This is a genomic window from Acinetobacter sp. Li1LvA2, assembly GCF_056156705.1.
Map to the genome: position 1 here is coordinate 1 of NZ_JBSICF010000010.1, position 57671 is coordinate 57671.

The 57671-nt window shown below is 39.4% G+C and carries 50 protein-coding genes and 1 pseudogene (1 of these 51 running past the window's edge); 24 read left to right on the top strand and 27 right to left on the bottom strand.

Going from position 1 to position 57671, the window contains the following annotated elements; all coding sequences use genetic code 11:
* Positions 1-358 precede the first annotated feature (358 nt).
* The gene (locus tag ACS604_RS16600) at positions 359-985 is read left to right on the top strand and encodes a glutathione S-transferase family protein (protein WP_474772292.1); all 627 of its coding nucleotides are present in this window, start codon (positions 359-361) and stop codon (positions 983-985) included.
* A 14-nt stretch (positions 986-999) separates the two neighbouring features.
* Here the strand turns inward: ACS604_RS16600 and ACS604_RS16605 are convergent, their stop codons facing one another.
* The 5 genes from ACS604_RS16605 to ACS604_RS16625 all read right to left on the bottom strand — a co-directional run bounded on the left by ACS604_RS16605 (position 1000) and on the right by ACS604_RS16625 (position 6239).
* Positions 1000-1779 (bottom strand): Rossmann-like and DUF2520 domain-containing protein, encoded by a 780-nt coding sequence (locus tag ACS604_RS16605; RefSeq protein WP_474772293.1) that lies wholly within the window; start codon positions 1777-1779, stop codon positions 1000-1002.
* A 93-nt stretch (positions 1780-1872) separates the two neighbouring features.
* Positions 1873-3294: an OmpA family protein gene (locus tag ACS604_RS16610; protein WP_474772294.1), complete on the bottom strand. Its 1422-nt coding sequence runs from the start codon at positions 3292-3294 to the stop codon at positions 1873-1875.
* Positions 3295-3507: 213 nt separating this feature from the next.
* Entirely contained in the window at positions 3508-4743 is a 1236-nt protein-coding gene (locus ACS604_RS16615) for a dihydroorotase (RefSeq protein ID WP_474772295.1), read from the bottom strand.
* A 12-nt stretch (positions 4744-4755) separates the two neighbouring features.
* Positions 4756-5772 carry an aspartate carbamoyltransferase catalytic subunit gene (locus tag ACS604_RS16620; protein ID WP_003652674.1) on the bottom strand — a complete coding sequence of 339 codons (1017 nt, stop codon included), beginning with the start codon at positions 5770-5772 and terminating at the stop codon, positions 4756-4758.
* Positions 5773-5894: 122 nt separating this feature from the next.
* Positions 5895-6239, bottom strand: a complete 345-nt coding sequence (locus tag ACS604_RS16625; protein WP_474772296.1) for a hypothetical protein — start codon at positions 6237-6239, stop codon at positions 5895-5897.
* Positions 6240-6478: 239 nt separating this feature from the next.
* On the opposite strand from ACS604_RS16625, the gene rlmKL reads away from it, so the two are divergent.
* The gene (gene rlmKL, locus ACS604_RS16630; RefSeq protein WP_474772298.1) at positions 6479-8689 is read left to right on the top strand and encodes a bifunctional 23S rRNA (guanine(2069)-N(7))-methyltransferase RlmK/23S rRNA (guanine(2445)-N(2))-methyltransferase RlmL; all 2211 of its coding nucleotides are present in this window, start codon (positions 6479-6481) and stop codon (positions 8687-8689) included.
* Between the two features lie 18 nt (positions 8690-8707).
* Here the strand turns inward: rlmKL and ACS604_RS16635 are convergent, their stop codons facing one another.
* Positions 8708-9124, bottom strand: a complete 417-nt coding sequence (locus ACS604_RS16635; protein WP_174742089.1) for a hypothetical protein — start codon at positions 9122-9124, stop codon at positions 8708-8710.
* Between the two features lie 269 nt (positions 9125-9393).
* Between ACS604_RS16635 and ACS604_RS16640 the strand changes: the two genes are divergently transcribed.
* Entirely contained in the window at positions 9394-9888 is a 495-nt protein-coding gene (locus ACS604_RS16640) for a CinA family protein (RefSeq protein WP_174760018.1), read from the top strand.
* Positions 9889-9938: 50 nt separating this feature from the next.
* On the opposite strand, the gene clpB is transcribed toward ACS604_RS16640, so the two are convergent.
* The gene (clpB, locus tag ACS604_RS16645) at positions 9939-12518 is read right to left on the bottom strand and encodes an ATP-dependent chaperone ClpB (protein ID WP_151963557.1); all 2580 of its coding nucleotides are present in this window, start codon (positions 12516-12518) and stop codon (positions 9939-9941) included.
* Between the two features lie 300 nt (positions 12519-12818).
* Between clpB and ACS604_RS16650 the strand changes: the two genes are divergently transcribed.
* Positions 12819-13628: a M23 family metallopeptidase gene (locus ACS604_RS16650; protein ID WP_151963556.1), complete on the top strand. Its 810-nt coding sequence runs from the start codon at positions 12819-12821 to the stop codon at positions 13626-13628.
* Here ACS604_RS16650 and ACS604_RS16655 read toward each other — a convergent pair.
* From ACS604_RS16655 to ACS604_RS16665, 3 genes and pseudogenes are all read right to left on the bottom strand, one after another.
* Positions 13625-14050, bottom strand: coding sequence for a GNAT family N-acetyltransferase (locus ACS604_RS16655; RefSeq protein ID WP_174742058.1), 426 nt, complete (start codon positions 14048-14050; stop codon positions 13625-13627). The genes ACS604_RS16650 and ACS604_RS16655 overlap by 4 nt on opposite strands.
* A 94-nt stretch (positions 14051-14144) precedes the next feature.
* Positions 14145-14567 (bottom strand): OsmC family protein, encoded by a 423-nt coding sequence (locus ACS604_RS16660; RefSeq protein WP_004793672.1) that lies wholly within the window; start codon positions 14565-14567, stop codon positions 14145-14147.
* Between the two features lie 135 nt (positions 14568-14702).
* A pseudogene (locus tag ACS604_RS16665) lies at positions 14703-14765 on the bottom strand (hypothetical protein); the annotation flags it as partial.
* 241 nt (positions 14766-15006) lie between these two features.
* Between ACS604_RS16665 and crp the strand changes: the two are divergent.
* Positions 15007-15714 carry a cAMP-activated global transcriptional regulator CRP gene (gene crp / locus ACS604_RS16670; protein ID WP_004793675.1) on the top strand — a complete coding sequence of 236 codons (708 nt, stop codon included), beginning with the start codon at positions 15007-15009 and terminating at the stop codon, positions 15712-15714.
* Between the two features lie 159 nt (positions 15715-15873).
* On the top strand, positions 15874-16923 hold the full coding sequence (locus ACS604_RS16675; protein ID WP_474772299.1) for an NADP(H)-dependent aldo-keto reductase: 1050 nt from the start codon (positions 15874-15876) through the stop codon (positions 16921-16923).
* A 55-nt stretch (positions 16924-16978) separates the two neighbouring features.
* Here ACS604_RS16675 and ACS604_RS16680 read toward each other — a convergent pair whose 3' ends face one another.
* The 5 genes from ACS604_RS16680 to ACS604_RS16700 form a co-directional block, all read right to left on the bottom strand.
* Positions 16979-17761, bottom strand: coding sequence for a M48 family metallopeptidase (locus ACS604_RS16680; RefSeq protein ID WP_174759382.1), 783 nt, complete (start codon positions 17759-17761; stop codon positions 16979-16981).
* 117 nt (positions 17762-17878) lie between these two features.
* Entirely contained in the window at positions 17879-18196 is a 318-nt protein-coding gene (locus tag ACS604_RS16685) for a hypothetical protein (RefSeq protein WP_004793680.1), read from the bottom strand.
* 123 nt (positions 18197-18319) lie between these two features.
* On the bottom strand, positions 18320-19639 hold the full coding sequence (locus ACS604_RS16690; protein ID WP_004793683.1) for an adenylosuccinate synthase: 1320 nt from the start codon (positions 19637-19639) through the stop codon (positions 18320-18322).
* A gap of 63 nt (positions 19640-19702) precedes the next feature.
* Positions 19703-20869, bottom strand: coding sequence for an ATP phosphoribosyltransferase regulatory subunit (locus tag ACS604_RS16695; protein WP_474772301.1), 1167 nt, complete (start codon positions 20867-20869; stop codon positions 19703-19705).
* A 311-nt stretch (positions 20870-21180) separates the two neighbouring features.
* A complete protein-coding gene (locus ACS604_RS16700) occupies positions 21181-22200 on the bottom strand; it encodes a type I glyceraldehyde-3-phosphate dehydrogenase (protein WP_474772302.1) in 1020 nt (339 codons plus the stop codon).
* Between the two features lie 270 nt (positions 22201-22470).
* Between ACS604_RS16700 and alaS the strand changes: the two genes are divergently transcribed.
* The 3 genes from alaS to csrA all read left to right on the top strand — a co-directional run bounded on the left by alaS (position 22471) and on the right by csrA (position 26953).
* Positions 22471-25107, top strand: a complete 2637-nt coding sequence (gene alaS / locus ACS604_RS16705; RefSeq protein ID WP_111854716.1) for an alanine--tRNA ligase — start codon at positions 22471-22473, stop codon at positions 25105-25107.
* A gap of 65 nt (positions 25108-25172) precedes the next feature.
* Positions 25173-26453, top strand: coding sequence for an aspartate kinase (locus tag ACS604_RS16710; RefSeq protein ID WP_004793772.1), 1281 nt, complete (start codon positions 25173-25175; stop codon positions 26451-26453).
* Positions 26454-26698: 245 nt separating this feature from the next.
* On the top strand, positions 26699-26953 hold the full coding sequence (gene csrA, locus ACS604_RS16715; RefSeq protein WP_004793773.1) for a carbon storage regulator CsrA: 255 nt from the start codon (positions 26699-26701) through the stop codon (positions 26951-26953).
* A gap of 67 nt (positions 26954-27020) precedes the next feature.
* Here csrA and rnhB read toward each other — a convergent pair whose 3' ends face one another.
* Together rnhB and ACS604_RS16725 are read right to left on the bottom strand one after the other, a co-directional pair.
* Positions 27021-27587, bottom strand: coding sequence for a ribonuclease HII (rnhB, locus tag ACS604_RS16720; RefSeq protein ID WP_474772303.1), 567 nt, complete (start codon positions 27585-27587; stop codon positions 27021-27023).
* 70 nt (positions 27588-27657) lie between these two features.
* On the bottom strand, positions 27658-28047 hold the full coding sequence (locus ACS604_RS16725) for a hypothetical protein (RefSeq protein ID WP_004793775.1): 390 nt from the start codon (positions 28045-28047) through the stop codon (positions 27658-27660).
* A gap of 237 nt (positions 28048-28284) precedes the next feature.
* Between ACS604_RS16725 and ACS604_RS16730 the strand changes: the two genes are divergently transcribed.
* Complete coding sequence (locus ACS604_RS16730) at positions 28285-28842, top strand: cytochrome b (protein ID WP_474772304.1); 558 nt, start codon at positions 28285-28287, stop codon at positions 28840-28842.
* A gap of 41 nt (positions 28843-28883) precedes the next feature.
* Here the strand turns inward: ACS604_RS16730 and ACS604_RS16735 are convergent, their stop codons facing one another.
* The 3 genes from ACS604_RS16735 to ACS604_RS16745 form a co-directional block, all read right to left on the bottom strand.
* Complete coding sequence (locus tag ACS604_RS16735; protein WP_130118656.1) at positions 28884-29882, bottom strand: adenosine deaminase; 999 nt, start codon at positions 29880-29882, stop codon at positions 28884-28886.
* 116 nt (positions 29883-29998) lie between these two features.
* Positions 29999-31318 (bottom strand): NCS2 family permease, encoded by a 1320-nt coding sequence (locus ACS604_RS16740; RefSeq protein ID WP_004793782.1) that lies wholly within the window; start codon positions 31316-31318, stop codon positions 29999-30001.
* Positions 31319-31623: 305 nt separating this feature from the next.
* The gene (locus ACS604_RS16745) at positions 31624-31866 is read right to left on the bottom strand and encodes a hypothetical protein (RefSeq protein ID WP_004793783.1); all 243 of its coding nucleotides are present in this window, start codon (positions 31864-31866) and stop codon (positions 31624-31626) included.
* 571 nt (positions 31867-32437) lie between these two features.
* Here ACS604_RS16745 and ACS604_RS16750 point away from each other — a divergent pair.
* Positions 32438-33160 carry a pirin family protein gene (locus ACS604_RS16750; protein WP_474772306.1) on the top strand — a complete coding sequence of 241 codons (723 nt, stop codon included), beginning with the start codon at positions 32438-32440 and terminating at the stop codon, positions 33158-33160.
* A 77-nt stretch (positions 33161-33237) separates the two neighbouring features.
* On the opposite strand, the gene ACS604_RS16755 is transcribed toward ACS604_RS16750, so the two are convergent.
* Positions 33238-33858 (bottom strand): TetR/AcrR family transcriptional regulator, encoded by a 621-nt coding sequence (locus ACS604_RS16755; RefSeq protein WP_238612476.1) that lies wholly within the window; start codon positions 33856-33858, stop codon positions 33238-33240.
* A 524-nt stretch (positions 33859-34382) separates the two neighbouring features.
* Here ACS604_RS16755 and ACS604_RS16760 point away from each other — a divergent pair.
* The 4 genes from ACS604_RS16760 to ACS604_RS16775 all read left to right on the top strand — a co-directional run bounded on the left by ACS604_RS16760 (position 34383) and on the right by ACS604_RS16775 (position 38775).
* Positions 34383-35342 (top strand): metal-dependent hydrolase, encoded by a 960-nt coding sequence (locus ACS604_RS16760; protein WP_174730392.1) that lies wholly within the window; start codon positions 34383-34385, stop codon positions 35340-35342.
* Between the two features lie 64 nt (positions 35343-35406).
* The gene (locus ACS604_RS16765; protein ID WP_474772307.1) at positions 35407-36240 is read left to right on the top strand and encodes an SDR family NAD(P)-dependent oxidoreductase; all 834 of its coding nucleotides are present in this window, start codon (positions 35407-35409) and stop codon (positions 36238-36240) included.
* Positions 36241-36262: 22 nt separating this feature from the next.
* On the top strand, positions 36263-37786 hold the full coding sequence (locus ACS604_RS16770; RefSeq protein WP_004793788.1) for a flavin-containing monooxygenase: 1524 nt from the start codon (positions 36263-36265) through the stop codon (positions 37784-37786).
* A 113-nt stretch (positions 37787-37899) separates the two neighbouring features.
* Complete coding sequence (locus ACS604_RS16775) at positions 37900-38775, top strand: class I SAM-dependent methyltransferase (protein ID WP_174739422.1); 876 nt, start codon at positions 37900-37902, stop codon at positions 38773-38775.
* Between the two features lie 10 nt (positions 38776-38785).
* Here ACS604_RS16775 and ACS604_RS16780 read toward each other — a convergent pair whose 3' ends face one another.
* On the bottom strand, positions 38786-39799 hold the full coding sequence (locus tag ACS604_RS16780; protein WP_151963548.1) for an AraC family transcriptional regulator: 1014 nt from the start codon (positions 39797-39799) through the stop codon (positions 38786-38788).
* 136 nt (positions 39800-39935) lie between these two features.
* Between ACS604_RS16780 and ACS604_RS16785 the strand changes: the two genes are divergently transcribed.
* From ACS604_RS16785 to ACS604_RS16800, 4 genes are all read left to right on the top strand, one after another.
* Entirely contained in the window at positions 39936-41423 is a 1488-nt protein-coding gene (locus tag ACS604_RS16785) for a flavin-containing monooxygenase (RefSeq protein ID WP_174739425.1), read from the top strand.
* A 44-nt stretch (positions 41424-41467) separates the two neighbouring features.
* Entirely contained in the window at positions 41468-42322 is an 855-nt protein-coding gene (locus ACS604_RS16790) for an SDR family NAD(P)-dependent oxidoreductase (protein ID WP_174739427.1), read from the top strand.
* A 70-nt stretch (positions 42323-42392) separates the two neighbouring features.
* Positions 42393-43286 carry an alpha/beta hydrolase gene (locus ACS604_RS16795; protein ID WP_174739429.1) on the top strand — a complete coding sequence of 298 codons (894 nt, stop codon included), beginning with the start codon at positions 42393-42395 and terminating at the stop codon, positions 43284-43286.
* A gap of 27 nt (positions 43287-43313) precedes the next feature.
* Entirely contained in the window at positions 43314-44984 is a 1671-nt protein-coding gene (locus tag ACS604_RS16800) for a GMC oxidoreductase (protein WP_474772309.1), read from the top strand.
* 65 nt (positions 44985-45049) lie between these two features.
* Here ACS604_RS16800 and ACS604_RS16805 read toward each other — a convergent pair whose 3' ends face one another.
* The 3 genes from ACS604_RS16805 to ACS604_RS16815 all read right to left on the bottom strand — a co-directional run bounded on the left by ACS604_RS16805 (position 45050) and on the right by ACS604_RS16815 (position 50159).
* Complete coding sequence (locus ACS604_RS16805; RefSeq protein WP_262521396.1) at positions 45050-47248, bottom strand: OsmC domain/YcaO domain-containing protein; 2199 nt, start codon at positions 47246-47248, stop codon at positions 45050-45052.
* 252 nt (positions 47249-47500) lie between these two features.
* Entirely contained in the window at positions 47501-48781 is a 1281-nt protein-coding gene (locus ACS604_RS16810; protein WP_474772311.1) for an OprD family outer membrane porin, read from the bottom strand.
* 31 nt (positions 48782-48812) lie between these two features.
* A complete protein-coding gene (locus tag ACS604_RS16815) occupies positions 48813-50159 on the bottom strand; it encodes an MFS transporter (protein WP_353157051.1) in 1347 nt (448 codons plus the stop codon).
* 371 nt (positions 50160-50530) lie between these two features.
* Between ACS604_RS16815 and ACS604_RS16820 the strand changes: the two genes are divergently transcribed.
* From ACS604_RS16820 to ACS604_RS16840, 5 genes are all read left to right on the top strand, one after another.
* On the top strand, positions 50531-52216 hold the full coding sequence (locus ACS604_RS16820; RefSeq protein WP_474772312.1) for an arylsulfatase: 1686 nt from the start codon (positions 50531-50533) through the stop codon (positions 52214-52216).
* 25 nt (positions 52217-52241) lie between these two features.
* Complete coding sequence (locus ACS604_RS16825; RefSeq protein WP_353157083.1) at positions 52242-53195, top strand: formylglycine-generating enzyme family protein; 954 nt, start codon at positions 52242-52244, stop codon at positions 53193-53195.
* A gap of 12 nt (positions 53196-53207) precedes the next feature.
* Positions 53208-54395 carry an OprD family outer membrane porin gene (locus tag ACS604_RS16830; protein WP_353157045.1) on the top strand — a complete coding sequence of 396 codons (1188 nt, stop codon included), beginning with the start codon at positions 53208-53210 and terminating at the stop codon, positions 54393-54395.
* A gap of 233 nt (positions 54396-54628) precedes the next feature.
* Complete coding sequence (locus ACS604_RS16835; RefSeq protein WP_353157042.1) at positions 54629-55705, top strand: aromatic ring-hydroxylating dioxygenase subunit alpha; 1077 nt, start codon at positions 54629-54631, stop codon at positions 55703-55705.
* Positions 55706-55717: 12 nt separating this feature from the next.
* Positions 55718-56662 (top strand): PDR/VanB family oxidoreductase, encoded by a 945-nt coding sequence (locus ACS604_RS16840; RefSeq protein ID WP_474772313.1) that lies wholly within the window; start codon positions 55718-55720, stop codon positions 56660-56662.
* Positions 56663-56705: 43 nt separating this feature from the next.
* Here ACS604_RS16840 and ACS604_RS16845 read toward each other — a convergent pair whose 3' ends face one another.
* Both ACS604_RS16845 and ACS604_RS16850 read right to left on the bottom strand, forming a co-directional pair.
* Positions 56706-57398, bottom strand: a complete 693-nt coding sequence (locus ACS604_RS16845; RefSeq protein WP_474772314.1) for a GntR family transcriptional regulator — start codon at positions 57396-57398, stop codon at positions 56706-56708.
* Positions 57399-57521: 123 nt separating this feature from the next.
* On the bottom strand, positions 57522-57671 hold the end of the coding sequence (locus ACS604_RS16850) for a MarR family winged helix-turn-helix transcriptional regulator (protein WP_325779510.1). The gene runs 306 nt beyond the window's last position; the window shows 150 of its 456 coding nt (coding positions 307-456); the start codon falls outside the window, past its right edge — the gene reads right to left on this strand; it ends in the stop codon at positions 57522-57524.

Below are 57671 nucleotides of genomic sequence, written 5' to 3' on the forward strand. Positions count from 1 at the left end.
ATACTTAATATATTTTTTTATAGTGTATTTGACAAATATTTTTTATAAAAAAGATATTAATATAGCTTCAGTTTTTTTTACTATGTATTCAATATACATAATTTATTTTTCTAAAATTCACATCCGAACTCACTCATTAAAAGAGTAAACTTCCATTTAACTTAAGACCACTGTTCTTCAATTAGTGAAAAAATATAATTTAACGTAGCAATCAAAAATAGAAGTTTTAAGATTATTTTTTTACTAATAATAAAGATAAATCGGAACACATTATCCAATTGATGATTGCCAATCGAGCCAAATCTAGCTATTTATAGAAACTGGTACTTGCCATACTAAAAATTGCTAAGGACAACACATGTTAAAAATTTTAGGGCGCGATAACTCTATTAATGTTCGCAAAGTCTTATGGTTGTGTGAAGAACTAGATCTTAAATATGAAAGAGAAGACTGGGGACGAGGCTTTCGCTCGGCACAATCACCTGAATATTTGCAATTAAACCCAAATGGACAAATTCCTGTAGTTTTAGATGGTGATTTAGTCCTTTGGCAATCCAACAGCATTATCCGTTATCTGGCCAATGCTTACGATAAAGAGCAGCAGCTTTATCCTACTCAAGCAAAAGAAAGATTCTTTGTTGACCAGTGGATTGATTGGCAAGCGATTGAGCTGAATAACAGTTGGACTTATACGATTATGTCCCTGCTTAGACATTCACCAGATCATCAAGATCCAAACTTATTAAAACAAGGTATTGATAACTGGAATCATCATATGCAGATTCTTGATCAACAACTCGCAAAAACTCAGGCCTATGTTGCAGGCTCACAATTTAGCTTAGCCGATATTCCAATTGGTCTATCTGTACAGCGCTGGAAAGCCACTCCTTTTAACCATCCAACGCTTAAGCATGTCGACCAATATTTTGAACTGTTAAATCAGTGTGCTGGCTTCTTAAAATGGGGCAATAACGGCGAACCTTAATTTTAAAATAAGCTTTAAGCTGAGTGATGGCGCTTCAAAATGCCATCACTTAAAAGTTGATACACCTGTTTTAAATCATCTCGATTTGCTTTAGCCAATAAGTCTTGATGCATTGCCAAGATATTATGATCTCCCCTTACCGCAGGCCCAGTTTGCATTTGCTTTGGATCATTCTCAGTCGCTTTTTTAGCTGTTTCCAAAATTAAAGGATAGAGCAAGCTAAAGTCCACCTGCTCTTTATCTACAACCTGTTTTGCCATATCAAAACAGTAATTACTAAAATTACAAGCGAACACAGCCGCTAAGTGTAAAGTTAAACGTTGTTTTGAAGTGTATTGATATACTCGGTTACTTAGGCTATTTGCTAAATCTGAAAGTAGCTCCTGATCGACATCTGTTATTGCTTCAACAAATAACGGCGTTGCAGACCAATCAACATCTCTTTCTAAACTAAATGTTTGTAATGGGTAAAATACCCCTGCTTTTTCATGTACATGATTGATGACTTCAATATCAGTACTACCCGAAGTGTGAACAATAAGTGTGTCAGGAAAAAATTCATGAACTTGTTTTACAAGCTCTGCAATTGCACTATCTGAAATCGCTAGAATGATAAGATCGGTTGATTGGAATTGTTGAAGAGATTGGCATGCTTTTGCTTGAATTTTCTCTGCAAATTTTTGGGTTTTATCAAAATCACGCGCATAGACTTGTACGATATTATGACCTTGGCCCCATAAAGCCTTTGCCAAATGAAAGGCAACTCGCCCACTTCCCACCAAACTGATTTTCATATCAATCCAATATTATTTGTCTCAATAAAAAAGCTTCTCAAAATGAGAAGCTTTTTTCAAATTAAAATAACTAATTTTTCATAAATCAGTCTATTATTGGGCTACTGAAAACTCAATACGACGGTTTTTAAAGCGACCTTCTTCTGTCGTGTTTTCTGCAACTGGCTGATCAGAACCATGGCCTTCTGCAACTAATTTAGAAGCATCTACACCTTTAGATTTTAAATAATCTACCACTGCTTGAGCACGGCGTTGAGACAAAGCTTTATTTGCAGCAGCGTTACCTGTTGAGTCGGTATGACCACCCACATTTAATTTGACGCTAGTCACTTTATTTAAAAGTGTTGCAGCTTGGTCAAGAATGGCTTTGTTATCTGCTGGGATGTCACTTGAACCACTCGCAAAATTGATAATTTGCAAGTTAAGTGCTTTCACCAAAGCGTTTACATCAACATTGTTCGGGTCAATTGAGCCTAGAGCAGTTTGTGAAGCAGTTAAGCTATTACTTACAGATTGCTCAGCTGTTACTGGTGCTGTACCAACAACCTCAGTATGTGGCACCAATGCTTTTACTTTTGCAGTTAAAGCTTCTAATGCTGCCGCATCACCCGCTTTCAAAGTAATTTTGTCGCCCACCCATTCTAGAGATGCATTTGGCACACCTTTTAATGCACCTAACACACCAGCAAGTGCATCTTTATCTGTGAATGAAGCTGCATGGGTCTGGCTTGTATCAACATCACAGTCTTTAGTTGCTGAAAGCACTTGTTTCACTTGAGTTTGTAAAGTAGCCAAGAAGCCTTGATCACCAATACCTGCCTGACACTGACTCACTGCACCTTTATCATCAGTGCTTAAAGTTAAACTAGCTGGTGCCGCTGCAGCTTCCACACCACTTGCAGCCGTCGGTTCTGGTGCTGGTACCGCTTCTTTATGCTGACAAGAACGCCATAACCAAGCAATGATCAGACCCAAAATAATGAGGGCAATAATCGGTAAGAACCCACGAGACTTACCTGTATTTTCAGTTGCTGCAGCTAATGGCGGGGCTGCTGAAGTTGCATGTGGAACTGAAGATAAACCTGCACCAAGTCCTAGCGGAGCTAATAAACCCACTGCCCATGCTGGTAAATATGAACGAATAGTATCTGCATGCTGGCGCAAGTAATTCACAATACTTTGCTGGTCATTTCCGGCAACATCTGAAATTGCATTAAGGCTGGGTTTAATTGCACTGTTGAGCGTGCTTTCAATTTCATTATTTGGTGCTGTGCCACTTAAATGGGTAAGTACAGTATTTTTGATTTGGTCATTATGAGAAAAAAGGTCTGATAAGGAAGGAGCCAAACTGTTTTTCAATTGTCCGATAAGATCAGGTTTAGCAGCTAATAATGAAAGTAAAATTGGATAAAACTTAGATAAAGCATTCGATTTTTCGCCTAGGTATCCATCCTGTTCATTTAATAATATTGAAGATACTTTTTCTTTAAGCAATTCTATAGGGTTTATCGACATTGGTTATTCTCCCGAATCTTATACGTCGTAACCAGCAATTTTTGATTATTCAAATACTTCTCTTTGCTGATAGTTTTTTATTCTAATCTTCCTTCAATCTTTTGTTGTTTTTTATATAATTTATATACAATTTTCCATCTAGTATTTACAAAACAGGCAGATCATATTGATCTACCTGTTTATATTTTAAATTTACTTTAACTAATCACTTTATCAGTTAGCAAAAGTTTGAAGTACTTTACCCGTCAAGGTTTGACCCAACAATGGGGTATTTTTTCCTTGCGATAAAATAGTGTCTTTGCTTACTGTCCAGCTTAATTCAGGATCTACCAACACCCATCCAGCTTCATCTTCCCAACGCGAGGTCATATTCGCAACCTGTGCTGGAACACTCGTAACTTTAGCAACCCATTCTAAAGGTTCAAATAAACCCTCATTAATGAGTTGAACGCCTAAAGAGACATAAGTATCAAAAGCGGTAATACCCGGCTGAGTTTCAGCAAATGGCGCCATTTTTGCCGAACTGCTTAAAGGTTCATGGTGCGTACAAATTGCATCAATTACGCCTTCTTTTAATCCTTGACGTAAAAGTTCTTTATCTTGCTCAGAACGTAATGGTGGGCGAACGTGTGCAAGTGAATTGAAACCGTCAATTAAGTGTTCAGTTAAATGTAACTGATGCATTGCAACGTCAGCAGTTACAGGCAAGCCTTTTGCTTTTGCTGCACGAATTAATTCAACCGATGCACCACAAGACAACAAACCAAAGTGAGCTTTTACGCCAGTTGCTTCAATCATAAGCAAATATTTTGCAATCGCTACAGTTTCAGCAAGCGCCGGAATCATCGGCAGACCTTGGCGAGAAGCAATAAAGCCTTCGTGTGTACATCCATCTTTAGCAATTTGTGGTTCTTCAGCATAGAACACAACCGTTAAGCCAAGACCCGCTGCATATTCCAAAGTACGAATAACCACATCATCATTTTCAAAAGCAGCGTTGGCATTTGAAACAGCAGTACAACCACCCTTTTTTAGGCCCGCCATATTTGCTGGTTGTTTACCATTTAGACCTTGGGTTTGAGCACCGATAATATGCATATGAATGCCGCCATCAAGCCATGCCTTTTCAATCAAGCCATGAATAAGCGCACCGTTGTCTTGTACAATCGGTTTTGAGTCTGGTGGAGTAATCACATGCAAAATACCATTAGCACGTGCGGCCTTACCTTCAGATTTAAGTGTACCGTGTTGCTGTTGACCAGGTTCACGTAAACGTGCGCACAAATCAACCATGGTTGGCATTAACCATTTACCTTGTCCATCAATGGTTTGTTCAACTTGCTCTAGTGGAGCAACCAACTTGCCATTTTGAATATATACAGTTTGTACGCTGTCTGTTTTTTGGACTGGGTCTAACACACGTACATTTTCAATTTTTACAATACTCATGTGATCCATTCCTTACAACGTAATCGCTTCAATTAAACCTTGCTCTTGGAGTTGGCCTTGCATTGATAACGCCAATACGGCCATACGAACAGCAATACCATTGGTTACTTGTTTCAAAATAACCGACTGGTCTCCATCTGCAACACTTGAGTCAATTTCTACACCACGATTCATTGGTCCCGGATGCATCACGATACAGTCCGGTTTAGCTAGACCTAGACGCTCTTTGTTTAAACCATACATTCTGTAGAATTCAGACTGCGAAGATAATGCTGGAGAGTCAATACGCTCATTTTGAATACGTAGGGCAATAATCACATCACAATCTGCGATCCCTGCATCCATATTGTTGAATAAACGAACGTGTTCACCATATTCTGAAAAGCCCACTGGCAATAATGTATTCGGTGCAATCACACGAATATCTTTACAGCCCAATGTTTGCAGAGCAGCCACATCCGAGCGTGCTACGCGAGAGTGTTTGATGTCTCCAATAATAGCAACACTCAACTCTTCAAAAGGTTTCTTTGTTTCACGGCGAATCGTAAGCATATCAAGCATCGCTTGCGTTGGATGAGCATGACGTCCATCTCCAGCATTAATAATCGCGACCTTTGGACATACATCTTTAGCAATGAAATGTGCAGCGCCCGAAGATGAATGGCGTACAACAAAAATATCGGCAGCCATTGCTTCAAGGTTCCAAAGCGTATCTCGTAGCGTTTCACCTTTTGATGTACTTGAACGTGCAATATCAATATTCAATACATTGGCAGACAAGCGTTTTGCTGCTGCTTCAAAAGTAGTACGGGTACGGGTGGAGTTTTCAAAAAAAAGATTCATCACCGTCAACCCTTCTAAGAGCGGACGATTAATTAAATTATTATTATCATCTAAAAAGCTTTGTGCGGTATCTAAAATCTTCGTGAGGTTTTCTTTTGAAAGTCCCTCAATTGTTAAAAAATGTTTTAAATTTCCGTCCTGATTGAGCTGAACCTGGCTCGGCTGATGCAACGCTGCAATATGCATAATGGATTCCTATGGGTCGAATCGCGAAAACGTGCATAGTGTAGCTGAATTCCGCTCTTTTCGCAGAAGAACTTTACAGAATAAGACCCTAAATTGACCAAAATTTAAGGTCTTATTCGAGATTACCTTAAGGCACCAATATAATGATGTGGAACTTGTGCCCGATAAATGTCTTCAGCTGTTATTTCTGGCTCTTCATCGCTCTTAACAACAGGGAGCGTTTCTTTTTGAGAAGGTTCTGGCAGTGTTTCAACTAATGATCTTAATCGCTCAACACATCGTTTTAATTCATCATCCTCTGTTTCTAACGCCACCGTAATTACATATTTTGCATAATCTTTATTTTGAATCACATACATTGCATCTATTACCCGCCCTGTTACCCGACGCATACGTACATATATTTGTGTGGCCACTGAGAAAGCATCCGCATTAGCAATAAAACCATTCCCCATCATGTCTTTCATTTATAACGTCCCCATCCATTAAAATTATAAAAATGGTTAAAAATCGACTTTGTCTCTTAAATAAATAACCATCAATTATCTTGGTCTAGCAAAATACATACCAATTACAAGGTATTACTCTTTAAAAATCAGTTTATTGGTTGCTAAATGAAAGGTTGCAATAATTTAAAAACCTTTAGACATCAAAATAAGTTAAACTTTGCATCGTTAATATTTATATGTTTTGGTCAATCGAGTTTATGAATACCTCTTTACGTTTAAACCACTATTGGATTACTTGTGCTGATGGTTTAGAACCCCTCTTACAAGAAGAAATAGAACAACTTGGCACCAAAGTGACAGAACGTAAAGCAGGACGTTTAATCATTGAAGGAACGCTTGAACAAGCTTACCGCATCTGTATGTGGTCGCGTCTCGCGTCTCGTGTTTTACTTCCTATTCATACTTATGAACTTGATTTTACGCATGATGCACGTGATGTCGCAGAAGAACTCTACGAAGGTGCAATGAGCTTTGACTGGTCACTTGTTTTTGCACCACAAAGTACCTTTGCAATTCGCTTGCATGCAGAACGTGAAATCATGGTCAATTCACAATTTGCTACACTTCGTGTAAAAGATGGTGTTGTTGATTCCTTTATGGAAGCTGTAGGTCGCCGTCCTAGCATTGACACCAAACAACCAGAAATTACGATATATGCTTTGGCAGGTAAAACTGAACATACCTACTGTCTAGATTTATCAGGTGATTCGCTCCATAAGCGTGGTTACCGCCGTTACATGACAGATGCACCAATTAAAGAAAACCTTGCTGCGGCAATTTTACAAAAAGCTCAGCTCAAACAGCGTAATCCAGAGATTGTACTTGACCCAATGTGTGGTTCAGGCACATTCATCATTGAAGCATTAATGATTTTAACTGACCGTGCACCGGGACTTGTTCGCCGTTTTGGATTTAATGGCTGGCATGGTCATGACCGCGACCTTTGGCTTTCACTTAAAGCAGAAGCAGCAGAACGTCACGAAAAGGCACTTCAATTAACTTTACCTAAATTTTATGCCTACGATGCAGATTGGGAAGCAATTAAAGCAACCCGTGAAAATATTATTGCAGCAGGCTTTGAAAATTTATTAGGACAGATTCAAATCGAAGAGCGCACTTTAGCTGACTGGCCAGATTTTGCTGCTGAAGGCAAAACTGCATTTATTGTCACTAACCCGCCTTATGGTGAACGTTTAGGTGAAAAAGCTTCAAACCGTTCTCTATACTTAGGTTTATCAGCGCTTTTACAAAAACATTTCCCAAATCAATATGCAGCAGTTATTGCAGCTCAAATTGAACAATCTGATGTTCTAGCATTTGAAGCGCCTGAAACCTTACGCTTAATGAATGGTAAGTTGCCAATTTATATTCGTTTCGGTGTAATCAAACCTGAAAAAGTAACTCAACCATTTTTAGCAACTTGGCAAGCTCAACCTATTGAAATGGAAGAAGCTCAAGACTTCGCTAACCGTTTGCAAAAAAATATGACTGCCTTGAAAAAATGGGCAACGAAAGAAAATGTTTATTGTTTACGTTTGTATGATGCAGACTTACCTGACTTTAATGTCGCTGTTGACTTATATGGTGACCGTTTACACGTTCAGGAATATGCACCACCAAAAACAATCGATCCAGAAAAAGCTAAAAAACGTTTTAATTTAGCGCTTGCTGCAATTCGTGCTGTTACTGGCTTAAACCGTGATGCCATCTTTATTAAGACACGTGCACGCCAAACGGGTACAACTCAATATACAAAGCAAAGTACAGCTTCAAAACGTTTTATCGTTCAAGAAGGTAAAGCTAAAATTTTAGTTAACCTGACTGATTATCTAGACACGGGTTTATTCCTTGACCATCGTCAAATGCGTTTACGTATTGCTCAAGAAGCACGTGGTAAACACTTCTTGAACTTATATAGCTATACGTCTACTGCAAGCTTACATGCTGCGCTTGGCGGTGCTGCTAGTACAACAAGTGTGGATTTATCTAACACTTACCTAAACTGGTCAAAAGAAAACTTTGTTTTAAATGGCTTAACTGTAGATCATGCAGATGAACAACACATGTTCTTTGCCAGCGACTGTTTTGAGTGGTTAAAAGAAGGTCATGAACAATACGATCTTATTTTTATTGACCCGCCGACATTCTCAAACTCGAAAAAATTCTATGGTACATTCGATGTACAACGTGACCACATCTCGCTTATTAAACGCGCAATGAACCGTTTACACAGTGAAGGTACGCTCTACTTCTCGAATAACTATCGCGGTTTTGAAATGGACGAAGAGATCGAAGCTATTTTTCAGGTTGAAGAAATTACTTCTGAAACCATCGGCCTTGATTTTAAACGTAATCAAAAAATCCACCGTGCATGGAAAATTCAGCACCCTGGTCTAGATCAGTATTAATGAGACTAGAGGTTATTATTACTTCACGGTAATAATAACCTCACCATGAACATTTTTTGACTCAAAATCATATTTAGTAAAACGGTCTGCTCTTTCCGGTAACGCAATCATTTCTAACTTCTTCTTTTCTTTGCTATCAACAACATGATTCTGTTTTTGTTCTTGATACGGAGAAAGTACGCTGGTTCTAAGCGCATTCCATCGAACTTGCTGTAAATAGTTATCTCCTAACGCCTGCTGTACTTGTTGTTGTTCTCTCGCAGGCTTTTTGGCATCGTCCTGAGCTTTGGCAATAATCACGGGTAAAGATGCAGTTATCGCTCCTGTTTGAGTTGCAAGCGCACTTTCCGACATTGGTTGTGCTGCCCATGTAGTTGATAATAATACAGATACACAGCTCAAAATTCCCAGCATATATCCTTGTTTATTGTTCATTTCCTTCATCCTAAAATTGTTATTGTTTGTTATATCAAACAAAATTAACAATTTTTTAAGCATGTCGCAATGTTATAAATAAACTTCCCGACCATTAACATTGATCATTTTAAAACCTGATTTTTTTCACAGGCATTTTGTGAATATTCAAGCAGTTTTATAGATTTTTATCCCAGACTTGAATGACACCCTTAAATCACTTACTGTAATTTTATAATTTATCTGTAAATTGATTTTATTTATAAATAAACACCATTCGAGGTGAAATAATGCTTCAGCACTGCTGCCAACTATTAGAAAATCGTCAACTCAAAATTGCCTTTATTGAAAGTGCCAGTTCTGGTTATTTAACCAGTCAATTTTCTATTCATAAAAATAGTGGAGCAGACATTTTACTGGGTGGTTTAGTAAGTTATGACCCCAGCATTAAAATTAGTATCTTAAAAGTTAATCCAAAGTTAATAGAGACTTACACAGCAGAGTCACCACAAGTTACAGAGGAAATGTGCAAGCGGGGACAAACATTATTTCCAAAAGCCGATATTATTGTAAGTTGTACTGGGCTATTAAAATCTGGAGGAAGTGAAACCTCAGAAAAACCCGTAGGTACCTTTTTTATCTGCATTTCTTATCAAGAATGTATTTATCATTACCATTATTTTTTATCTGGCCATCCCGAACAAAAGTTAAAGACATTAACTCAGAAAGTTTCAGACACCCTCATTGCTTTACTCACACCAAAAACCCAAATAGCTTCGCCATAAAAAAAGAGAATATGTTTCCATATTCTCTTTTCGGTTTTAGCAGAACAAGATTAGCTGAGTTTCATTTTATCGAAGACTAAATGACCATTTTCACCTTTTACTAAAATGGTATCACCTGCGACAAAATCACCCGACAAGATTTTTTGAGCCAATGTATTTTCAATCTGTTGTTGAATCGCACGTTTTAATGGACGCGCGCCATAAACAGGATCGAAACCAGCATCAATCAATAAATCAAAAGCAGTGTCATCTACAGTTAAACTCATATCACGATCAACCAGACGTGAACGTAATCGATCCAACTGAATATCGGCAATGCCTCGAATTTGTGCTTTTTTGAGTGAATGGAAAATCACCAATTCATCAATCCGGTTAATAAATTCCGGACGGAAATGCTGAGTTACCGCATTCATTACAATAGTACGCACTTCATCGTCTGTTGCACCCTCACCTAGCTCACGTACATCTTGTGAACCTAAGTTCGAAGTCATCACAATCACAGTGTTTTTAAAGTCCACTACTCGGCCTTGTGAGTCTGTTAAGCGACCGTCATCCAACACTTGTAGCAAGATATTGAATACATCTGGATGCGCTTTTTCAACCTCATCAAACAACACCACACTATATGGCTTACGGCGAACAGCTTCAGTTAAAACACCGCCTTCTTCATAACCCACATATCCTGGAGGTGCACCCACTAAACGACTAACCGAATGTTTCTCCATGAATTCACTCATGTCGATACGAATCATGGCATCATCACTGTCAAACAAGAAGTTCGCCAGAGCTTTGGTCAACTCAGTTTTACCAACACCTGTTGGACCTAAGAACAAGAATGAACCACTTGGGCGATTCGGATCAGACAAGCCTGCACGTGAACGACGAACTGCGTTAGACACAGCAACGACAGCTTCATCTTGCCCTACAACTCGGTCATGTAAAAACTCTTCCATATTAAGGAGTTTTTCACGCTCGCCTTGCATCATTTTAGCAACCGGAATTCCTGTTGCGGCACTCACAACTTCGGCAATTTCATTTTCAGTCACTTTAGTACGAATGAGTTTTGGCTCTTCGTTTTCTTCAGCAACTTCGTCTTGCTCCAGTTGTTTTTGCAACTCTGGAATTACGCCATACTGTAAACGTGCTGCTTCAGCCAAATCACCTTCACGCTGAGCTTTCTCAAAAGCAATACGCGCTTTATCAAGTTCAACCTGAGCCTGTTTAGTACCCTCGACAAGAGTCTTCTCAGATTTCCAGATTTCTTCAAGATCGTTGTATTCTTTCTCGACTTCAGCAATCTGTTTTTCAAGATGATTAACTTCAGCTTTACTGCCGACATCTTCATCTTTTTTCACAGCTTCCAATTGCATTTTCAACTGGATTAAACGGCGATCAAGTTTATCAAGTGCTTCAGGTTTAGAGTCAATTTCCATCTTAATACGAGAAGCCGCTTCATCAATCAAGTCAATTGCTTTGTCTGGTAATTGACGATCAGTAATATAGCGATGAGACATTTTTGCCGCGGCAATAATCGCTGAGTCTAAAATTTGCACACCATGGTGAGTGGCATATTTCTCTTTTAGACCACGTAAAATCGCAATGGTATCTTCAACACTTGGTTCATCAACCAACACTTTTTGGAAACGACGCTCTAATGCAGCATCTTTTTCAATATATTGGCGATATTCATCTAAAGTTGTTGCACCCACACAGCGTAATTCACCACGAGCTAATGCAGGTTTTAACATATTACCTGCATCCATAGCGCCATCACCTTTACCTGCGCCTACAAGCGTATGCAGCTCGTCAATAAACAGGATGATTTCGCCTTCGTGTTTTGCCAAATCTTTTAAAACAGCTTTTAAACGTTCTTCAAACTCACCACGATATTTAGCACCAGCAAGTAATGAACCTAAATCTAAAGATAAAACACGTTTGCTTTTTAAGCCTTCTGGCACTTCACCATTGACAATACGCTGAGCCAAACCTTCAACAATAGCTGTTTTACCTACACCCGGTTCACCAATAAGAACAGGGTTGTTTTTTGTACGACGTGATAAAACTTGAATGGTACGGCGGATTTCGTCATCACGCCCAATCACCGGATCAAGTTTTCCAGATAAAGCACGCTCAGTTAAATCAATCGTATATTTATTAAGTGAGTCACGTTGATCTTCGTGATTATTACTCATGACTTTGTCACTACCTCGAATATGTTCAATTACTTTACGTAGACTGTCGGGAGTTACACCTACGGCACTTAAAATATTTTTAGTTTCGCCTGTCTCTGCTAAGCCTAATAGCACCCAATCAGTTGACAAAAATTCATCACCCGCCTTTTGCGCATATCTATCTGCCAGATTAAGCGCCTTAACAGCTTCAGGGTTTAAATTGACATCCCCAGTCGGATTCGCAATGGTCGGAGCATCTTTTATAGCTTGCTCAAGCTTTTGTTTAAGTTCAGGTAACCGTGCACCTGCTTGTTGCAACAAACTAATATTTGATGGCTCTTCTAAGAGGGTACTCAAAATATGAATACCTGCTATCGCGGTGTGGTCTTTACCCATCGCTAAAGATTGAGCATCTGAAAGGGCTTGCTGCAAGCGGTTTGTAAATTTTTCAAAACGCATTCTTGTTATTCCTCACAACAAATTTGTACTTGTCTAATAGATGGGAACACTTTTTCGGATTTCAAATAAATTTATATATATTTTTCATAATGTTATTAAAATAACAACGAGTAAAACTCCATTATAATATGGGATTGTTTTGTATATATTTCAAGTACAGTTCAGCTACATTTTATTAAAATACTTGAATATTTAGCTTCATGCTTATTCATACTACGCTTTTCACAAACTCTTCATTGAGAATTTAATGATTAAGCTTTAGTTTATCTTGCTAGTTTACTACTCGTTTTGAAATGAAAAATGCACTTTAAACACATTCTATTAACAACAACTTGTCTTTTTACTTCGGCACTGGCAATCGCCGAGCTTCCACAAGACTCAAGAAGACCCGGTGGGATTGCAATTATTCCCCTAACTAGCGATATTACTCAGGTTACCTTTCAACAAAAGCCAGTTTTAATTAGCCAGGAAGGTCAGCAACGTTATGCTGTTGTGGGTATTCCGTTATCTACCCCACTTGGTAGTGTACAACTCGATACGAATAAAACCCCTATTCAAATAGAAATTAAGTCTTATCCTTATGCGGAGCAACGGATTAAAGTCACTAACCAAGATTATGTGAACCCGAACCAAAGCCAGTTAGACCGCTATGCTCAAGAAGCTAAAGAACAAAATGATGTTTATAGCTCATTTACAAAGAGTTCATGGCAAACCTTACCAGCATTTATACGCCCAACTTCAGGGAAGTTTTCCAATTCTTTTGGAAGAAAACGCTTTTTTAATGGTGAAGAGCGCGCTCCTCACTCAGGGTTAGATATCCCTGCACCAGTAGGACAAAAAGTTGTTGCACCAGCAGATGGTGTCGTTATCCAAACCGGATCTTATTTTTTTAATGGTCAAACTGTGTTGATTGATCATGGCCAAGGCCTAGTCAGCATGTTCTGCCATTTAAGCGCAATTAAAGTAGAAAAAGGTCAACATATTCGCCAAGGAGAAACACTAGGTTTAGTGGGCAAAACTGGACGCGTGACAGGTCCTCATCTGCATTGGGGCATGAGCCTTAATAATGCTCGGGTAGATCCGCAGCTTTTTCTAAATACAGCTCGTTAATTTAAGGCTTTACGAAAATACTTTGGTGCTTCGATATAGCCTTCTCTTAGGTAAAATTGATGTGCCAAAGGTCTTTGTACTCCAGAATGAAGTTCCATTCGATCACAACCACGGTGCTTGGCTTGTTGCTCAGCTTCTTGTATGAGTAAGTGCCCTACACCTTTACTACGTATATTCTCATCAACGCATAGATAGCATATTTTGGCAAAGTCACCCTCTAAGGCAATTTGCGGAATAAAATAAAGAGATAAAAAACCACAAATCTTGCCATTTTCTTCAGCAACCAAAATTTGTGAGTTAGAGTCGTTATTTAATATTTCAAATTTTTCTTGGATAAGCGTGAGTGGCTGTGGGTAGCCCATCTGTTTAAGTAAATCGCATATTGCTTGAGTATCGTTCCATTTAGCAGTACGAATATTCATTTCATCCCTCATCTTATTTTTTAATTATTTTTGACAATAAAAAAGCCAACTCTAATGTCAGCTTCTTTTAATTTTTAGCTATCAAAAAACTGTCTTATTCCGCTTCAATAATTTCAAAGTCATGGGTGATTTCTACACCACCATCGGAAAGCATTTTACTCGCTGAACAATATTTTTCGGCAGACAATTCAACCGCTTTTGCAACCTGTTTTTCTTTAACAGCTTTACCTGTTACCACAAAGTGTAAGTGGATTTTAGTAAAAACAGCTGGAATTGTGTCAGCGCGCTCAGCTTTTAAACTACATACAACATTCGTCACATCTTGGCGAGATTTTTTTAAAATGGTCACAATATCAAACGAAGCACACCCACCAAGTCCCATTAATAGCAATTCCATAGGACGTGGACCACGGTTTTCACCACCATACTCAGGTGAGCCATCCATAATGACACTATGCCCACTATCCGATTTCGCTTCAAAAGCAACATTCTCTAGCCAATGTACACTTGTTTGCATTGCAACTACCTAAAAAAAATTATAAATTTAAGCAGGGTCTGTTGACATTTCATCTATGGATTGCGTTAGAGCTAAAAATTAATCCAAATAAGACGCAAAACCCAGACAATGGCAATCCTTTGTCCAGTTTTGTTATATAGTTTGTGAAATTTCAGCCATAATCTGAGTTGCCATTTAAGCAGCGCAGGCACAGCGCAAGACCATGTTATTTTGTACGTTCCGTTGTTAAGATCTATTTATTTAGAATGGCTAAATTTCATAGCTCTTGCTTGGTAACGTCTAAAAGAATTGTCTTATGTCGCAACCATCTGTGAAATGTCAACAGACCCTTGTTTTGTACACTAACATAAAATGAGTTGATAAGGAATTTCATCTCTTCTGTGTAATAGCTCATCTCGGGCTTGTGTGAATTGTTTACCCTATTCGGAACATATTAAGCATGACTTCAAATTTTTCACAACTCAGCACAGATGCTTTATCTCCGGGGCAACTACCTGAATCCGTTAAAGCATTGTTAAAACGTGCTCACATCAACAGATATCCAAAACGAACCACAATTGTTGATGCAGGAACAGAGTCGAAATCTTTATATTTAATTTTAAAAGGCTCAGTTTCAATTATTTTACGTGAAGATGACGAACGTGAAATTGTTGTCGCATATTTGAATCCGGGCGACTTCTTTGGGGAAATGGGGCTTTTCGAACCGAACCCGCAACGTACAGCTGAAGTTCGTACGCGTGATGTATGTGAAATTGCAGAAATTTCTTATGACAACTTCCACGAACTTAGCAAACAATATCCGGACTTAAGTTATGCTGTTTTTGCACAACTTGTTCGCCGTCTAAAAAATACAACTCGTAAAATGACAGATCTTGCGTTTATTGATGTATCTGGGCGTATTGCACGTTGTTTAATTGACTTATCTTCACAGCCAGAAGCAATGATTTTGCCAAACGGTCGTCAAATTCGTATTACTCGTCAAGAAATTGGCCGTATTGTGGGATGTTCACGTGAGATGGTTGGCCGTGTACTCAAAACCTTAGAAGATCAAGGCATGATCCAGACAGACGGTAAAGCTATTCTTATTTTTGATGTTTCATTAGAAGAAGCACCTGTTTCTGATGAAGACTATGATGATGAAGAATAATATTTATTAAATTTTTAATAAAAAGCAAACTTCGGTTTGCTTTTTTTATATGCAACAATGAGTTAATACACAAAACTTACAAACTATTCTAATTTTATGATTTAAGTTGAATACATATTCTCCGTTAGGCTAACTCAAAATTTCCAAGGATTCCGCTGTATGCAATTTAACCCACTTAGTCGCACAGGCCTCAAGCTTCCAGAAATTTGTTTAGGCACCATGACATTTGGTGAGCAAAACTCTCAGCAAGAAGCATTTGAACAACTCAATTATGCTTTGGCACACGGTTTATATTTTTGGGATACGGCAGAGATGTATTCGGTTCCGCCAAAACCTGAAACCTATGGTGCAACTGAAACAATTATTGGCAATTGGTTTGCCCAAAATGGTCAACGTGACAAAGTCTTTCTTGCTTCTAAAATTGCAGGACCTGGCTTTGGAGGAACACACATCAGAGAAGGCCATACGCGCTTCAACAGCGATCATATTGCTAAAGCCCTAGATGGCTCCCTGAAACGTCTCCAAACCGACTATATCGACCTTTATCAACTGCACTGGCCTGAACGTCACACCAACTTTTTCGGTACGCTAGCCTATGGCAACCAACAAGCACAAAATGATTACGACACCACCCCTCTAGAAGAAACATTACTTGCTCTACAAGAAGAGATTAACCGAGGGCGCATTCGCTATATTGGTTTATCGAATGAAACGCCGTGGGGCACGATGAAATTTTTACATTTGGCTGAAAAGTTAGGTGTCAGTAAGTTTGTAAGTGTTCAAAATCCATATAGTCTACTCAACCGCACCTATGAAATAGGTATGTCTGAAATTGCGAAATATGAAGATGTTGGCTTACTTGCCTACTCTCCTCTTGCTTTTGGCTATCTCTCTGGCAAGTTTAGAAATGGTGCTCGTCCTGCTAATGCTCGTGTCACATTATTTCCTCGTTTTAGCCGCTATAGTAACCCTCAAAGCGAATGGGCAACTGAGCAATATGCACAGCTAGCAGAGAAACATGGACTAAGCTTAACTCAAATGGCATTAGCATTTATTAAACAACAATTCTTTGTGACCAGTACCATTATTGGAGCAACCAACCTAGATCAACTTAAAGAAAATATTCAGGCATTTGAAATTGAATTATCTAGTGAAGTTTTAGAAGGTATTAAAGCTATTCACACCCAACAACCCAACCCTGCCCCATAAACAAAAAACGGATGCTGAAGCATCCGTTTTCTTAATCTATAAAGAGTTTTATAACTTATCTACGGCTATTATAAACTGCCATTGCTGCAGGTAAGTTTTTACGCATATCCCCAATACGCTGAGAGTTAGATGGGTGAGTAGACAAGAATGATGAACCACCGCCACCTTCAAGTTTATTCATTTTTTCCCAAAGTGTAATCGCTGCATTTGGATTATAACCTGCACGTGCCATTAGCATTAAGCCGCCTTGGTCAGCACGACTTTCCAAGCTACGAGAATATGGCAAGCCTACACCCACTTGTGAACCTAACTGAGCCGCAGCCGACCCTAGTTGCCCCACATTACCACCATTAATCTGACTTAAGCCAATATTTAATGCTAAATCAGTTAAAGCTTGAGCACCAATTTTACTTTTCGCATGCTCTTCTAAGGCGTGAGTCATTTCATGCCCCATAACAGCTGCAATTTCAGCATCTGTCAGGTTCAATTTATTCACAATACCTGTATAGAACACCACTTTACCACCAGGTGCAACATAAGCATTAATGGTATCTGATTTCAACACCGCTAACTGCCAGCTAAATGGCTGACCAGTCTGATTCATCTGGTTCGCATATGGTTTTAAACGGTTAAATACAGCATTAATACGGTTATATGTACTAGAACTTGTATCGAGAGCACCCTTACCACGTGCTTCCTGCACCATCTTATTAAAACCTTGAGCAGATTGAGCATTTAAGGTTGCTGTATCTGCACCTGCCATGTCCGCTACTGTTGCACAGCCAGAAATGGTCATCACACTTGCTGCACACAAGCTTAAAAAGAGTTTTTTATTCATCAACATGGATCACCTAATTCGTTAAAAAAGCTGTTTATTCTTTTGCACTTATTATAAGAAATCCCGCTTATGCTTTGAATGTCTCATTCCTTCATGATCATAGTATTTATGTAACGATCAAGTCGATAAAGTCATCAAATAAATCCAAAAAATCAAACATATTACATTTAAGCCAAGATAAACATGACTTAAGGTTTTAACTTTCTCTTCAAGATTAGGACTTTCCCTTTTCCAGAGTAAATAGCTATTTTGTATGAGTACAACAGGAATTAACACACATGCGAACAAAACTGACAAGCTCATAAAAGCAGTCATAAAGAAATCTTCATGATATGTTTGTCCATAAATGACCAGCATAGCCAGCGTTGGAGATCCACCAATAGCAAATAAAAACGAATAGAAAATTGTTTTTGAAATAGTCGGTTGCAGCTTCATCCTGAGCCCCTCATCCCTCATCTATGTATATAAGGTTTTAATCTGAATTAAGCAAAACGAAAACTGCACTTTAGTCGGGTATAAAAAAGCCCCCTTTTAGGAGGCCTTTTTAATCTTTGCTAATTAAGCAGAGAATGGATGACGTAAAACAATTGTTTCTGCACGGTCTGGACCAGTTGAAACGATATCAATCGGACATTCGATTAATTGTTCAATACGCTTCACATAAGCTAAAGCATTTGCTGGTAATTGATCAATACTGGTTAAACCAACAGTCGACTCGCTCCAACCTGGCATAGTTTCATAAATTGGTTTCAAGCATTCAAAAGAAACCGCATCAGAAGAACCTACACAGCCTGAATCTGTATTTTCATAGCCCACACAGATTTTTACTTCTTCTAAACCATCTAGAACGTCTAGTTTAGTTAAGCAAATACCAGAAAGTGAGTTTACATCTACAGAACGGCGAAGAATTTCAGCATCAAACCAACCACAGCGACGTTGACGACCAGTAGAAGCACCAAATTCATGACCAACTGTACCAAGGTGTTTACCCACTGGGTCACCAGCATCAGCTGCTGCATCGTAAACCAATTCAGTTGGGAATGGGCCAGCACCTACACGTGTTGTATAAGCTTTAGTAATACCTAATACATAATCAAGATGTAAAGGTCCCATACCTGAACCAGAGCTTACGCCACCAGCAGTTGTATTTGAACTTGTAACGTATGGATAAGTACCATGGTCAATATCTAGAAGTGAGCCTTGAGCTCCTTCAAACATTACAGCCTTACCTTCTTTGCGATAGTCATGCAACACTTTAGTAACATCAACTACTAATGGAGCAAGAACTTCACGCCATTGGTTGCAAAGAGCCAATACATCTTCAAATTTAACAGCTTCTACACCGTAGAACTGAGTTAATTGGAAGTTATGTAACTCAAGCATTTCTTGGAGTTTTTCTTCTAATGCCGCGCCACCACGAACAAGGTCAGCAACTCGCACTGCACGGCGAGCTACTTTATCTTCGTAAGCAGGACCAATACCACGACCTGTAGTACCGATTTTAGCATTACCACGTTTCTTTTCACGTGCCTGATCAAGTGCAATGTGGTTAGGCAAAATAAGTGGACAGTTTGGAGAAATACGTAGGCGTTCTTTAACAGGAACACCTTCAGCTTCCAAAATTCCCATTTCTTCAATTAATGCTGCTGGTGAAAGCACCACGCCATTACCAATTAAGCACAATACGTTTTCACGTAAAATACCTGATGGAATGAGGTGCAATACAGTCTTTTTACCACCTACGACAAGAGTATGACCTGCGTTATGTCCGCCTTGATAACGTACTACCGCAGCCGCCTGATCTGTGAGCAGGTCGACGATTTTACCTTTACCTTCGTCGCCCCATTGGGTACCAAGTACCACAACATTCTTGCCCATAATAGCCTCATTACATCATGCTGTTAAAATTGGAAACCATCAGTAAAAATTTACCGTTGGCGTTTAAATCTTTTCAATATTCCATTGACCATTTTGCGACACCAGTTGATGTGTTGCATAAGGAATAGAAGTTAAATCATCATTACCTAACAATTGAACGACACGTAAACCTTGAGCACGTGCAATCGAAATTGCTGAGAGTAAATCTTGTTCTGAGCCTTTTGGAGCAACAACAGTTTCTATTTCGGCGAACTGATTTGCACCTAAAGCATATAAATCGCAACTGAAGCCAGTAGCAGGACGTGCACGACCAAAGTGCTCACCTATACCATCGTAACGGCCACCCTGCGCTAACGGCGCAGCACGGTTCGGCGCATATACTGCATACATTAAGCCAGTGTGATAGTGATAACTACGTAGCTCTACAACATCAATACCGATATTGAGATTTGGCCAACGCCCTTTAATTTGCTCAAGCGTCGTCTTCAGAGCATCTAATGCTGACTTAAATTCAGCATCTTGCAAAATATTGGCACTTAAATTCGTCTGTAATGCTTCTAGATCACTAGAATAACGACCAAGCGCATAGAAATCAGAACCCATGTTAAGGCTTTGAGTAAACTCTGCTAACTCTGGCAATGCTTTTCTTTGATAAAGATCAGACAGTTCATGTTCTTCATTTTTTGACAGGCCAGCATACTTCACTAGACTGCGGAACAAACCTACATGGCCCAAATCTAAATGCGCGCCTTGTAAAGTATAGATGTTCTCAATCAATCCCAGCATAACATCGACCATTTCGACATCAGCTTCGATACTATCGTGGCCATATAACTCTGCACCTAATTGCAAAGGTGCACGTGTGGCATTGAAGTTTTGTGGTTTAGTATGTAATACAGTCCCTGAATAACAGTAACGAGCAACACCTTCAACTGGTCTTACATGTGCATCAATACGTGCAACTTGTGGCGTCATATCAGCACGAACACCGAGTAAACGGCCTGAGAGCTGATCAATAACCTTAAAAGTTACTAAATCTAAGTCTTGATTTGATTCTGATAATGAAGACAACGATTCGATGTATTCGATAAATGGTGTATATACCAATTGATAACCTCGCACCGCGAGGAAATCTAAAGCTTCACGGCGAAGTTTTTCAATGACTTGTGCCTGTTCCGGCAATACATCTGCTACCCCGTCAGGCAGCAACCATGTCTCTGAAATGGTCATATTTCAAGCCTAAAATCTGATCAACGTGGAACGACCCCACATAAAAAAATCGGGAACACACCCGATTTCTCTTAGTGTAGCATGATACTTTCTGCCATGCACCTGACAATTTGCATAAATCTTTCTTAATAAACTCTAAAGTCAAAAAGAAGATTTAAACAATTAATAATAATATTCAATACCTTACTCTGCTTTTCTTATATCATAGTCAAAAGTTCTTCGACCAAAGAATGGGCCAATATCTGAACTATCACCTGGTTGCCAGTTAACTAAATTTAATCTTTGAATAGCTTTCTTAAGTTATTTTAAATTCAGAAAGAATCACACAAATCCAATAATCGATTTGCATAGCCCCATTCATTATCGTACCAAGCAAATACTTTAGCTTGATGCCCAACGACCATAGTCTGAGTTAAATCCACGATGAGTGAATAAGGTGAATGGTTAAAATCACTGGAAACTAACGGCTCATCTGTTACTGCCATAATTTCTGCATAATCTGTTTGAGATGCTTTGATTAGCAATTCATTAATATGATGCACAGTAATTGGAGATTGCGCGATAAAAGTTAAATCAATAGCAGCCACATTAATAGTAGGTACCCGAATTGAATAACCGTCTATACGGTCTTCCATTTTAGGCATAACACGTTTTAATGCACCGAGTGCACTAGATGTGGTCGGAATAATATTTTGTCCTGAAGCTCTAGCGCGGCGCAAATCACGATGTGCGTGATCGAGTACAGATTGGTCTGCCGTTACTGCATGAATTTCGGTCATAAGCGCTGTTTCAATACCAAAAGCATCATCAATGATTTTCACCAATGGAACTAAAGCCTGCGTAGTACATGAAACGCTTGATATGATCTGATCAGTCACTTTCACTTCATGATGGTTCACACCATAAACAATGGCTGCATCGACATGATCAAAAGGTGCTGCCCCAATAATGACACGCTTCGCCCCTGCTTGTAGATGACGCGTTGCATCAGCGTGAGAACGGAACAGTCCTGTACACTCAAGTACCACATCAATATCTAAACTAGACCATGCTAAAAGTTCGGGTTGTTTTTGGTTTAAAACCTCAACTTTTAGCGTTCGTTGATTTGACTGAATATTCAAAAAAACTTTTTCATTTTTAATGAATATTTCCACATTTCCATTGAAGCGGCCATGTGTTGAGTCATATTTAAATAAATGCACTAATGTCTGTACATCTGCTATGTCGTTAATCGCCACGATTTCAAATTGAAATTGTTTTGAGCTCTCAAACCAGGCACGTAATACATTACGTCCAATTCGGCCAAACCCATTAATGGCGATACGTTGCATGACCTATCCTTATCTACAAAACTACAGGCTAAAGAAGGCATATAGTAAAGCACGTCACGCCTAATTGAATATAGATTTTTAGCCAAATCACAGTTTTGTAAGATATTCCTTTTAAAATCGTTGGTTCGGTGGGGTTTTTCCGCTACAATTTAGCGTTTTTAAAAAATAAGCCCCGTATCACATGCTAAGGTTTGGCATAAAACAAACAGGCATTGATACATTTAGCCAAATTCGAAAATATGGAGTGACTTGGTTGTGAGTACTCGTTTAATGACATCTGCTGAAATTCGTGAAGCATTTTTGCGCTACTTTGAGACGCAAGGGCATACACGTGTCGCGTCGAGTTCTCTTGTTCCTGCCAACGACCCAACTTTATTATTTACAAATGCTGGGATGAACCAGTTTAAAGACTGCTTCTTAGGTCTTGAAAAACGTGACTATGTACGTGCAACTACATCACAAAAATGTGTACGTGCTGGCGGTAAACACAATGACTTAGACAACGTTGGTTACACTGCTCGTCACCATACATTCTTTGAAATGTTAGGTAATTTCTCATTTGGTGATTATTTCAAACGTGATGCACTTAAATTCGCTTGGGAATTTTTGACCAGCGATGAATGGTTAGCTCTTCCTAAAGACCGTTTATATGCGACCGTTTATCATACCGATGATGAAGCTTATGACATCTGGAATAAAGAAATTGGTTTAGCGCCTGAACGTATTATCCGTATTGGTGATAATAAAGGCGAAAAATACGCATCTGATAACTTCTGGGCAATGGGTGACACAGGTCCATGTGGTCCATGTTCTGAAATTTTCTTTGACCATGGTGATCACATTTGGGGTGGTTTACCAGGTACACCTGAAGAAGATGGCGACCGTTTCATTGAAATCTGGAACAACGTTTTCATGCAGTTCAATCGTACTGCTGACGGCGTGCTTCACCCTCTCCCTGCTCCATCTGTTGATACAGGTATGGGCTTAGAACGTATCTCTGCTGTATTGCAACATGTTAATTCAAACTACGACATTGACCTGTTCCAACACTTATTAAAAGCTGCTGCAAACATTATTGGTATCGAAGACGAAGGTCAGCCTTCTTTACGTGTAGTTGCAGACCATGCGCGTTCATGCTGTTTCTTAATTGCTGATGGGGTAAACCCAAGCAATGAAGGTCGTGGTTATGTACTACGCCGTATTATCCGCCGCGCTGTGCGTCACGGTAATAAGCTTGGTGCAACTGGTACGTTCTTCTACAAAATGTTGCAACCTTTAATCGAAGTTATGGGTGAGGCTTATCCTGAACTCGCAGCTCGTAAAGATGTGATTGAGGCAACTTTAGTTCGTGAAGAAGAACAGTTTGCAAAAACACTTGAGCAAGGTTTAAAACTACTTGAAGGTGAACTTGCTCAGTTAAAAGACAAGACTATTCCTGGTGCGACAGTCTTCAAACTTTACGACACTTACGGCTTCCCAACAGACTTAACTGCTGATATTGCACGTGAACGTGACTTTATTATTGACGAAGCTGGCTTTGAAGTAGAAATGGCTGCTCAGCGTCAACGTGCTCGTGATGCTGGTAAATTCGCGATTGACTACAACAGCATTGTACAAGTTGAAGGCGAAACCCAGTTTGACGGTTATATCAACACCACTGGTCAAGGCCAAATTGTAGCGATCTACAAAGATGGCGTACAAGTTGATGAAGTTTCTGAAGGCGACGAAGCACTTATCGTTTTAAACCAGACTCCTTTCTATGCAGAAAGTGGTGGTCAGATTGGTGACACAGGTATTTTCAAAAACGAAACTGGTATTTTTGAAGTTCAAGATACCAAAAAGTCAGGCGGTGCCTTTGTTCATCAAGGTATTGTGACCGTTGGTAACCTTAAAGCTGATCAAAACGTTGAAGCGATTGTTAAAGCAGATATTCGTGAAGCTACTGCGCGCAACCACTCGGCAACTCACTTATTACATGCTGCTCTACGTCAAATCTTAGGTTCACACGTACAACAAAAAGGTTCTTTAGTTGCAAGTGATATCTTACGTTTTGACTTTGCTAACGACCAACCTGTAACTTTTGAACAGTTACAACAGGTTGAACGTTTAGTTAATGCAGAAATTATTGCAAATACAGCTGTAACCACTGAACTCCTTGACATCGAAGCAGCAAAAGCAAAAGGCGCAATGATGTTGTTCGGTGAAAAATACGGTAACGAAGTTCGTGTTCTCGCTATGGGTTCAGTGATTGATGAGAAAAACTTCTCAATTGAACTTTGTGGTGGTATTCACGTTAAGCGTACAGGTGATATTGGTTTATTTAAAATCACTTCTGAAGGCGGCGTAGCTGCTGGTGTACGTCGTATTGAAGCGGTTACAGGTACTAAAGCTTTAGATGTAGTACAAAAAACTGATGCTGATATCCAGCACATTAATGGCTTATTAAAAGCACAGAAAGACCAAACTGTTGAGCGTGTACAGGCTAACGTAGAACTTGTTTCTGCATTACAAAAGCAGATTGAACAGCTCAATCAGAAATTGGCAAACTTCCAAGCGTCAGAATTGATTGATCAGGTACAAACGATTTCTGGTCGTCAAACGCTTATTACCACTGTTCAAGGTGTAGACGCGAAATCACTTCGCAACTTACACGACAGTGTTAAATCAAAATTAGAGAACGCGGTTATTGTGTTAGCTGGCGTAGAGGGTGACAAAGTTAGCCTACTTGCTTCAGTTGCATCACAATACACTGCAAATCTAAAAGCAGGTGACATCATCAAGCATCTAGCAACCGAGTTAGGTGGTAAAGGTGGTGGTAAACCTGACTTAGCACAAGGTGGCGCGCCACTTAACGAGAAGTTTGGACAAGTTATTGCTGCATTACCTGCATGGCTTGAACAAAAATAAGACTTCACTTTTTGTGTAACTGACCCTGAAAAGCCTCTCAGGGTCATGGCTTATATGGAAAAACTATGGCATTAATCGTTCAAAAATATGGCGGTACTTCTATGGGTACCCCCGAGCGCATTTTAAATGTTGCTCGTCGTGTTAAGCGTTGGCATGATCACGGTCACAAGGTTGTTGTGGTCGTATCTGCAATGAGTGGTGAAACAAACCGCTTACTTGCTCTCGCTAAAGCCATTACCGAAACACCTGACCCACGCGAGTTAGACCAAATGGTTTCAACCGGTGAACAGGTGACGATTTCCATGTTAGCTATGGCACTTAATTCGATTGGTGTGGAAGCTAAATCCTATACCGGACGTCAAGTCGGTATTAAAACTGACAGTGCATTTACCAAGGCGCGTATTGAGTCTATTGATACAGATGTCATGACCAATGACCTAGATGCAGGCCGTGTTATTGTTGTTGCAGGTTTCCAAGGCTTTGACGCTAATGGAAATATCACAACGCTAGGCCGCGGTGGTTCAGATACTTCTGGTGTTGCTCTTGCTGCTGCCCTAAAAGCAGATGAATGCCAAATTTACACTGATGTAGATGGCGTTTACACCACTGACCCGCGTGTTGCTCCTAAAGCCAAAAAAATTGACCGTATTTCTTTTGAAGAAATGCTAGAAATGGCTTCATTAGGTTCAAAAGTTTTACAAATTCGCTCAGTAGAATTTGCCGGAAAATATCAAGTTCCTTTACGTGTATTATCAAGTTTTGATAATGATAACGACGGCGCATTTGACGAAGAATTTAAAGAAAATGTAGGTACACTCATTACGACTGAGGCGGAAGATACTATGGAACAGCCAATTATTGCAGGTATTGCTTTTAACCGTGACGAAGCAAAATTAACGATTTTAGGTGTACCTGATGAACCGGGTATTGCTTCTAAAATTTTATCACCAGTAAGTGATGCCAATATTGAAGTCGACATGATAGTGCAAAATGTTGAAGAAGATGGCACAACAGATTTCACTTTCACTGTAAACCGTGTTGATTTAGCGAAAGCTGAAAAAATCTTAAACGAAACTGCCAAAAATATTGGTGCACGTGAAGTTTCAACACGTGATGACATCGTTAAAGTGTCTATCGTAGGTGTAGGTATGCGTTCACATGCAGGTGTAGCGAGCAAGATGTTCACTGCCCTAGCTGACGAAGGCATCAACATTCTTATGATTTCAACTTCTGAAATTAAAGTTTCTGTCATTATTGACGAGAAATATCTTGAACTTGCTGTTCGTTGTCTACATACCGCTTTTGGTTTAGATCGTGAACATGGTGAAAGCAGCGCCCGCGCTTAATTTTACCAAACGGTCAATAATTCATTAAAAAATGTTTACTTGTCCGACAATAATCAAAGAAAACACAGAGCCGCTATAGTTTTTTTTATAGCGGCTCTGTTATATTAAACGGAAAGTTTTTTGGCAGTGATTATCAAAATATGACTTTGTTCTCATATTTCTGTTAGAATCTGACTGAAAACTGAGGTTGAGCTTTTATTTGGGTACCAATATTGCAGTTTTAAGCGTTTAGCAAGGAGATAAACATGCTGATTCTGACCCGCCGTGTCGGGGAAACATTAATGATTGGGGATCAAGTCAGTGTTACTGTGCTTGGCGTCAAAGGAAACCAGGTTCGTATTGGTGTGAATGCACCAAAAGAGGTTTCTGTTCATCGCGAAGAAATTTATCAACGTATTCAACATGAACGTGCAATGCATGAACACCTTCAACATCTTGATCAAGATTATCAAGTTTCTTTTGAAGATGATAATTATGCACAGAAAAACTTCAATCGTTAATATGAAGTTATTCTCTCCCTAATTAAAGCGACTTTCTAGTCGCTTTAAATTTTTTAGGACTATTTATTTATAGGCCTAGAGCACGTTTAACAGGAGCATAGCTGCGGCGGTGCTGATCGATTACCCCATGCGCTGCAATCGCTTCAAAATGCGCTTTAGTTGGATATCCTTTATGTTTGGCAAAACCAAATAATGGATACTGCTGATCTAATTCTGTCATTTGTCGGTCACGTGTAACCTTTGCCAGAATACTCGCTGCACTGATCTCAGGATGACTCGCATCTCCCCCAACAATAGCTTCACAAGGAATAATGATTCCTTTTGGAATTTGATTCCCATCTACAATCACTTTTTGTGGTTGAGCTTTTAAACCATCAACTGCACGTTGCATGGCCAAAAAAGTCGCTTGTAAAATATTTAATTCATCAATTTCAGCGTGCGTTGCTTCTGCAATTGACCAAGCTAAAGCTTTTTCTTGTATTTCAATAAACAACTTTTCACGTTTCTTTTCAGTTAATTTTTTAGAATCATTTAATCCCTCAATTGGATTATTCGGATCTAAAATAACAGCCGCTGCCACAACGGAACCTACTAATGGGCCACGTCCCGCCTCATCTACACCAGCAATAAACATTTACTCTTCACCTTTAAACAAAAGAGGCTGATCAATAGTAATCAGCCTTCTTTAATACAAAAATCATTAATTACTTTTGTAAAGCTTCTGCCACACACTCATTTACAGTTTTTGAAACCACTTGGTTTACAATTGTAGCACGTGCATTTACATCAAATGCAGCCGCTGCCAATTCTACTGCCGTTACGCTATTTGGTGCCTTTTCGCTCACACAACCACAAACATTAGTTTGAATGCTATCACGTTGCTCAGCAGTCATAAGCTTTGTTGCTGTTTTCCAAGCAGCAACATTATTAATCTCTGTAATACATTTCGCATTTACAGCAACTTTTAATGCAGCAACACCCAACTGCTGAGTTGTTGTTTGTGCAGAAGTAGCGCCTGTACCCGTACCTGTAGTCGTTGCACACGCTGTTAAAGCTAAAACAACTGGCGCTAGAGCGAGCATCAATTTTTTCATCATTTTTTCCTTTGATTGAACGTTGGCAGCGCGTATTGTGCCTAAACTCGACTTTAGAAGAAACAAATAATTTGATGCATTTATGCAATCTTTTTTCGCCCGTAAAATTCGGCTCATCAAATGCATTTTTCCTTAAACGTTCTGTTTTTAGCACGCTCTGTTACATTTAAAACATTTCTCAAAATCAGTGCTTTCTCATAAAATTGAAAATCAAAACGACAAAAAAATAGGTTTTTTATGCCTGCTGTTTCATCTCAGTATTACACCCGTACCGCACAAATCCTGCATTGGGTGATGGCAATCATTTTCATCGCAGCATGGGCTATTGGTTTCTATAGTGGAAATTTTTTAAGTTATGACGTTGATGGTCCCTTTAAAGGCGATGTCATTACGCTGCACAAAAATATTGCGACCACCATTATCTTTTTGGTGATTATCCGGATTTTATGGCGCTATACACACCCAGCTCCAAAACTACCTGACAGCATGTCTCCAATGATGAAAACTTTGGCACATGTTGGTCATCTATTGCTTTATGTGATTTTGGTGGCTTTACCTGTCACTGGTTGTTTATTTAGCTGGAGCGCTGGTCACCCTGCCCCTGTTTTATATTTATTTGAAATTCCGCGTTTAGTACAAGATAACCCAGAGCTTTTAGCTATGGTTAAACCTTTACATATTTATATTTCTTGGTTTGCAGGCTTGCTGATTGTTGGGCATGTACTAGCTGCTTTAAAACATCACTTTGTTGATAAAGACAATATTTTAAATAGTATGACCAAACAACCTAAATAAAACGTATGTAAAAAAACCGCCTGAGATAGGCGGTTTTTTATTTAGATTTTTTGGATTTCTGCAATCCACTTTTGTTTTTCTTCATCTGAAATGAAAGAGGCTTCAAAAGAGTTAATTGCGAGTTGCTTCAACTCATCATTGTTTAAGTCTAAAGCTTGTTGGATGGCAAAGAAATTATCATTCATATATCCACCGAAATATGAAGGATCGTCTGAGTTAACCGTCACGTGTACGCCTTTTTGCAATAGACGACGGATATTATGATCTTTCATATCCTTAACAACACATAGCTTTAAGTTACTTAAAGGGCAAACAGTTAAAGGCATTTTTTCGTTAATTAAACGCGCCATTAATTGTTCGTCTTCTTCAGAACGTACACCATGATCAATACGGTTCACTTTGAGTAGATCTAAAGCTTCCCATACATATTCAGGTGGACCTTCTTCGCCAGCGTGAGCAACGATTAAGAAACCTTCTTCACGCGCCTTAGCAAAAACACGTTCAAATTTAGCTGGCGGATGCCCTACTTCGCTTGAATCGAGGCCTACAGCAATAATATCTTGTTTAAATGGTAAAGCTTGTTCAAGTGTTTCAAATGCAGCTTCTTCGCTTAAATGGCGTAAGAAACACATAATCAGTTGAGAGCTGATACCAAACTTAGCTTTAGCATCTGCGCAAGCACGCTTTAAACCGCTAATCACTGTTGAGAACGCAACACCACGGTCAGTGTGGGTTTGCGGGTCAAAGAACATTTCTGTATGAACGACATGATCTTCGGCACATTTCTCAAAATAGGCCCATGCTAAATCATAAAAGTCTTGTTCATGTACAAGAACATTTGCACCAGCATAGTAAATATCTAAAAATGATTGAAGATTATGAAAGTTATAAGCTTGCTTTACTTCTTCAACAGATTTGTAAGGAATCTGAATCTGATTGCGCTGGGCAATTGCAAACATTAATTCAGGTTCAAAAGTCCCTTCAATATGCACATGCAATTCGGCTTTTGGTAAGGCGCGAATCAGCTCGACTTGATTCATATTAACTCCACATCTAAAGAAAAAAGGGTGTGGTCAAAATCACACCCTTTTATAATTTTCTTCTTATTGAAAACTATGTCTAAGATAGTCCAAGAAGAAAATTATAAAAAATCATATTAACCGCCAAACGCGATAAATTTAAATACCCAAAGCGCAGCAATAATCCATACCATGTACGGTACAGTTTTTGCCTTACCTGTGAATAATTTAACTAATGCATAGCTAATAAAGCCCATTGCAATACCATCAGCAATTGAATAGGTAAATGGCATAAATACAATAGTTAAAAAGGCTGGAACAGCTTCAGTAATATCATCCCAATCGATATGAGTGATACCTTGAATCATCAACACACCAATGAACAATAAAGCTGGCGCCGTTGCAAAACCCGGTACAGATTGAGCAAGAGGTGCTAAAAATAAACAGCAGATAAATAAAACTGCAACCACAACAGCGGTTAAACCAGTACGTCCACCCGCTGCTACACCTGAAGCTGACTCAATATATGGTGTAGTTGAAGATGTACCTAATGCAGCACCAGCAACAATTGCAGTAGAGTCTGCAAATAATGCTTTCTTCAAACGAGGTAATTTACCGTCTTGTAAAAGACCCGCACGGTGTGAAACACCAACCAAAGTACCTGTACTGTCAAATAAATCAACAATAAAGAATACAAAAATGACGCCGACCATACTTGCTGTAAATAGACCTTTAAAATCCATTTGCATAAATGTTGGTGCAATTGAAGGGATTTGACCCACTACACCTTTAAATTCGTTTAGACCTAAAGCAGTAGCAATGCCTGTAACGACTAAGATACTAATAATGATTGCACCGCGAATCTTCAACTGATGCAAAACTACAATCATTAAAAATCCGAATAGTGCTAATAAAACTGTAGGCTGTTTGATATCACCCAAACCGACTAATGTCGCTTGGTTATCAACAATGATTCCAGCATTTTTTAGTGCAATCAGTGCTAGGAATAAACCAATACCCCCACCGATTGCAAATTTAAGCGACATCGGAATCGCATTGACAATCGCTTCACGAATTTTAAAGAAGCTAATTGCAAGAAAAACAAGGCCTGAAACAAAAACAGCCGCTAAAGCTGTTTGCCATGGCACGCCCATCCCCATACAAACCGAGTAGGTAAAGTAAGCGTTTAAACCCATACCAGGGGCCAGTGCGATTGGATAATTTGCAATGATCCCCATTACTAAACATCCGATAGCTGCTGCCAAACAGGTCGCAACGAATACGGCACCATGATCCATGCCGGTTTCAGATAAAATGAGTGGATTGACAATAATGATGTAACACATCGTTAGGAATGTAGTTACACCAGCAAGAACTTCAGTTCGGAAAGTGGTTTTATTGTCGCTTAACTTAAATAAACGCTCTAACCAGCCTGCCGAAGAATTGGGCGCTGCCATAAGTAGCCTCTATGCAAAATCTGAACTGTGGAATATTTACGTCTATGTAGGTCGCTGAACAATATTGTTTTTCTGTTCAGCCCTATAAACAAGAATCTCAAACTTATGAAGCAACAAATATGCCACTCATTTGATGTCTGTTTTCATACATAGAAAATAGCCACAGCCCCTCTTGAAACACAAAAAAGCTGCATAACCCCTATGCAGCTTTTTTACTATACGTTCAATAAGTTTAACAGATTCAACAGAAACATGATCAAAATTTATGAAAAGATATGACCAATGACACTGTAAAATTTAGAAGTTTATAGCTCAATGCTGCTAGAAAATAATTTTTTTTCGCCAATATATTCTTGCATATTATAAGAAGCTAAATTGCTGTGATGAGCATGATTTGGATTACGTTCGATACTTTGTAGGTTTCTTTCTGCTTCTTGTATGATCCGCATGAGCTCTTGATGTCTTTTATTTTGACTATCTAAATAGGCCCAATACCCTAATACAAAGACAATACTCACACACAACACTATTAATACTTTATTGATCATTATTATTATCTCTATGTTTTTAATGTTAATGATCTTAACAAAAAATTATAGCTTTGTGAATATTTTCACATTTATTTACAATAACGTACTCTCACTCAAATTATTGAAAAGAAAGGTGATTTTAAATCCATCATTTAAATAAGTAATAAATACAAAACATTTCCATTGAAAAGTAACTTTATTTCAAAACAGTTTAGGTTTAGTTATTTTTTAAATTAGCTTTTTATTCATTTTTATTATTAAGCTCCTTTAAATACACATTGTAGACTAATGTGTATATAGCATGAAATATCTCTAAATTTTTTACCGATTAAATAGGCTAAAAAGATTCATTTTTCTTTCAATTGTTTTATTTAAAAGTGTTTGGTGATCTTACTATTTCTCAAATTTCATCTTTAGCTTTAAAGGTAAAATTTCAATATTAACCAAAATAGCTTTTTTCTTAGTCAACAAATAATTTTCATTTAATCGTTCTAAAAATCGTACCAAGCTTTCCATTTTCAGTGCTTTATTACAATAAACGCTACGATAAACTACGCTCAGATAGAAAATTAAATCAGGAGAATACATCATGTTTGATATGCGTTTATCTCACGAGCGTGGTGCAGCACATCATGGTTGGTTACAATCAAAACATAGCTTTTCATTTGCTAACTATAGGGATCCTAAACAAGTTGGTTTTTCTGATCTACTTGTAATTAACGATGATAACGTTGCTCCATCTAAAGGCTTTGGTACTCACCCTCACCGCAATATGGAAATTATTTCCTATGTACTTGAAGGTGCATTAGAGCATAAAGACTCAATGGGTACAGGCTCTGTGATTGTGCCAGGTGACATTCAGCTCATGAGTGCAGGTCGTGGTGTTGCTCATAGTGAATTTAACCATTCAGCTCAAGAAGGCGTTCATTTCTTGCAAATTTGGGTTGTTCCAAATGAAGTGAATACAGACCCGGGCTATCAACAAGTTCATATTGATGAAGCAGACAAACGCGGTAAATTGCATTTGATCATCTCACCAAAAGGTGGCGAGAAAACTTTATCGATCAAACAAGACATTAATATTTACTCAGGTCTTTTTGATGGTGAAGAAACTGCTGAATTTGTGATTCCTGAGGGGCGATATGTTTATCTACACGTTGCTAAAGGTCGTGTTGATGTAAATGGTAAAACATTTAACACTGGCGATGCTGCACGTATTCGTGAAGGCGGAAGTTTATCGTTTACCAATGGTGATAACGCCGAAATTTTGATTTTCGATATGCGTCCTGAAGAAGTTCCAACCATGCCATAATGCAACTAAGCCCTCGCATAAAATTTATGCGGGGGCTTTGTTATTGTTAATCGGACTTATAAAAATTCTAACTCAGCTCAATGTTCTTCTGAACGTGCCATCTCTGTATTAATATAGCTCATAATCATAGTCGTTAGCCCCTGCACCATTTCGTCAAAACTAATAAAAGGGTTTGGCAAAATAAGGTGCCGCGCAACATTAAAAATTCCACTATTGATACAAATGTAGGTAATTACAGGCAAATTATTGATTTTTAGGTATTTAGGATTGTGCATCATATATTTCATGATGACTTCCATTAAGGCCTGTTCAATTTTGGGAATGTATTTATCGTACTGCAATTCTCCTGCATAACGTAAAACGGTTAAGTAACGGTCATTATTTTTCTTTAATAAATCACTAAAAGTATAAAAAATCATTTCGATAACAGGCTCTAATTCCAGCTGTAAAATCGTCGGCGTAAGCTCTGTAATCATGTCCAGAATTTCCCGAACAAAAAAATGATTCATCGCATCATAAATTTCTTCTTTATTTTTAAAATATTCATATAAAGACCCGACACTCACGCCTGCAATTTCTGCAATATGACGTGTTGTAGTACCACTTGGTCCATGAAGTGCCACTGCAATAAAACCTGCTTCAATAATCGTGTCGACAGTGACTTTGGCTCGAGTTTGACGAGGTTTACGCGTAGTCATACGATCTAATCAATAATCCGAACATAAAGTCAGATTAGCATGTAATTCGACTGGGTAGAAATAAAAAAACAAAATCCGAATAGTTGTCAAACTTAGCGAAAAAAAATTTAGAAAAATATTCCCAGAGCCATGAGTGAATATGTGTTTCAAGTGGCTATTTTATTAGCTTAAATACAAATTAATTTATTATTTTTCAAATATATAAAATAAAATCAATTAAAAATTTTACTGCAAAAAATGTCTACAAAATACTTTTATATATTTAAAAATTTACCCGAATTGAATCCGAACATAATGTCAGATTAATATGAAAAAATTAAAGAAGAGTCATTAAGTAGCTCTTGTCTACATCGGCTCTTCTTCCGTTATTCAGCCAAATAATCAAACAAATAACGGAGCAACAACACCGTAGTCAATGCAGAAAATCATCTGTTTTTGAAAATGGAATTTTATAGTGCTTTGTTGATCATTGAGTTTATCGATTTTCATCAAAATGCACCACTACTTTGCCTCAGGGTGTCGCCATGATCTCGACCGCAGTTAAAAAATCATTCAACAAACTTAAATTTCAGCGTGAAATTGAAGTACCCGATTTTGCTAGCAAAAGTTCTATTCCAATTCGTCACTTAAATATTGGTTTTGATGGTAAGGAAATTGATGTCAGATTCTATATGGACAACCAATTTGCTACTTTATTTTTTGCCACACTTTCGGTGTTTTTAACCTATGGTGAAGATCTGGTTATTGAAACCGCTCGCCATCACCGCGAATTTATTAAAGACCCAGTTTTAAAGCAACGTGTTACCTCACTGATTGGCCAAGAAGCAATTCATTCTAAATTGCACAATGAATATAACGATGCCCTTCAAGATGCCGAATATCCTGTTGCGCTCTATCGTTTTCTTGGCTCGAACTTCTTTAAATATGTTTTCTTAAAGTTTCCACAGCCACTCAAATTATCAATGATGGCGGGTATTGAGCATTTTACTGCGGTACTTGCTGAATACATGATGAAGCATGAAAAGAATTTCTACTACTCAAATGATGAGAAAAGCCGTGCGTTGTGGATGTGGCACATGCTTGAAGAATCTGAACATAAAGACATTGCATACGATGTTTATCAAATCCTAAATGGCAGCTATCCCTTACGAGCTTCTGGTTTCGTTCTAGCTCTCATTACCATTTTAGGGTTAATTCCTGCCACTACATTATTTGTTCCTGTTTTAAGAAAGCCGCAAGAAATGCTGACTTTAAAATTCTGGAAAGATGCTCGTCGCGGTGTAGGCTTAATCTTTGGTCCAAAAGATGGCGTATTCGGTAGTACGATTGGTCAAATTCTTGACTACTTACGTCCAGACTTTCATCCAAATGATCATGATACAACTGAGTATCTTGAATATTACAAAAAGAAATTGCTGACCGAAGGCGGTGCAATTGCACCTTACTTTGTTAAAGAATTTACCCCACCAGTACGCATGTCTTAATCGTCCTGTATTTCCAGCTATCAAAAGGTAGCTGGTATCTCTTCAAGCTATTTATGGATGAATCATGATTTTATTTGGCAAAAAGAAAGTTAAACCAAGCCAAAAAGCTTATGCCGTAGTAACGGGTGCAGGCAGTGGGATTGGTCGAAGTTTTGCAATGGAACTTGCGAAACGTGGTGGCAGCGTAGTGTGTGCAGATATTAATCTCGAAGCTGCTGAAGAAACAGTAAAACTTCTTGAACAAGAAGGCGCCAAAGCTTTTGCTATGCGTTGTGATGTGGGTAATGCTGAACAGGTTAATCATCTAGCTGAAACTGCTGAAATCTTACTTGGGCATCCTGTGACTCTTGTCATTAATAATGCTGGTGTCGGTTTGGGTGGTAAGTTTGACGAGCTAAGCCTAGAAGACTGGAATTGGGTCATGAATATTAACCTTTGGGGTGTTATTCACGGTTGTCATGCCTTTGTTCCAAAGTTTAAAAAGCTAGGTTACGGCGCAATTATTAATGTGGCATCTGCTGCATCTTACACTGCTGCACCAGAAATGACCGCTTATAACGTGACTAAAGCGGGTGTACGCGCACTTTCAGAAACGCTTTCTGCTGAACTGCGTAAGTTTAATATTAAAGTGAATGTACTCTGCCCGACGCTGGTTCCAACCAATATCATTAAAAATGGTCGAATTCCCGGACGCTATTCAAAGCTAGCAGACCATGCACTGATGAACTATGCCTTCACCACAAGTGACGATGTTGCAAGATTAACGCTTAATCGCCTTGATCAGGATGAGTTGTATACCATTCCTCAAATTGATGCAAAGTTATTCTGGCTCATGAAACGTGCATCTCCAAGCTTGTATAACAAGTTCCTTGGCACATCGTACAAATTATTTAAATAAGAAATTTATAGGTAGTACACATATGACTGCTCAAATGAAAACAAATGCTTCAGCAAAAAAAGCTGTCAAATCACCAAACCATATTTTCGATACTTTTATTGTGGGTGCTGGTATTTCAGGTATTGCCGCTGCCATTCGCCTAGATCAAGTTGGTTATACCAATTATAAGATTATTGAAAAAGCTGGTCGCGTGGGTGGAACATGGCGTGAAAACACCTATCCAGGTTGTGGTTGCGATGTACCTTCTGCTCTTTATTCCTACTCATTTGCACCAAGTGCAAAATGGAGCCATTTATTTGCACGCCAACCAGAAATCTTAAGTTATCTGGAAGATGTGAGTAACGAGTTTAATGTTACGTCTAAAATTGAGTTTAATAGCGAACTGCTCAACGCAGCGTGGGATGACTCACGTCATGTGTGGGTACTTGATACTAGTACTGGTCAATATTTATCTAAAACCGTTATTTTTGCCACAGGTCCAATTACCGAAGCTCAAATTCCACGTCTTGAAGGCTTAGAAACATTTAAAGGCGAAATGTTCCATTCTGCTAAATGGAACCATGATTATGATTTGACAGGTAAACGCATTGCCGTGATTGGTACTGGCGCATCTGCCATTCAATTTGTGCCACAAATTCAACCAAAAGCGAAAGAGCTGTTTGTATTCCAACGTACAGCACCTTGGGTACTACCAAAACCAGATACAGACTTAGGTGAATTTAGTAAATCAGTGATTGCTAAATATCCGTCTATTCAGGCGAGCTGGCGTAAAAGTGTAGCGTTAACGCTGAATGCAATTAACTTTGGTTTACGTAATCCACTTGCATTAAAACCAGTCAATGTATTGGGTAAGCAATTACTTAAATTACAGATTAATGATCCTGTGCTACGTAAAAACGTAACGCCAAACTTTGATATTGGTTGTAAACGTATTTTATTCGCTAACAATTATTATCCAGCGCTACAAGCACCAAACACCACCCTAATCCCTCATGGTTTAGTGAAAGTTGAAGGCAATACGGTGGTTGCTGCAAATGGTGAGCGCCACGAAGTTGATGTGATTATTTGGGGTACAGGCTTTGAAGTATCTCACCCGCCAATTGGTAAACGTGTCCATAATGAAAAAGGTCAATGTTTACAAGATATATGGAAAGATAGCTCACCAGAGGCTTACTTGGGGACCAACATTGAAAATGTACCAAATGCATTTTTAGTTTTAGGGCCTAACGTACTGGTTTATGACTCTTTCATTGGTTTGGCGGAAGCACAGCTCGACTATATCGTAGATGGCTTATTGAAAATTAAAAACAAAGGAATTAGCAAGATAAATGTTAAATCTGATGTAATTAAAAAGCATAACGATTTAGTGCAAAAACACCTAAAAACGACTGTATTTAATAGCGGCGGCTGTAAGAGTTACTACCTTGATGCCAACGGACGTAACTTTGCTGCATGGCCTTGGTCATTGAAAAAGCTTAAACAACGTTTGAAAAAAGTAGATTTGAAAGATTATGAAGTGACATATCAAACCACAAAAACTCACTAATTTGTAATTTCGATCAAATCTGTTGTAAGAAATAGGCAGTGTATTTTAGGTTTTCATGAAATACACTGCCTTCTTCGTTGAATATCTTCAAGAAATAAAAAAACAGGATAAAGATGAAAGAAGGTCAATCAAGTCGTACCGCCGAAGCTGCTGCTGCATTACGGGCCAATCATTTTCAAAATACGAAGAACCCTGTATTTTCAGACCCTTATGCTTTTGAACTAACCAGTAAAGGCTGGAAAAAACTGCTCTCTAACCCACTGATTGTTAAAGTCATGAATTCTGCGGTTTTAAACCATACTTTAGGTCTACTTACTGGGCAAGTGGTCGGGCGCTCGCGTTATGCCGAAGATTTACTTGATCGAGCAGTTCAACAGAACACTCAACAATACGTATTAGTGGGTGCTGGCCTAGACTCTTTTGCCCTACGCGAGTCTCACCATTACCCTGCTTTGAAAATCTTTGAAGTAGACCATCCTGATACTCAAGCTGCCAAACAGGCCAAGCTAAAAAAACTAGGAAATATTCCTGCTACCGTTGATTTTGTCGCGATTAACTTTGAAAAAGAGTCTATTTCGGAAGCTTTGATTAGAAGTCTCTATGAGCCAACCGCTCCTGCTTTTTTTTCGTGGTTAGGCACAACACACTATTTAAACCCTCAAACCACTTTGCAAACTTTAAAAAGTATTGCTGAATTTGCTGCAAACGGTAGTGAAGTTGTACTCGACTATTCAACTGATTTCCAAGAATTGAATGGTATCGAGCGACTTGGAAGTATGGGCGTTGCACAGTTTACCCACTTGCTGAAAGAGCCTTTATTGGGGCAATTTAAACCAATAGATTTACATCATGCAGTGGAGCAAATGGGATTTGAAGTAGTCGAAGATCTTTCAGGCGAAGCAATTACTGAACGTTATTTTAATGCACGAACAGATGAGATTCGTCACACCTCAGCAACGCGGTTATTACATTTGCGGTTAGCGAAATAAAATATGTTAATTATTGATTGTTTAAGCGCATGGCATGAGGTGTTTTGCCATGCCATCTTTTATAAGCATGAATAAAACTGGCTGTTTCTGCATAGCCTAACCACTCTGCAATCTGCTCAACCGAAGCTTTTGGTAATGCCAAATATTGCTCTGCTAAAACTTGCCTAACTTCTTCCCGAATCTGGATAAACGTCATCTCTTCTTGCGCTAAATGGCGACGTAAAGTGCGAGCATTTAAATGCAATCGATCAGCAACCACTTCCATGGATGGCATTTCACCTCGAATATTCATCAATTGTCTTTGTACCAATGCTGTGAACTGCTTTTGTGACTGACGTTTATCGAGAATTTGCCGACATTGCTCTTCGGCTGTATTTAAAACCAGATCATTGGCCATCTGCAACTTCTGGTCAACTTTGTGCGCATCGAGTAGAACAAAATTCCGACCTGCGCCAAACTCTGGCAAGATACCAAATAAATCTATATAAGGTTGTACATCACCTTTAGGCTGAAAAGAAAAAGCCAAATATTGGCAAAAATTATCTTGCACAAGGTCGCGTTGCACCGTAATAAGCGCGGCGGCATCACGTTGAATAATAAATTGTCTAACCGAAGAAGGTATATCTTCATCTGTGAGTTCAATAAGGGGACCGTCTTTAGTGTCTGAAACAATAAAACGGGTAAATGCAAACGTTAATGAAAAATAAGTCAGTGCAAAATCAAGCGCTTCACGGATACTAGCACTACTTATAAGCGCCATACCTAAAGGTCCAAATGTGGTGAAATGATAACGTGTACCTACTTCTAAACCTAAAGTTGGCCGATCTTCAAAGAGTTCGACTAAATTATGGATGAGCTGTAATTCTTGATGTCCAGAAACTACCATATTGGGATCAAGCAACTGCTGCTGGCTAATTCCAGTTCCTTTTAAAATAGTTTGATAAGAAACGCCTGATTCCACTGCAAAATCAGCCATTAACCGAACACTATGTACACTGCGTTCAAATGCCCATGCGTACGTCACTGTACCATCCAAAAATGTCCTCGAATCACAATATTTTGTCCTCATCCATCCTCTAAATCAAGTTAATAAACGTCTATTCTGCATACAGGAAATTGCGAATCTTTCGCCCACTGTTTTTAAGGATTTAGAGCAGCCTATGTTTAATTCGTCGACTAATTCAAATAAAAATGTACGCATTGCTATTATTGGCACTGGCTTTGGTGGTCTAGGCCTTGCCATTCGTCTCAAACAAGCAGGTTTTGAACAATTTACGCTCTTTGAAAAAGCTAGCGATGTTGGTGGCGTATGGCGTGACAATACGTATCCGGGCGCTGCTTGTGATGTGCCTTCTCATCTGTATTCTTTTTCTTTTGAGCAAGAGCTAGGCTGGAAAAATCGCTACGGAACATCTCAAGAGATTTATCAATATTTACGCCACTGTGCGGATAAATATGACATTCATCCACATATTCAATTTAATACTGAAATAGCCAGTGCCGAATTTGATGCCCTACAAGGTGTATGGCATATTCAAAGTACTTCTGGTGAACAGTTTGAAGCTGAATTCTTAGTGGGCGCGGTAGGCCAACTTAACCGCCCTGCTTATCCAAAACTTAAAGGGATTGAAACCTTTAAAGGTAATGCATTTCACTCAGCGCGTTGGGATCATGATTATGACTTAACTGGCAAACGTGTTGCTGTGATTGGTACAGGTGCAAGCGCAATTCAGTTCGTACCTGAAATTGCCAAACAGGTAGCACATCTAGACGTTTATCAACGTTCGGCACCGTATGTTATTCCTAAACCAGATCGGGTTTACCAACCTTTAGAGAAAAAAGCTTTCCGTAAACTGCCGATTTTGCAAAGTCTAGACCGTGCTTTGCAATATGGTCATCATGAAATTCGCCTACTTGCTTTTACAACTTCGCTGAATGAAATGCCTTTGGTGGAATATTTATTCCAGCGCCATATTCGTAAAGTGGTTAAAGACTCCAAATTACGTCACCGTTTAATGCCGGACTACCCAATTGGCTGTAAGCGTATTTTAATCTCTAACCATTGGTATGAAACACTGACTCAAGCTCATGTCGATGTGATTAATACGGGCATTCAGGAAATTACCGAAAACGGCATTTTAGATGTGAAAGGAAATCTACGTGAAATCGATACCATTATTTATGGTACAGGCTTTGCCGCAACGGAATTTATGGCGCCAATGCAGATTACAGGTCTTGATGGTCGTACCTTAAAAGACACATGGAAAGATGGTGCAGAAGCTTATCTCGGCTTAACTGTGAGCGGCTTTCCAAACTTCTTTATGCTTTATGGTCCAAACACCAATCTTGGGCACAATTCAATTGTCTATATGATTGAAAGCCAAGTGAATTATATTTTAGATGCCATTCAAACAACCCTACAAAACAAACTTCTGTTCACCAATGTTCGTGCAGAAGTTCAACATGAGTTTAATCAAAGCATTCAAGAAAAAATGAAAAAAACTGTCTGGGCACAAGGTTGTACCAGTTGGTATCAAACTGCTGATGGCAAAAATACCAATAACTGGCCGGGTTTTACCCTTGAATATCGTCAACGTACTCGTCGCTTCGATGTTGAAAACTACACTCAGGTTTCGGCTATTTCTTAAACAAGCTTCACCATAGGAAATGAGAAAAATAAACGGAGAATTTTATGAAGTCTTTTAAAAATAAAGTCGCAGCTGTGACAGGTGCTGGCTCTGGTATTGGACAAGCACTTGCCATAGCACTCGCAAAACAAGGTTGCCATCTGGCACTTTCCGATATTAGTGAAGCTGGATTAGCGAAAACAGTCGAGCTGTTGGCACCCTATTCTGTCAAAGTCACCACTCAAAAAGTTGATGTGGCTAAGCGTGATGAAGTTGCAACTTGGGCAAAGGCAGTTGTAGACGAACATGGCCAAGTTAACCTGATTTTTAATAATGCTGGTGTCGCAATAGGTAGTACGGCTGAAGGTGTGAGCTATGAAGATCTTGAATGGCTAATTGGTATTAACTTTTGGGGTGTGGTTTATGGCACCAAAGAGTTTTTACCTTACTTAAAGCAAAGTGGTGATGGGCATATTATTAATATTTCTAGTATGTTTGGCTTAACAGCTCAACCGACTCAAAGTGCTTATAATGCCAGTAAATTTGCTGTTCGTGGCTTTACTGAATCTCTACGCCAAGAACTCGATATGCAAAATGCTGGAGTGAGTGCGACCTGTGTGCATCCGGGTGGTATCCGTACCAATATTGCCAAAGCTGCCCGCATGAATAATAGTGTCCAGTCTTTAGGAATGGATCCTTTAAAAAGTCAGGATGCTTTCGATAAATTACTTCGCACCCCTGCTGATGAGGCCGCTAATCAAATTTTAGAAGCTGTCCGTAAGGACCGTCGCCGTTTATTAATCGGAGCCGATGCGAAAGCCGTTGATGTGATTCAACGTATTCTTCCACAGGGTTATCAAAAGATTTTTGCAACTGCGACTGCCTTGCAAACTCGCCTACTCAACAAATCAGCAAAATAAAAACAGTGGTCAGCATGCTCTTCATTTTAAGAGATGCTGACTGTCATTAGGCTTAGTATGAGTCCTTATTATGAAGCAGCTTCTTGCATGGACTATTCGTACCACGCTACGTCCAGCTTTATCCCCTAAAACACCACTAAAGCTACAACGTTTTTGTAGCGACGCAGCCAGTGCAATTGTGCTTGGGCCACGTGGCTATAAAACAAAAAAGCAAACAATTGCTCAAGTACCGACAGTTCATATTCAGCCCAAAACGACTCAATCAGGACTCAGTATTTTATATTTACATGGCGGAGGCTATGTGGTGGGTAGCTCAAAAAGTCACACTAAGCTTGCGGCTCAAATCGGACATGCAGCCCAAGCACAAGTCTGGTTAGCTGAATATCGTCTAGCTCCAGAGCACACAAGCCCAGCTGCGATTGAAGATGTAATTGCTGTCTATAAAGCTTTACTTGCTCAAGGACAAGACCCGACGAAACTCGTGATCGCTGGCGACTCTGCTGGCGGTGGCCTGAGTTTAAGTGCTGCAATTGCGATACGAAATGCAGGGTTACCGTTACCAGCGGCATTAGTTTTACTTTCACCTTGGGTTGACTTAAGCCTCTCTGGAAGCACGATGAAAACTCATGCTGCTCAAGATGCGATGCTCTCCGAAGACTGGTTAGCGTGGTGTGCAAAAAACTATTGCGGACAAAAATTGGTAACCGATCCAATCTGTTCCCCACTCTATGCCGACTTAACTGGATTACCACCTGTTTTAATTCATGTCGGTACAGAAGAAGTCTTATTAGACGATGCAAAACGCCTTGCTGAACAAACTGAAAAATACGGTATTCCGACGAACTTGAAGGTTTATGACCGAGTCGGACATGTTTTTCAGTTCCACGCGGGTATACTAAATGAATCTAATGACTCGATTGAGCGCATTGGGCAATTCATTGATAAACATACACAGTCAATATAAAAATATCGCCAGAGAGGAGTCCTCGGCATGACAACAAACAATTATGACTATGATTACCTCATTATTGGTTCAGGCTTTGGTGGTAGTGTTTCTGCCTGCCGTCTAACCGAAAAGGGCTACTCTGTTGCTGTAATGGAAATGGGGCGACGCTGGGAAGCTAAAGATTTTGCTAAAAATAACTGGAATACCCGCCGCTGGATTTGGCGCCCGGGCATGAAACTTTTCGGTTATTTCAACATGCGTTTTTTTCGCCATGTCACCATTATTTGCGGTAATGCTGTAGGCGGTGGCTCAATTACCTATGCCAATACCCTACTTGTTCCACCTGAACATATTTGGGATGAAGGCACATGGGCAGATGCTGCGGACTGGAAAAATGAAATGCCACAGCACTATGCTGAAGCAGAACGTATGCTTGGGGTGACTGATAATAAAATTTTCGGTCCTGCCGACCACATGCTAAAAAAAATGGGCGATGCAGTTGGTGTGGGTCATACGTTTAAACCGACTCGTGTTGCAACCTTCTTTCCCCCTGAAGGTGAACAAGGCGGCAAGACCTACCCTGACCCATACTTTAACGGCGAAGGTCCAGACCGCGGAACCTGTAGCGCATGTGGCGGCTGTATGACGGGTTGTAAACACAACGCAAAAAATACTTTAGATAAAAACTATTTGTACTTTGCCGAAAAAAATGGCGCCAAGGTTTACGAAGAAACCAAAGTTGTTGACGTTAAACCACTCAATGGTAAAGCCGATGGCAGCGATGGCTATGAAGTCACGACTGAGTGTTCAAGCTCATGGTTTAACAAACAGCGCCGTACTTGGCGTGTTCGTAATGTGATTTTCTCGGCATCGTCCTTGGGTACTCAAGAGATGTTGTTCCGTTTAAAACAGTCCGGTTCTCTGCCAAATATTTCTGATGACTTGGGTAATCGGGTTCGTACCAATGCTGAGTCGATTTTAGGCGTTCGCTTTTTTGGTAAAGATGTCGACATGAGTAAAGGTGTTGCCATTGGTTCAAGTATTTACCTTGACCATGACACTCACATTGAAGCGACGCGTTACCAAACTGGTTCAGATGCCATGGGCCTCATGTGTACTTACATGGCTAAAGGTAAACCGGGTTGGACGCGTATCTTCTTTTGGTTATGGGCACTTATTTGCCATCCATTTATTTTCCTTCGCATGAGTAATCCTGTTAGTTTTGCACGTCAAACTTTAATCTTCTTGGTGATGCAAACAGCTGATGCCTCCATTAATATGCGCTTGAAACGTAATTGGTTCTGGCCTTTTGGTAAGGTGTTATCGAGCGAAGGGAAAAAGCTACCTGTGTATATTCCGCAGGCCAATGCATTTACCGAAAAAGTCGCAAAAATGTTTAATGGTCACCCAATGACGACCATTACCGAAATTTTGTTTAACGTGCCTTTTACAGCTCACTGTATGGGTGGTTGCGCAATTGCTTCAAGTGCAGAGCGTGGCGTGGTAGATGGACAAAATCGTGTCTTTAACTATAAAAACTTATACGTTGTAGATGGTTCAATGTTAGGTGCAAATTTAGGGGTTAACCCAAGTCTCACCATTACAGCTCTTGCGGAACGTGCAATGTCTTATATTCCTGCCAAACACACTTTGGATGAACATCAAGATAATACAATTAATGCAGAAACCGTAGAGATCACGAAAGTGCCTGCTTAAAATATAGATTTGTTTTATAAAAAAAGCCTATTTAAAAATAGGCTTTTTTTATTTCGCTTTTTAAATTACATCGCCACGGCTTTAGCACGAGCTGCATGCAACTTTTTATAGCTCTCGATCAGACGTAAATGGCGGTCAAGTCCTTCTAGTTTCATGCTTGTTGGTGTTAAACCATAGAAACGAACACTACCATCGACAGAACCTAATACCGCGTCCATTCGCGTGTCACCAAACATACGACGGAAATTCGTAAGGTAATCTTCAAGCTCTAGTTCTTCATCTAACATCACTTCAAGCACTACGTTCATGCACTGATAGAACAAGCCACGCTCAACGGTGTTGGTGTTATATTGCAAGTAAGTTTCGACAAGTTCTTTTGCTTCTTCAAATTGTTGTAAAGCAACATAAATCAGCAATTTCAACTCTAAAATTGTGAGCTGTCCCCAAACTGTATTGTCATCAAATTCAATGCCAATGAGTGTAGTGATTTCAGTGTAATCATCTAGCTCACATTCTTCTAAGCGCTCAACCAATGCCTCAAGCTGTTCATCATCCAAACGGTGTAGATTTAGAATATCTTCACGGAATGAAAGTGCTTTATTGGTATTGTCCCAAATCAAATCTTCAACCAGATAAATTTCTGAGTAATCCGGTACTAAAATACGGCAAGCAGTCGCACCTAAGTGCTCGTACACTGCCATATACACTTCTTTGCCCATCTCTTCGAGAATGCCAAACAATGTTGCAGCTTCTTCTGCATTCGACTCTTCGCCTTCGCCAGAAAAATCCCATTCAACAAAGTCATAGTCAGATTTAGAGCTAAAGAAGCGCCAAGATACCAAACCGCTTGAGTCAATAAAGTGCTCAACAAAGTTATTTGGTTCAGTGACCGCATTACTTTGGAAAGTCGGTTGAGGTAAATCATTTAAGCCTTCAAAACTACGACCTTGAAGTAATTCAGTCAGACTACGTTCCAACGCAACTTCAAAACTTGGATGCGCACCGAAAGACGCAAACACCCCACCCGTACGCGGGTTCATTAAAGTCACACACATTACAGGGAACTGGCCGCCTAATGATGCATCTTTAACTAATACAGGAAAACCTTGCTCTTCTAAACCTTTAATACCGGCAACAATACTTGGGTATTTTGCTAATACTTCTTCAGGAACATCTGGAAGTGCAATTTCACCTTCTAAAATTTCACGTTTAACAGCACGTTCAAAAATTTCTGACAAGCATTGAACTTGGGCTTCTGCCAAAGTATTACCCGCACTCATACCATTACTTAAGTACAAGTTTTCAATTAAATTTGATGGGAAATATACAACTTCACCATCAGACTGGCGCACAAAAGGTAGCGAGCAAATGCCACGCTCTACGTTGCCTGAATTGGTGTCATATAAATGTGTACCCAGTAACTCATCATCCGGGTTATAAATCTCAAGACAGTATTCATCTAAGATTTCTTTAGGTAATTCACCATTTGGACCCGGTTTAAACCATTTTTCATCTGGATAATGCACAAATTCAGCATTGGCAATATCTTCACCCCAGAACTGGTCGTTATAGAAGAAGTTACAGTTTAAACGTTCAATAAACTCGCCTAATGCAGACGCCAAAGCACTTTCTTTAGTTGCACCTTTACCATTGGTAAAACACATCGGAGATTGTGCATCACGAATATGTAATGACCATACGTTTGGCACGATATTACGCCAAGATGCAATTTCGATCTTCATGCCCAAATTTGCCAAAATGGCAGACATATTGGCAATGGTTTCTTCTAGCGGTAGGTCTTTACCTTGAATATAAGTATGGTTTTCAGAAGTTAAGCTTGGCAATAACAATGCTTGTGCATCTGCATCAATGCTTTCCACTTCTTCAATAATAAATTCGGGACCCGTTTGAATCACTTTTTTAACAGTACAACGGTCAATCGAACGTAAAATCCCTTGGCGATCTTTCTCTGAAATATCGGCTGGTAATTCAATTTGAATTTTAAATGTTTGCTTATAGCGGTTTTCAGGGTCAACAATATTATTTTGCGATAAACGAATATTATCGGTTGGGATATCTCGAGCGGCACAATACACTTTTACAAAGTACGCTGCACACAATGCTGACGATGCTAAAAAATAGTCAAATGGGCCCGGTGCCGAACCGTCACCCTTGTAGCGAATTGGTTGATCGGCAATTACTGTAAAGTCATCGAACTTAGCTTCCTGTCGAAGATTGTCGAGATAATTAACCTTGATTTCCATGCTGGCACCTAAATATTTTTATGTGTCAGCACAGACACATAAAATTCTAAATATTGAAAAATAAGCCGAATCACAGCGAAGAAATTGACTTAAAAAAATGAGAGATTAAAGCCATGTGTTTAATGAACGACTCAATTGGCTTTAATAAGATTGGCGGTATTATAGAGTGATTTTGAGCAGTTGATAACTAAAGTTAAAACATTGATCGTCACAATGTTTTAACTTGTCTTAAATTTAGTTAAATATTAATCATTAAAATTTAAAGGTGTAATCGACATTTAACCGCGTTTCATTTGTCGAATGAAAGGTCATATTAGTCGGCATATCGTTGCGATAATGAGAAAAACGAGCTCTCATTCCCAAACCTTTTAACTTACCTTCAGGAATTTTATAGCCCAAATCAAATTCCATCGACTCTTCTTTAAAACGCTGATCGCCGTATTGCAATAAATCAATGTCTTCGCCTTTTGCATAGCGGGTCATAAAGCGTAGTCCATTTAACGAAACATCACCTAGTCGCGCATTTTTAAAGTCATATTCGTAACGAATCGAATAGACTTTTTCGTCTTTATTTGAATAGTCAGAGCTCATAAAATCAAGCACGACTGGACTTTCTGTTCCTGACAAAAATGGCAGACCAGTTGAACCAAAAGCCTGCATATAGCCCAAAGAAACCGTATGGTTTTGATAGTTTAAACCAAATAGGCCACTCAAATGTCGGTTATCAACCTCTCCTATTTTTTTACTTCCAGCTTCCTCACTATTAAAAAAACGTACATCACTTAAAAAGTTAAGCTGATCATTTAAAGGCTGCTTTCCGTTAAAACCCAAAAATTGTTGCCGGTAAATATCTTTGAGTTCAGCATGGTAAGCCCGTAGACGATAGTCCTTTAACTGATAGCTTCCACCCAATGTATAAAAAGAATCGGTAGTTGCCGCTTTGTCAAAACGATGGTTGATATTGTCTGTTCCAACATCGGTATAACGAATTGAATCGCGCTGACGTACTTCATCGACATAAAAGCCTTCAAGTTGAAGATTTGGAATTTCATTTGAAACAAAACGGATACCGCGATAAGTCTGTGGGAACAAACGCGCTGGCGATGAAAATATGGTTGGTAATTGTGGAACTAAATCTCCCACAAAAAGCTCATTTTTTCTAAATTTAGCCTTCCCAGTAATGCCGATTTTTCCATAATAATCATCACGCGAGTTATCGGTATTCACTGGTAATAATCCACTCCGCGCATAGTCATCAGCACGGCTTCCCATCAGGTTAAAACCTGCCATTGCCAGTACATCTACACCAAACCCAACTGTCCCTTCAGTATAACCAGACTGTCCTTTAAAAATTAAACCCTGCGCCCAGTCTCTGGCTGCTGTATAAGGATAAGGATCTTTTTTATAGTCTCGGTCAAAGTAAAAATTACGTAGTGTCAGCTCAGCTTTACTGTCTTCAATAAACTCGGCATGCACGACTTGAATAAATAATGGGCACAAGCCTACCCCCACCCATAATGGTGTCTTTTTCATTTTTTATCTCAACTATTTAATTTTTAATGGATTAAGGTGCTGTTTTAAGCGAGTAGTTTTGCTCTTTTTGACTGCGGTAAAAAGCATTACCTAAACTTAAAATCAGGAAAATAGCCAAAATAAAGACCACACCGTAATAGGCATACAGTGTTGCGGGTGCTATACCTTTATCCAGAAAAATGCCTGCAACCGTTGGCGATAAAATTGCCCCAATTCGTCCAAAACCAATTGCATAGCCCACGCCGCGACTACGAATTTCAGCATCGTAAATTGTTGGGGAAATCGAATATAAACCTGCTACACAGCCATTAATAAGTGTGCCAAGTAATAACCCCACCATGAGTGCAATGCTGACTTGAGATGAGACTGCGACAAATAGGAAAACACATGCCGAGGTTAGCCCTAAAAATAGGCTTAAGGCATAGAAAATTTTCATGCGTGATGCCAATAAACCAATAATGGCTGCCCCGAAAATCCCACCAATACTAATTAAAATGCCGGTACTTACACCTTGGTGTGGCGACATCCCCATTGAAATAAGAATTTTTGGTGTCCAGCTCATCACGAAGTAAAAGCCAAACATCACTAAAAAGAATGCAAACCACAAACAAAGTGTTTGAAATCCAAGTTGTCCAGCAAATAATTTGCCTAGTTCACTGCCATTTTGTGTGTTGATTTTTTCATAACGAGGTAGGGTTGGTAATACTTCAAGCCCCATACGAGTGACAGTTGTATTAACTCTTTCTAGAGCCTGTTTTGGTCGTTTCGCGAGTAAATAATCTAAAGATTCTGGTAATAACCATGCGCTAATGAGTAGCATTGCAATGGTAGTAACCCCGCCCGCTAGAAAGATTGAGCGCCAACCTAAATGCTCAATCAAAGCTAGTGATAGCACTCCACCGAGTGTCGCGCCAATTCCATAACCAGTAGACATCAAACTCACTGCAAGACTACGCCAACGAGCATTGGCATATTCACTTGCCAACACATTACTGCTGGCAAGAATCCCACCTACCCCAATTCCGGTAATGAACCGAAGTGCTGCTAACATACCGTGGCTTTGTACTAAAGCACAGCCCAACATGCTAAGACCTGCAATGACAAGACAAACCAAGATGAGTAAACGACGACCGATTTTATCGGCTAAAGGTGCGAGAAAAATGGAACCGGCAGCCATTCCAAAAAGGCCAGAACTCAGCAATAAACCAATTTGTGCCCCTGAAAGTGACCATTCTGCCGACACGGATGGCGCGGTAAAAGCCATCACCATCACATCGAAGCCATCAATAATATTGAGACAAATACAGATCAAAATAACGAACCATTGGTAACGGCTCATGTTGTTTTGATTGATCTCACTTAGAACGTCTCTTTCCATTTGTGTATCTCCCTTGGATAAGACATACACACGACATTGCTGATATGAGCGATTGGGTGGTTATGCACATCCGTATCCATAATGACCTAGAGGAATATTTGTTTTTTGAGCATCCTGCTCTTTTTCTATACTGAATATTTGGATCCAAAAAATCAACTAAAATTATAAATGGATTATTAAAAAATATATAAACACATAAATTATATAAGTATAAAATTATTAAAAACATAAAATTAGGATGCTTGAATATTTTTATGGATCCATATTAAAAAATCTATTATGATCGATTCCAGAGCATTTTTTAGCCAAAAAAGTTCAGTTCATTTTTATGGAATGCAAGATGCATTTTCAAACTTCAAAGGATTGTTGTTATGAAACTCAAAAGAGTAAGCCAGCTTACATTGGGACTTTTTTTTGCCAGCCAATTGTTTTACACAGCGCAAGCAGCACCTCCAAAAAATCAACAACCACCTAACATCATGATTATTTTGGCCGATGATCTTGGTTTTTCAGACATTAGCGCCTATGGCGGCGAAATTAAAACTCCTCATATTGATAGCCTGTTAAAGCAAGGAAAAATGCTTTTTAATTTTCATGCTTCTTCGATGTGCTCACCGACACGTGCGCAACTTATGACAGGTGCAGATAACCACTTGGTGGGTTTAGGTGCCATGTATGAAACGTCAAAACGACAAGAAAAATTGGTTGGCGCCGATAGTCCGCGTGCACTACTCAAAATTGATGGATATTCAGGTCACTTAACGCAAAATGCTTATACACTCGCAGAAATTTTAAAGACTAAAGATTATTACACCTTCATGGTCGGTAAATGGCACTTAGGTTATGCTCCCGAACAAAACCCTAAAGCCCGTGGTTTCGATCAATCTTTTGCCCTGCTCGATGGCTTCGATTTACACTTTAAAGACCAACCTAAAAACTATCCGCGCAATACCCAGTACACTGAAAATGGTCAAAAGGTTACTTTGCCTGACAACTACTACTCAACCGACTTTTTTACACAAAAAGCCTTTGAGTACTTAGATAAAAATAAAGCACAAAAACCATTTTTTGCTTACCTAGCCTATACGGCTCCACACTGGCCATTACAAGCACCTGCTCATTATAGAGACCTATACAAAGGTAAATACGATCAAGGCTACAATACAATTCGTAAACAACGCTTTGAGAGACAAAAGCAACTAGGATTGATTCCCGCAAACGCAGAATACCCAGTCGAGCGTGGCAACGAAGCTTTAGGTACCAAAAGCTGGAATGAACTCACCCCACAAGAGCGCAAATATGAAGCGCGTAAAATGGAAGTTTATGCTGGCATGGTTACCCAGTTAGACGACCGCGTGGGCGATGTCATTCAATATCTTAAAAAGCATCATTTATATAACAACACTTTGATTGTGTTTATGTCAGATAACGGCGCTGAAGGTGGTGATCACAATTTCCCAATGGGTGATGCCGACAATCGTTATGAAAATATAGGCAACGCCAGCTCATATGTTTATATGGGACCACGCTGGGCCGAAGTGAGTAGCACACCATTTACGCACTGGAAGTCAGCCGCTTCAGAAGGCGGTGTGCGAGTTCCATTTATTGTTAAATCGCCTGTGCAAATTTCTAAACAACATGGAATCAACAATAACTTTGCAACAGTCAGAGATATATTCCCAACTGTGATGGAGCTAGCTGGTATTCAAAATAATCAAATCTATCCAGCCTCAAGCACCAAAATTAAACCGTCAGGCTTTAGTCTAATCCCTGCTTTTAAAAACAATAATGCCCGCATTCGACCTGTCAATTATTATGACTTCAAAGAATTACATGGCAGCCGCTACGCCAAAAATGATGAATGGAAACTCGTTGAAAACTCACCTTCTAAATTTAAAAGCCACGGCTGGGAACTCTATAACTTAAAAACAGATTTTAATGAACAACATAATGTTTACGCAGAACATTCCGAGATCGTCAAAGTCTTAAACGATAAATATCTAAGATATGCCGATGAAAATGGTGTCGTGGATTTTGAGCAATACAACAAAAAGTAGAGAAAACCAGATGAAACAGATCATGATGCTTTCATCGTTCCTATTACTTTGTGCATGTCAAAAAACCACGCCACAACTAGAACAGACCACCTTACCCGACTTAGGTACTCAAGCTAAATGTTCTTCTTTTTCAGGCCTTCCTTCGAGTTGGCCTAAAAATAAAGAAGCCGGTATGGTCAAACTTCCGCAAGGAAAAATTGTTTTAGGCACCACACAAGGTTATGAAGATGAACGCCCATTAAACTTACAGGCAACTTCAGTTCCCGCTTTTTTAATTGATGCAACTGAAGTCACCAATGCTCAATTTCAAGAGTTTGTTAAGCAAACGGGTTATGTCACCGATGCAGAAAAGCAAGGTGGTGCAGCTATGTTTGTACAGCCAGATCATCCAGTTGAAGAACTACAGTGGTGGCGATTTGAAAAAGGTGCCAATTGGAAACACCCATGGGGCCTAAATAACCCTAAACAACCAGCACCTCATGAGCCCGTTCGGATGGTGACATGGAATGATGCCTACGCTTATGCAAACTGGCTAGGTCACGACTTACCGACCGAGCTTGAGTGGGAATATGCAGCCAAAGGTTTTCAGCAAAACTCAGATATTGGCCCTATTCATGAAGGCCATATTACAGCCAACTTCTGGCAAGGTGAATTTCCATACAAAAATGTTCAGGAAGATGGTTTTAAGGATGTTGCTCCTGTTGGCTGTTTTAGTAAAAACCCATTTGGTTTATATGACTTGATTGGCAATGTATGGGAATGGACGCAAACACCCTATACAGGTCCAAGAGATCATCATATGGGAGACCCATCAAAGTATCGGCAAAGTCACGAACAGATTTTGCAATATACGATTAAAGGTGGATCTTATTTATGCGCGACCAATTATTGCGCGCGTTATCGTGCTGCCGCGAGGCATCCACAGGAACTCGACCTTGCAACTAGCCATGTCGGATTTAGAACAGTAAAACGCTTTTAAACGGATTTAAAAATGAAGCATATTTTTATTTATGGGATTTTATTCTCAGGGACAACCCTTGCCTGCTGTTTCGCTCATAGTGAAGCAGATATTAATTTTCAAAATACACTCACACTCAAAACATTCAACTTCGACAGACAATATGAAAATGGCACTAGTCCCGATACTCATAGCCTGAGCCAAGGCTTGATCTATCGTGGTGACTGGTCAACCAAGCTTAATGATGTACAGCTACACCTCAATCCAAGCATCCAATATGCATATCGCCTAAGTAGCGACCAACACACCAATGATATGGTCATACCCTTTGACCCTAACACCAAGAAACAAGCACAAGACCAAATTAAATATGGCTTAGGAGCTGGAGTTGAATATCAAAACTTTCGCATGAATATAGGTGAAATCACACCTGATTCACCACTGACTCCACAAGTGGATACCCATCAATTACGGGTGAACTATAAAGGCTTGGAATTAAAATATAAGACACCACAACAAAATTTCGAGCTAGGTTTGATTAACCGTTATTCGCCAAAAAATGAGGAGGACTACCACAAACTTGCCGTCTCAAAACATGAATCTGATGGGCTTTACTTTTTCCAGTGGGATGGGAAAACGCCTCAGTACCACTGGAAATTTTATAATGGTTACTTAACAGATCTTATCAATCAAAGTTACTTTGCTTTTGATTACCAATGGACAAAGCAGCACACCACAAAATTACGTGTGTTTCGCCACGACGATATCGGTAAATCAAAGCTTGGTGAATATGACAATACATCTGTAGGGGCCATGCATTTCATTAAACATGGAAACCTTACAACTGGAATTGGCTACCAAGAAAACTTTGGCAAAGATGGTATTCCAAAACTCGACAATATGCCCATCCCGCATATGGTGAACTGGACCTTAGGCGCATTTACCAAAGCAGACGAAAAGTCGTATCATTTCGTTGCCTCGTATGACTTTAAAGACTACATCAAGGGTCTAAAAGTGACCTATAAATATATTTATGGCGATTCATTTCAAACAATGAATCAAAATGATTTTGAGCAAGAAAGTGATGTGTTGATTCAGTACGACCTAAATGCTTGGATTAAAAATCTTAAGTTTCTTTTCTTAAATATTAACTACGACACCAAACACGGCAAAAGTCTGGATGAACAGCGCATGATGCTTCACTACACTGTTAATTTCTAAATTTTCACTCTCCATAATGGCTTAACCATAGTCATTATGGATCCAAATTAAGATGAATAAAAATTTAGCCTCTAAAATTCAAAATAAATATAAAAGTCTTTAATAGCAATTAAAAATATACAAAACAACCAAATTAAAAGATCAATATTTTTTAAAAAATATACTGCTTATCAATTGACCAATATTTTTATTTATTATAAATTGGATCCAATAAGTGATAAGGAGTCGTCACAATGTTTATTAAAAATGCTTGGTATGTAGCCTGCCGCCCAGAAGAAATCCAAGACAAACCACTAGGTCGCACCATCTGTGGTGAAAAAATTGTTTTTTATCGTGGCAAAGAAAACCAAGTTGCTGCCGTTGAAGATTTTTGTCCCCATCGCGGTGCCCCACTTTCACTTGGTTATGTCGAAGATGGCAATCTCGTGTGTGGTTATCATGGCTTAGTGATGGGTTGTGACGGAAAAACTGTTTCAATGCCAGCTCAACGTGTTAACGGTTTTCCTTGCAACAAAGCATATGCAGTTATTGAAAAGTTTGGTTTTATTTGGATATGGCCAGGCGAGAAAGCTTTAGCAGATGAAGCAAAACTTCCAACTTTAGAATGGGCAGATCACCCTGAATGGAGTTATGGCGGAGGCCTGTTTCACATCCAGTGTGACTATCGTTTGATGGTCGATAACCTCATGGATTTAACCCATGAAACCTATGTTCACTCAAGTAGTATTGGGCAAAAAGAGATTGATGAATCATTGCCTGTGACTAAAGTTGACGGCGACCATGTCATTACTGAACGCTATATGGAAAATGTGATCGCACCTCCATTTTGGCAAATGGCTCTACGCGGCAATCACTTGGCAGATGACGTACCTGTGGACCGTTGGCAACGTTGCCATTTCTTTGCGCCAAGTAATGTTCATATTGAAGTGGGTGTCGCGCATGCTGGACATGGCGGTTATCACGCACCGAAAGACAAAAAAGTTTCTTCAATTGTGGTCGACTTTATTACGCCTGAAACTGAAACCTCACATTGGTATTTCTGGGGAATGGCACGCAACTTCCAGCCAGACAATGCAGAACTCACCGATCAAATTCGTGAAGGCCAAGGCAAAATATTTACCGAAGATTTAGAAATGCTTGAGCAACAACAGCAAAATATTTTGAATAATCCACATCGCAAGTTACTCATGCTCAACATCGACGCAGGCGGTGTGCAGTCTCGTAAAGTGATTGAGCGACTACTTGCCGAAGAAAATAAAACACCTCCTGAAACGTCCACACAGAAGTTTCCAAACATTCGGATTATTTAAAGGAGCATAAACATGGACGTTATTATTCAAAAAATTCACCAGCTCACCCCGACCATTCGTGCTTTTGAATTGGTTGCAGCAAATGGTACGGAGCTGCCGAGTTTTGAAGCAGGTGCACATATTGATGTGCATCTGAAAAACGGTCTCACCCGTCAATATTCACTTTCAAACTGCTGCACTGAAAAGCACCGTTATGTGATTGGTGTTTTACATGATGCCAATTCACGCGGTGGCTCACGCTGCATCCACACTGAATATCGTGAAGGCGACCACTTAAAAATTGGTGAACCGCGTAATTTATTTGAAATTCACCCTCAAACCAAACAGGCAGTTTTATTTGCAGGTGGTATTGGTATTACCCCTATTTTATCGATGGCATATCGACTTAAAGCCGCCAATATTCCTTTTGAATTACATTACTTTGTTCGTAGTCATGAAATGATTGTCTTCTATGGCAACTTAACCGAACATTTTGGTGAACGAGTCCATTTTCACATTCAAGACCAACCAGACACGGAATGTAATATGGCAGAGGTTTTGGGCCAAGCTTCACCTGATAAACACTTATATGTGTGTGGACCTACAGGGTTTATGCAGTTTGTCATGAACTCGGCCGAACAAGCAGGTTGGCATAACGAACAGTTACATCAAGAGCATTTTGTCGCTCAAAAAGTAGATACGTCCAAAGATGAAGCTTTTACCATTGAAGTTAAAGGTACGGGCCGTCGAATTGAAGTATTACCAGAGCAGACTGCTACTGAGGCATTAATTGCAAATGGTTTTGATATTCCTGTTTCATGTGAACAAGGCATTTGCGGTACCTGTATTACCCGCGTGGTAGGGGGTACACCCGATCATCGTGATATGTTCATGACTGATGAAGAACATGCTTTGAACGACCAATTTACGCCCTGCTGTTCTCGTGCAAAAACTAAAAATCTTGTGATTGAGCTTTAACTCGAAAGTTCCTTTATTCAAATATAAAGGAACTTATTTCACTTTAAGCATTCAGAACATTTTTTAGCGTTTCACCCAAAATCACCACACTACTGTGTTCACGCATTAAAGTTTCAGCACGCCCTGCCTGACGATGTACCAACGCATCAAAAATCGAACAATGTTGCAAATGTGCATAGTGCAAACGGCGATATTCTGACAAAGCTTGGTTCTGGTCGTAGGTAATGGCTTGAGCAGAAGCCATCGGCAATTGATTGTTTTTTGCTAAAGCTTGTATGAGTGCGACGTTTTGTGCGCCCTCAATAATCGTGTCATGAAAGATGACGTTAAAATGGTGATAACGTTCTAGTTCAACATCGCCAAATTCGTCTTTATCATTAAAGAGTTTTTCAGTTTCTTGAATGCAATGTTGCAGCGTCTTTTTCTGCTCTTCGCTTAAGCCTTGTTCTGCCAAAGTTTTCGCAGCCAATCCTTCCAGCACACCTCGCACTTCAAGTGCATCATGAACAAGTTGTTCTGAAATTTCACGAACCGTGTAACCACGAGTTGGGTTTTTAATGAGGAGGCCTTCTTGCTCGAGCAACCGAAAGGCAATACGAACAGGCTGCCTTGAAACGCCAAGTAACTCGGCAGTCGGAATTTCGGCAATTCTGGCACCGCCTTCAAGTTCCCCTGAAATAATCATTTTTCTTAGTTTAAGTAAAACTTGTTGTCCTGAAGACATTCGCTGCCACACATCACCAAAAACGTCACTTCGATGCTAGCAAGTTCATTTGTAAAATGAAATAAATTTTCTGTGTGAATCAGTGCTTAAGCATTTCTAGTGAGTTTAAGAAATTAAACCGCACCCTACACTCGATTAAAGGTTTTTAAGATTATTCACCATAATATCGAGGTTGTTACGAATTAAATAAGCCAAGTTAATATCAATACCTTCCAGCATTTTTTCTTCGACTTTTAAAACCACTTCATTGCATTTATTCAGCTTATCAATACCGCTGTCGGTCAG

Excerpts from the sequence above, each read along its gene's own strand:
- ACS604_RS16615 (WP_474772295.1), bottom strand. The coding sequence starts at position 4,743 with ATGAGTATTGTAAAAATTGAAAATGTACGTGTGTTAGACCCAGTCCAA.
- ACS604_RS16785 (WP_174739425.1), top strand. The coding sequence starts at position 39,936 with ATGTTTAATTCGTCGACTAATTCAAATAAAAATGTACGCATTGCTATT.
- rnhB (WP_474772303.1), bottom strand. The coding sequence starts at position 27,587 with ATGTTTATTGCTGGTGTAGATGAGGCGGGACGTGGCCCATTAGTAGGT.
- ACS604_RS16805 (WP_262521396.1), bottom strand. The coding sequence starts at position 47,248 with ATGGAAATCAAGGTTAATTATCTCGACAATCTTCGACAGGAAGCTAAG.
- ACS604_RS16795 (WP_174739429.1), top strand. The coding sequence starts at position 42,393 with ATGAAGCAGCTTCTTGCATGGACTATTCGTACCACGCTACGTCCAGCT.
- ACS604_RS16680 (WP_174759382.1), bottom strand. The coding sequence starts at position 17,761 with ATGAATAAAAAACTCTTTTTAAGCTTGTGTGCAGCAAGTGTGATGACC.
- ACS604_RS16725 (WP_004793775.1), bottom strand. The coding sequence starts at position 28,047 with ATGAAAAAATTGATGCTCGCTCTAGCGCCAGTTGTTTTAGCTTTAACA.
- crp (WP_004793675.1), top strand. The coding sequence starts at position 15,007 with ATGACTTCAAATTTTTCACAACTCAGCACAGATGCTTTATCTCCGGGG.
- ACS604_RS16765 (WP_474772307.1), top strand. The coding sequence starts at position 35,407 with ATGATTTTATTTGGCAAAAAGAAAGTTAAACCAAGCCAAAAAGCTTAT.
- rlmKL (WP_474772298.1), top strand. The coding sequence starts at position 6,479 with ATGAATACCTCTTTACGTTTAAACCACTATTGGATTACTTGTGCTGAT.
- ACS604_RS16660 (WP_004793672.1), bottom strand. The coding sequence starts at position 14,567 with ATGCAAACAAGTGTACATTGGCTAGAGAATGTTGCTTTTGAAGCGAAA.
- ACS604_RS16750 (WP_474772306.1), top strand. The coding sequence starts at position 32,438 with ATGTTTGATATGCGTTTATCTCACGAGCGTGGTGCAGCACATCATGGT.
- ACS604_RS16635 (WP_174742089.1), bottom strand. The coding sequence starts at position 9,124 with ATGAACAATAAACAAGGATATATGCTGGGAATTTTGAGCTGTGTATCT.
- ACS604_RS16730 (WP_474772304.1), top strand. The coding sequence starts at position 28,285 with ATGCCTGCTGTTTCATCTCAGTATTACACCCGTACCGCACAAATCCTG.
- ACS604_RS16840 (WP_474772313.1), top strand. The coding sequence starts at position 55,718 with ATGGACGTTATTATTCAAAAAATTCACCAGCTCACCCCGACCATTCGT.
- ACS604_RS16740 (WP_004793782.1), bottom strand. The coding sequence starts at position 31,318 with ATGGCAGCGCCCAATTCTTCGGCAGGCTGGTTAGAGCGTTTATTTAAG.
- alaS (WP_111854716.1), top strand. The coding sequence starts at position 22,471 with ATGACATCTGCTGAAATTCGTGAAGCATTTTTGCGCTACTTTGAGACG.
- ACS604_RS16810 (WP_474772311.1), bottom strand. The coding sequence starts at position 48,781 with ATGAAAAAGACACCATTATGGGTGGGGGTAGGCTTGTGCCCATTATTT.
- ACS604_RS16825 (WP_353157083.1), top strand. The coding sequence starts at position 52,242 with ATGCTTTCATCGTTCCTATTACTTTGTGCATGTCAAAAAACCACGCCA.
- ACS604_RS16695 (WP_474772301.1), bottom strand. The coding sequence starts at position 20,869 with ATGACCATTTCAGAGACATGGTTGCTGCCTGACGGGGTAGCAGATGTA.
- csrA (WP_004793773.1), top strand. The coding sequence starts at position 26,699 with ATGCTGATTCTGACCCGCCGTGTCGGGGAAACATTAATGATTGGGGAT.
- ACS604_RS16770 (WP_004793788.1), top strand. The coding sequence starts at position 36,263 with ATGACTGCTCAAATGAAAACAAATGCTTCAGCAAAAAAAGCTGTCAAA.
- ACS604_RS16820 (WP_474772312.1), top strand. The coding sequence starts at position 50,531 with ATGAAACTCAAAAGAGTAAGCCAGCTTACATTGGGACTTTTTTTTGCC.
- ACS604_RS16790 (WP_174739427.1), top strand. The coding sequence starts at position 41,468 with ATGAAGTCTTTTAAAAATAAAGTCGCAGCTGTGACAGGTGCTGGCTCT.
- ACS604_RS16655 (WP_174742058.1), bottom strand. The coding sequence starts at position 14,050 with ATGAATATTCGTACTGCTAAATGGAACGATACTCAAGCAATATGCGAT.
- clpB (WP_151963557.1), bottom strand. The coding sequence starts at position 12,518 with ATGCGTTTTGAAAAATTTACAAACCGCTTGCAGCAAGCCCTTTCAGAT.
- ACS604_RS16640 (WP_174760018.1), top strand. The coding sequence starts at position 9,394 with ATGCTTCAGCACTGCTGCCAACTATTAGAAAATCGTCAACTCAAAATT.
- ACS604_RS16690 (WP_004793683.1), bottom strand. The coding sequence starts at position 19,639 with ATGGGCAAGAATGTTGTGGTACTTGGTACCCAATGGGGCGACGAAGGT.
- ACS604_RS16610 (WP_474772294.1), bottom strand. The coding sequence starts at position 3,294 with ATGTCGATAAACCCTATAGAATTGCTTAAAGAAAAAGTATCTTCAATA.
- ACS604_RS16700 (WP_474772302.1), bottom strand. The coding sequence starts at position 22,200 with ATGCAACGTATCGCCATTAATGGGTTTGGCCGAATTGGACGTAATGTA.
- ACS604_RS16685 (WP_004793680.1), bottom strand. The coding sequence starts at position 18,196 with ATGAAGCTGCAACCGACTATTTCAAAAACAATTTTCTATTCGTTTTTA.
- ACS604_RS16835 (WP_353157042.1), top strand. The coding sequence starts at position 54,629 with ATGTTTATTAAAAATGCTTGGTATGTAGCCTGCCGCCCAGAAGAAATC.
- ACS604_RS16815 (WP_353157051.1), bottom strand. The coding sequence starts at position 50,159 with ATGGAAAGAGACGTTCTAAGTGAGATCAATCAAAACAACATGAGCCGT.
- ACS604_RS16830 (WP_353157045.1), top strand. The coding sequence starts at position 53,208 with ATGAAGCATATTTTTATTTATGGGATTTTATTCTCAGGGACAACCCTT.
- ACS604_RS16800 (WP_474772309.1), top strand. The coding sequence starts at position 43,314 with ATGACAACAAACAATTATGACTATGATTACCTCATTATTGGTTCAGGC.
- ACS604_RS16745 (WP_004793783.1), bottom strand. The coding sequence starts at position 31,866 with ATGATCAATAAAGTATTAATAGTGTTGTGTGTGAGTATTGTCTTTGTA.
- ACS604_RS16735 (WP_130118656.1), bottom strand. The coding sequence starts at position 29,882 with ATGAATCAAGTCGAGCTGATTCGCGCCTTACCAAAAGCCGAATTGCAT.
- ACS604_RS16625 (WP_474772296.1), bottom strand. The coding sequence starts at position 6,239 with ATGAAAGACATGATGGGGAATGGTTTTATTGCTAATGCGGATGCTTTC.
- ACS604_RS16775 (WP_174739422.1), top strand. The coding sequence starts at position 37,900 with ATGAAAGAAGGTCAATCAAGTCGTACCGCCGAAGCTGCTGCTGCATTA.
- ACS604_RS16600 (WP_474772292.1), top strand. The coding sequence starts at position 359 with ATGTTAAAAATTTTAGGGCGCGATAACTCTATTAATGTTCGCAAAGTC.
- ACS604_RS16675 (WP_474772299.1), top strand. The coding sequence starts at position 15,874 with ATGCAATTTAACCCACTTAGTCGCACAGGCCTCAAGCTTCCAGAAATT.
- ACS604_RS16710 (WP_004793772.1), top strand. The coding sequence starts at position 25,173 with ATGGCATTAATCGTTCAAAAATATGGCGGTACTTCTATGGGTACCCCC.
- ACS604_RS16605 (WP_474772293.1), bottom strand. The coding sequence starts at position 1,779 with ATGAAAATCAGTTTGGTGGGAAGTGGGCGAGTTGCCTTTCATTTGGCA.
- ACS604_RS16760 (WP_174730392.1), top strand. The coding sequence starts at position 34,383 with ATGATCTCGACCGCAGTTAAAAAATCATTCAACAAACTTAAATTTCAG.
- ACS604_RS16755 (WP_238612476.1), bottom strand. The coding sequence starts at position 33,858 with ATGACTACGCGTAAACCTCGTCAAACTCGAGCCAAAGTCACTGTCGAC.
- ACS604_RS16620 (WP_003652674.1), bottom strand. The coding sequence starts at position 5,772 with ATGCATATTGCAGCGTTGCATCAGCCGAGCCAGGTTCAGCTCAATCAG.
- ACS604_RS16650 (WP_151963556.1), top strand. The coding sequence starts at position 12,819 with ATGCACTTTAAACACATTCTATTAACAACAACTTGTCTTTTTACTTCG.